Raw genomic sequence first — 55,500 nt, forward strand, 5'->3', positions numbered from 1 at the left:
CCGCAAGGTCGATGGCGTCGCCGCTCGGCACGAAACCGATCGGGGTGTCCACGGCGTCAGCCTTGCCTTCGAGGCGCTCGATCGCCCACTTGAGCACGCGGGCGTTGTCGCCGAACCCGGGCCAGGCGAAGCCGCCCTCAGAGTTCCGACGGAACCAGTTGACCAGGAAAATGGCGGGCAGCCGCTCCGGGTTTGCCTTCGCGGACAGGTTGACCCAATGGTTCAGGTAGTCACCGGCGTCGTAGCCGATGAAGGGCAGCATGGCCATGGGGTCGCGGCGCACGACGCCGACGGCACCGGCCGCCGCCGCAGTGGTTTCCGAGGAAAGCGTTGCGCCCATGAAGATGCCGTTGGACCAGCTGCGTGCCTGGGTAACCAGCGGGATGGTGGTCTTGCGCCGGCCGCCGAACAGGATGGCGGAAAGCTCGACACCCTCAGGGCTGTAGTACTCCTCGGCCAGCATGTCAATCTGGTCGATGGGAGTGCAGAACCGGGAATTCGGGTGGGCCGCAGGCTTGTCGGAAGCGGGGGTCCAGGAGTTGCCCTGCCAGTCGGTGAGGTGCCCCGGCACCTCGTCCGTCATGCCCTCCCACCAGACACCGCCGTCGTCGGTCAGTGCCACATTGGTGAAGATGCTGTTGCCCTTGGCGATGGCACGCATGGCGTTGGGGTTGGTGCCCCAGCCTGTGCCGGGCGCAACACCGAAGAGGCCGGCCTCTGGGTTGACTGCACGCAGCTCGCCTTCCTTGCCGAACCGCATCCAGGTGATGTCGTCGCCGAGGGTCTCAACCTTCCAGCCTTCGATGGTGGGGTCGAGCAGCGCCAGGTTGGTCTTGCCGCAGGCGGAGGGGAAGGCGGCGGAGACGTAGTACGTCTTCTGCTCGGGGGAAGTCAGCTTGAGGATAAGCATGTGCTCGGCCAGCCAGCCCTCATCGCGGGCCATGACGGACGCGATGCGCAGGGCGTAGCACTTCTTGCCGAGCAGGGCGTTGCCGCCGTAACCGGAGCCGAAGGACCAGATGGACCGCTCTTCGGGGAAGTGGACAATCCACTTGTCCGGGTTGCAAGGCCACGGCACGTCTTCCTGGCCCGGTTGCAGCGGCGCGCCGAGGGAGTGGAGCGCCGGGACGAAGAAGGCGTTGGTTTCGGTGATGCGGTTCAGGACGTCAGTGCCGATGCGGGCCATGATGCGCATGGACGCAACGACGTAGGCGCTGTCCGTGATTTCGACGCCGAACTTGGGATCCTCGGCGTCGAGGTGGCCCATGACGAACGGGATGACGTACATGGTGCGGCCGCGCATGGAGCCGGCGAACAGGCCGCGCAGCTTCTCCTTCATCCGGGCCGGGTCCATCCAGTTGTTGGTGAACCCCGCGTCGCGCTTGTTTTCGGAGCAGATAAAGGTCTGCTCTTCGACGCGGGCCACGTCCGCTGGATCGGAGAAGGCCGCGAAAGAGTTGGGGAAGAGATCCTGGTTCAGGCGGGTCAGCGTTCCTGCTGCCACCAGCTCGTCGGTGAGACGGGTGTTCTCCTCTTCGGAGCCGTCAACCCAGTAGATACGGTCCGGCTGCGTTAGCTCAGCAACCTCCTCGACCCATGCCAGTAGTCCGGCATGTGTGGTGGGTGCGTTATCAAGCAGCGGCTTCTGCGCCAGATCGCCCATTTCGGTTCCCTTCCTCGGGTTCATCGGTGTGTGCTAAATGCTATGGTCCGGACCACTCCAGTTTTTTGGTCGCATACTGACCAAATCCCGACACAAAAATGGGTTTCCGCGGAAATTCAAGGGAAAGTGGCAGCACACAGTGCAATTAAGTGACGAAGGTCACCTAGACCGGTCTAGTCGTGCAGATTACATAGGTTTCGATTTGGCACGACGGCCCACCCTCGCGTAAAGTAATTCGAGGTTCAGGGAGAGCGGTTCTCCTCCAGGAACACGAGATGCGCCCATAGCTCAGCTGGATAGAGCGTCTGTCTACGGAACAGAAGGTCAGGGGTTCGAATCCCTTTGGGCGCACAGACAAGGTCCGCACCGGCTCGCCGGTGCGGACCTTCTGCGTTAAGCAGGTAAGACATCTCGTGGGTTAGCAGCCCCATCTTGGGGGCGAGCCGACCCACCCGCTGCACAGGCAACTCCCGCCTGCCCCGGCGTAGGCTGTCCCCATGATGCCCCAGCCTGTTAAGCAGGAATATGACGTTATTGTGATCGGCGCCGGTGCCGTGGGGGAAAACGTAGCGGACCGAGTGGTGCAAGGCGGCTTGTCCGCGGTGCTGGTGGAGGCCGAACTTGTGGGCGGGGAATGCTCCTACTGGGCGTGCATGCCGTCCAAGGCGCTGCTGAGGCCCGGTACTGCCCTGCACGGCGCCCAGACAACCCCCGGCGCCAAGGAAGCTGTCACGCGGACACTGGACGCTGCGGCCGTCCTCAAGCGCAGGGACTACTTCACGTCCAACTGGCAGGATGACAGCCAGGTTGCGTGGGTGAAGGACTCGGGAATCGGCCTCATCAGGGGCCATGCCTGGCTTACCGCAGCCAAAAGCGTTGAAGTGGCAGGTTTGGACGGAACGTCCCACCAGTTGCTGGCACGCCATGCAGTGGTCCTGGCCACCGGATCCGTGCCGAACTTACCTCCTGTCCCAGGGCTGGAGCACCTGCAGGTGTGGGGCACCCGGGAAGCAACTTCTGCCCATGAAGTTCCGGAGCGGCTTGCCGTCCTGGGTGGCGGGGTAGCCGGCACTGAACTGGCCCAGGCATACGCCCGCCTTGGGTCCGCGGTAACGCTGGTGGCACGCAGCAGACTGCTAAGGAAATACCCCGAGGAGGCCGCCACGCTGGTGGCTGCCGGCCTGCGCGCGGATGGAGTGGAGATCCGCCTCAATACCGAAACGAGGAGCATCTGCGGCAACGACGACGACACTTTCGCCGTGCAACTGGGCGACGGGACGTTCATCACCGCAAACAAGGTACTGGTTGCCACTGGCCGACATCCCGCCCTCGATGGCCTGGGGCTGGAGGGTATTGGCTTCGAGCCGGACCAGCATGGACAACTGGATCTCAGCACGGACAGCTCGGGCCTGGTGCAGGAAACTCCGGGGGACGAACCCTGGCTGTATGCGGTGGGCGACGCGGCCGGCAAGAACCTCCTGACGCACCAGGGAAAGTACGAGGCCCGGGCAACCGGAGACGCGATCGCAGCGCGGGCGAAAGGAGAGCTCGCCGGGACGCCGGAGGTTTGGAGCCGCTACGCCCAGACAGCAAACCAGCACGCGGTACCCAACGTGGTGTTCACGGATCCTGAGCTGGCGACGGTTGGCCGCACCTTGGAAGCTGCCCGCGACGACGGGTACAACGCTTCCTCAGTGGAGCTTCCCATCCAGGTGGCAGGTTCCTCGTTGCATGCGGAGAACTACGAGGGCTGGGCGCAATTGGTGGTTGACGAGGACCGGCAGGTCCTGCTGGGAGCCACTTTCGCCGGCCCGGACGTCTCCGAACTCCTGCACGCTGCCACCATCGCTGTGGTGGGCGAAGTGCCGCTGGCCAGGCTTTGGCATGCCGTCCCCTCGTATCCGACGATCAGCGAGGTGTGGCTGCGGCTGCTGGAGAAGTACGGACTCTGAGCTGTGTAGACGGAACGGCAGCAGCGTGACTAAAGCGTTGCGGCAATCCCGGCCAGACTGCGGGGCCAGGTGCTGAAGGAGCGTGCGCCTCAGGGATGATGGAGTGCATGGGGTACAGCGGAAAATTTGCAGTCATCACCGGCATCGTTGCAGCCGGCCTGCTGGTGCTGACCGGGATGACGCTCGCCGAACCGGTGTTTGTGGCGTTCGCCGGCGTCCTGGCTCTGGCATGCCTCGCCTGCATCATGGAAATCCTTAACCGGGGGCGCCGCCTTGCCCTGCTCGCTGCCGGTGCTGGAACCAGCCTGACGATTGCTTTTTCGCTGGCCTTCCTCAGCACCTGGGAACGGGCATTTAGCGGGGAATCGTCCTTTATAGGCACACCGCTTCCCACCGGCGACCCGGACAACTACTTTTTCGCGGCTGCCGGGGCGGCCCTGGGCACGCTGCTGGTCCTGTTCCTCGGCACGGCCTGGCCAGTAGGACGGCGGCTGCGGAGCCCGGGCGGGAAGGCCACAATGGCAAAGCGACGGGCTGCGACGGCGGCCGGCCGCCCGGGGGCCGCAGGAACTCGCCAGCGAAAACCCACCCTACAGCGGGCAGCAGGGGCCGCAGGGCAGCGCGGAACGCCCCCGCGGGCAGCCGGCGGGGGAACGGGCGGCCTCCGCGCTCCTGCAGGCTCTCCTGCAGCGGCAGCCAAGCGGCCGTCGTCGTCTGCTTCACCTTCAACCAAGCCCGCACCCCGGTCCGGGAGTGGCGCGGCCTCCCGCCGCTGACGCCGGCGCTGCCGCCGGCGCGTAGCAGCTAGTGCGCCCGCGGAACCTTGAATCTGGTGATGCGTGCGTCCTGCCCGTCCAGCTCCGCCCACGACTTGTCGGTTTCAAGAACGGTGAGTGCGTTGGTGGGGTACCGGGTGGCTGCATCCATGTAGGCGTCGTGGTCGGAGTCCCTGGAGGCAAGATGCATGGCGAGGTCCTGCACGCCGGGCAGATGCGCAATCAGCATCAGCGTGGTGACCGTATCCGGAACATGGTTGATTACCGTCAGCATCCGCAGCGCTGAGGCTGCGTACAGGCCATCTTCAAGCTTGGGTGTGGGCGCTTTGTCACCGAGTTCAGAGCAGACCCAGGTGCACGTTTGCCGGGTGCGCAGTGCGCTGGAGCAGAGGATGAAGTCGGGGACAATGTTGTGTTTGAGCAGCCAGCGCCCTGCCAGGGGCGCTTCCCGATGCCCCCGCTCCTCCAGTGGACGTTCATGGTCAGCCACCCCGCCAGGCCAGTCAGCCTTGGCATGCCGCATGATCACAAGTCGCCGAAGATGGTGCTCACTCATGGCCTTAGCCTAACGCCCAGCCAAGAGCAGCGAATGCGGCCTATAAACGTTCACGCCAGGCACGCAGTTTCCCAGCCGCGGAGGCCACTGCTTCTGTTCGAAGGGTGTCAGCAAAAGCGAAAGCGCCCGCCCCAGTGGGATGGACGCATTCGTGAAGCAGCTAGATCGAGTACTCCGGAGCGGCCCAGACAACCACCTCGGGGTGCTCATAGAACCGGTAGCCCTGGCCACGGACCGTGCGGACAGTGTTGGCGAGTCGGCCGAGCTTGGAGCGCAGGCGGCGGATGTGGACGTCGATGGTGCGCTCGTTGGGCACCTCTTCGGCATTGCGCCACAGGCCTTCGAGGAGCTCATCGCGGCCGACAGTGCGTGTGCCGTTCTCCACGAGGTAGTTCAGGAGTTCGAACTCCTTGAAGGTGAGGTTGAGCGACTCGCCGTCCAGGTGGACTTCCCGGCGGGCCAGGTCAATCAGGACGCCGGACGGGCGCGGCTCCTGGGCCTGCGGGGGGCGGGGTGCTTCGCTGCGCTGGCGGGTATTGACTGTGGGATCGCCAAAGGTGGAGCGGACGACGTCAAGCGCGGAACCGGGAGTGCCGGCGGGGGCTACCGCAACTGCGGCGTAGCTCTCGGCTCCCGCGACCAGGGACTGGGCGTAGGCCCGGATCTCCTGGGCCAGCTTGGCAATGGACGTTCCGGCCGCCGCTGCGGTCTCTTCATCGATGCCCATGTACAGGACGAAGCCGCGGGCGACGTTGTCGTTGGCGACAGGACGAACGGCGTTGGGCCCGGCGACAACCGGGGTGGGAGCGGTCATGGGCGCTGTTTCAGCAGGCTGGACGGCACGGAGCTGTCCGTAGGAATTGGGGTTGAAGCCCTGCGGCGCATAGCCCTGCGAAGGGAAGCTGCTTCCCGAAGAAGAGGGGGAAACGGCCGGGCGCGGTCCAAAGCCGGGACGGAGGCCCGAGGGCTGGCCGGCCTTGGCGGCGTTACGGACAGAAATGTGGACGTATCCAGATGCAACTGACATGTGTGCTTACCTCAATGTGAATGGCCGTCATCACGGCCCGAATGCTGGGTTGCCCCGCACTGCGAACTGGGAAAGGGCGCCCGACGCTGGGCTGGGGGGCGAATGCCTAAGAACTTCGGAGGGTGGGAAGGTCAGGCGCACATTCGACAACAGCGCATGTCGGCAGCAGCGGATGTGCTGGGCCAATATTCTGCGGCTGCAGGTGCTGTTGAGTTCTTGTTCACATTGGAAGTGTGCAGCGTAACAATGACAACTTGCAAGTAACAATGGACGCAATCGTCCGCATGGTGAGACTAAAACGGCTAACGTGGCGCAAATCACGATTTCGGCGGACCGCAGAAAATAACAGCTGTTATCCGACAGCGGCGGTTCTGCACCGGGTTTTCGAGAACATTCTTCGGCACTACCCCTAGTCTCTGCGTTTTCGTTCAGGAAGTGGCGCAAGGCGGAAATTTTCCTCCCCGCACTTCCGGCCTGTCCAGTCGGCGTTTCCCTGGACAGGAAAAATTTTCCTGTTGAGGAGCAGAGGAGCCGGATTCAGCGCAGAAGAACGGGTGATTGCAAAATTCCACTCGTTAGGTTGGCATTCACAGCTTGCGCACAGGAATGCCAGCGTGACGAGAACGTCATGGCGGAGCTCGTGGACCAGGTCTTTGCACGGTTCGCCCGCGCAGACGCGCGCTGGGCGGGCACAGCCGGCGGCCCTGGAGCTGCTGCAGGTGAAGGAACCAGCGGCCTCGGACGTCCATCGCCGAGTCCAATACCGAGGCCCATGGGGGCGGGTAACGGTAACGTCACAGCCCGGATGCACCCAGTTTCGATCCAGCTTCCCCCGCTGCAGAAACGGGGAAAGACTGGGCAGGAGCGCAACGCGGCACGCCGCCGCCCGTGATCTCTGTTACCAAAATGTGACTTAAGCGGTGCGCTCCTGTACCGTCGATTGGGTGCGGGTCCCGTTCGGGCCGCATATCCGGATGACGCCAAGCTCTGCCGCTTCCCGGATTCCGCTTGAGCAAAAGGCAGAGGCGGGGGACCCACCGTCCCGGGCATTCAGTTGCCCTTGGGGTTAAGCCAGCGCGTGATTTTCCGTGTGGCCGGATGCCCTCATCCGAACCCGACAGCTAACTCCGCAGGTGTGAGAGGCGATCCATCATGTCAAAAATCCTTGCAAAAGCACGCCCAAAATCCGGGCCTGAAGCCGATTCCCCGCGTGCCGCCGGCAAAATCCCGTCCTTCAGCCAGCGCGCCGCAATCGTTGCAGCTTCCTGCGCACTCCTTGTTGGGGTAGGAGCCGCGGGCCATGCCACTGACGCCGTCAAACGCGTGGCAGTTACGGAGACGCAGGCTGCCGAGGCCCAGTCCAAGCTCAGCATCGAGCAGAGCGAGATTCAGGCCAACCCTGCACCTTCGGCCGAGCCGATCAATGTTGTGCCGCAGGCGGCTGAGCCGGCTCCCGCCGCAGCCGCCGACCCCGCCCCCGCAGCTGAGCCTGCGCCGGCACCAGAACCGGCTCCTGCGCCGGCACCAGAACCGGCTCCTGCGCCCGCTCCTGCTCCGGAGCCCGCACCCGTCGTCGCAGTCAATGACCCCGCCGGCGCCCAAGCCTACGCCGCCGGCCAGTTGGCTTCCTACGGCTGGGCCCAGGACCAGATGCAGTGCCTGGTCACCCTGTGGGACAAGGAATCTGATTGGACCACCACGGCCACTAACCCCAGCAGCGGCGCCTACGGCATTGTTCAGTCCCTGCCGGCCGAGAAAATGGCCAGCGCCGGGGCCGACTACCTCACCAACTACCGCACCCAGATCAACTGGGGACTGGACTACATCCAGGAGCGCTACCAGACGCCCTGTGGAGCCCTGAACTTCCACTACGCAAATAACTGGTACTAAACCCGGCTGCCTCTGAGTCTCCCGTTTTTCCGCTCCGTACGCGCCTGTCCCGGCACACCGCCGTCGGCGTGCCTTGGCTGGAGCTGGAAGGAGGGGGGCTCAGTGCTTTAACGCGCGTCCCGGCCAGGGATGTACTGCACCGCCCAGCGGTTCCCGGCGGGGTCGGCAAAGTATACAAAATGGCCCCAGTCCTGGATGTCCACGTCGCTGACGTCCACCCCGTTGCCCTTCAGGTGGTCATGGGCTGCCTGGATGTCGTTGACCACGAGCTGGAGGTTCGAGCCGGTGCCCGGCGGCGCGTCCGTAAGCCCTTCCCCGATGCAGATGGAACAGGCCGAGCCGGGAGGCGTCAGCTGCACGAACCTGATGGCGTCGGTGGGCCGCTCATCGAAGTCCGCGTTGAAGCCCACCTGGTTGACGTAGAAGTGGCGGGGAGCAGGAAAGGCTTGAGTCCTAGCCCGCGATGCCGTACAGGCGGTCTCCCGCGTCGCCGAGGCCGGGGACGATGTAGGACTTCCCGTTGAGCTTCTCATCAATGGATGCCAGGACGATGGTCACGTTATCCCCGGAAAGTTCTTCCTCAAGCTTCGAGAGCCCTTCCGGAGCGGCGAGAAGGCAAATGCAGGTGACATCCGAGGCGCCGCGCCTGAACAGGAACTTGATGGCTTCACGGAGTGTTCCGCCGGTGGCCAGCATCGGGTCCAGGACGAAGATCTGCCGGCCGGTGAGGTTCTCGGGGAGGCGCTCGGCGTAGGTGATGATGTCCAGGGTTTCCTCGTCGCGGGCCATGCCCAGGAAACCCACTTCGGCGGTGGGCACGAGTTTGGTCATGCCCTCGAGCATTCCCAGTCCCGCCCGCAGGATGGGTACCACCAGCGGAGTGGGTTTGGTGAATGCCGTACCCACGGTGCTGCTGACGGGCGTTTCGATGGTGACCGGTTCGGTGCGGACCTCGCGCGTGGCCTCGTAGGCAAGGAGGGTCACCAGCTCCTCCGTCAGCTGCCGGAAGACCGGCGACGGCGTGTTCTTGTCCCTGAGGACGGTGAGCTTATGGGCGACCAGTGGGTGGTCCACAACGAGAGTGCGCATGGGTCAAAACTATCACCCGGGCTTGTCCTCGCCGTGGGCGGTATGCCGTCCGTCATGGTGCACCGGATCGGCAACGACGTCGCGCACCAGGGGGTGTTCGAACGTGGGAGCGGGCCCGGCTTGCTCCCTTCGCCGCATCAGGTGGAACAGCCGGTGGGCGAGGATAACGATGCCTACCCAGGCAAGCCCCAGGAACCAGCCGGCCATAACATCGGTCAGCCAGTGGTGGCCGAGGAACACCCTGCTCAGGCCCATTGCAATTATGAAGATGATGCCGGCGGTTATGGCGGTAATCCTGGCCCACAGCGCCTGGAACTGAAGGCACATGAGGTAGAGCAGGACGCCTATCACCACCGTGGTGTTCAGGGTGTGGCCACTCGGAAAGGACGGTGTGTGCTCGAACGGTGGCACGGCCTCGGAGTGGTCCGGGCGGGTCCGGCCCACCAGCCGCTTGCCCATCGTGGTGGCTGTGGTGGAAACCAGCGCCGCGCCGCCCACCAGCACGATGGGCCGCCACGTCCTGCTCAGGAACGTCAGCCAAGCGGTGAGGATGCTGGCGAGGATGGGCATACCTATCCCGCCCCCTACGTTGGTGAAGCCGGTGGCGAAGGCATCGGTTTCAGGATTCCGAAGTGACTGGGAGTATTCCAAGGCAGGAATATCTAGCCTGGCCAGCCCTTCCTCATCCACAACGTCTGAGTAGACTTCGGCGCCCAGGAGGGCCATGCCAATCACCAGCGCTCCGCCGACGATCATGGTCAGCCACAGCGCGGCATACGGCTTGATCCACTTGTCCACGCGGTCTCGGACTGTGCTCACTGCGCCTCCCGGCGGATCTGCGTCACGGGCTCTGGGTATCCTTCGAAACTATCATTGAGCCATGGCCTCCGCAGAGAAGAAGCACCACGCCTGGATGGGCCTTGCCCTTGCCGAAGCCCGCCGCGCCCTCGTCACTGAGGATGTGCCGATCGGTGCCGTGGTGATAGGACCCGACGGCGTTGTGCTGGGTTCCGGACGGAACCAGCGGGAGGAACTGGGAGACCCCACCGCCCACGCCGAGGTGCTGGCGATCAGGGAGGCGGCTGAGCGGCTGCGGCAGCTTGCACTGCTCGACGGTGGCAGCGGCGACGGTTGGCGGCTGGCCGACTGCACGCTGGTGGTCACCCTCGAACCCTGCGCGATGTGCGCCGGGGCCATTGTCCTGGCGCGGATTCCACGGGTGGTTTTCGGGGCCTGGGATGAAAAGGCAGGGGCAGCCGGCTCCGTGTTTGACGTGCTCCGCGAGCGCCGCCTGAACCACTGGGTTGAGGTGTACCCGGGCGTCCGGGAAGCGGAGTGCGCCGAACTGCTCCGGGAGTTCTTCGCCGGCCACCGCACCCGGCTCTAGTCCACTTGGCTTTGCGTCCGGCCGGTTTCCTTTCGTGCTTCATCGCCATTGGGGTTCTTGGTTACGCGGCCTTCGCGCCGCCCAAGAGAAGTTCCGCCAACTTGGTGAGATGCTCTGGAACGCTGCCGACTTGCGCTTCCGCATTCAAATAGACGTGCCAGTCTCCCCGGATGAGCGCCCCGACGGCGCCCCCCACCAGGTCCTCCAATGCTCCTGGATCGGCTCCGACGCGCTGCAGACAGATGGGCTCGGTGCCCTCGGCCGGAATGATCAATGCTGTGTAATTCGTAGTGTTCACGATGCTTTTGCTCCACTGGAATTGACAGCGCGGGTGGCCCGGATGTTCCCGTTATGGTGGGCCTGGCGGCTCCGGGATCAGGTGGAATGGCCGGCGAACATCACCTCCAACACCCCCGCGGCTGTCTGGTCCCAGCCCGGCAGCCGGCCCCTTGCCTCCTCCGCCCTTGCCCGCCAGGCTGCCCTGGTCCCTTCATCCGTCAACCAGCGCCTCACCACCTCGGCAAGCAGGGCGGGATTAGCCGGATCATCATCTGCGGGAAGGGTCACCTTGGCTCCCGGCAGCCGCCGCCCGTCGTCGTCTTCCTTCAAGTCGTATTCTTTTGAGTCATTCTGTTTGGAACAGCCCAGGCGAAGCGCCTCCACTGCGCCCGTCCCGTCACGCACGATCACCGGAATGCCGCGGGCCAGCGATTCGGTTACCACCATGCCAAAGGCCTCTGCGCGGGACACCAGCAGGCTGAGGTTTGCGCGGTTCCATTCGCTTTCCAGCGCTTCGCCGGTCAACTCCCCCGTGAGCCGCATGCGATCGTCCAGCCCTTGGTCCCGTACTGCTGCACGGACTTTCGCGGCATATTCCTCATCTGCCTGGTCAGATCCCACGAATGATGCGGTCCATTCGAGGTCCCGGAGCCCGGCGAACGCTGAAACCGTGAGCAATTGGTCCTTGTTGGGCAGGAGCGCTGCAACCACGATGATGTGCGGCGGAACGGACCCTTTCGCCGGGGGAGCCGGGTCGGTGCCGGGAAGGGCAACATGGAATCCGTAGAGCCCGTGGCGTTCTTCCAGGACTTTGCTGGCCCAGGTGCTGGTGCACACAACGCCGGTGGCCGCGCGCAAGGAACGCGCTTCAAAGTCGTGGTGTGCCGGGGCAGGCATATGCACAAGCACCCATGTTTTCCGCCCGGCTTTGGCCGCAAATTCCAGCTCGTCCGGTGCACCCATGGCGATCAGCCCGTCCACGAGGTTCAGGGCGGGCTCAGGACCCGCCGCAGTTTCCCATGCCCCCAAGAGGCTGCCCAACTGCCGTCGTGCACTGGCACTCGCGTAGGGCCAGGAGCCCTCAACGGCCAGCACCTCGACGTCGGTACCCAACGCCTTCAAGCCCTGCACCAGCCGGGCGTTGTAGGCGTTGCCGCCGGAGTGGTGGTGAATGTTGCCGGGGACCAGCAGGCGGATGCGCGGCATTGCGTCAGGCCGTGAGGTCCAGGGCAAAAGTGGCCCAGGCATCGGGGTTTTCGCGCAGGGTGACGTCGATTCCAGCAAGCCGGCCGCCGTCGTCATCATCCTTCAGCCTGTCCGCGACCGCCCGGGCAACGTATTCAGCCAATGCCTCGGTGGTGGTCAACTTGCCCGCGAAGTCCGGGTGCTCGTCCAGGTTCCGGTAGTTCAGGCCGGCCAGGACCTCCTCAATGATGGTGCCGGCGGCACCAATGTCCAACACAATGGCATTGTCGTTGAGCGTCCGACGGCGGAAGGCCACTTCCGCAACAAACGTGGCCCCGTGCAGTCCTTGAGCGGGCCCAAACGCCTCACGGGGAAGGCTGTGGGCGATCATGAAATGGCGGCGGACGGTCAGGCTGAACATGGGCTACCTCTGGTCTACTCGGTGGGGGTACGGGAAGTCTTCTATGGCGTCTACGACTGGGAGTCTGTACCGGAGGGGTACTCGATGACGTGGCAGAGTGCGTCAAGCCGGCCGTGGGCGAGGTCCTGCACCACTCCGGGCAGCTCGGCAAACCGCGACGTGCCGGTGATGAAAGCGTCGAACACCGGGGCCTTCAGCAGCGAGACGGCGAGGTCCAGGCGGTCGGCGTTGGTCCTGCGGTGGCGGCGGGCCCGCGCCACCACTCCTACCTGGCTGGCACGGATGGACAGGCGCCGGGCATGGAAGTCCTCCCCCAGCGGCAAGGTAACTTCACGGTTGGCGTACCAGGACATTTCGATGACGTCCCCCTCATCGCCCAGAAGCTGCAGGCTTCGCTCCAGGCCTTCCTGTGAGGCGGAGCAGTGGAAAACGATGTCGCAGTCGGCGAGGGCGTCATCCGGGTGCGTGAACTCCACTCCCAGGGTGTCCGCGAGCTGCTTCCTGCCGGCATCGAGGTCGATGAGCTGCAAGCGTTGCAGGGGGAAGGTGCGCAGCAGGGTGGCCACCGTGCCGCCCACCAGCCCCGCACCCACTACCGCAATCCGGTCTCCCAGCCGGGGGCCCGCCTCCCACAGGGCGTTGACGGCGGTTTCAACCGTCCCGGTGAGGACCGCACGGCGGGACGGGACGTCGTCGGGAATTCTGGTGAGGTCACTGACGGGCACCACATAGCGGTCCTGGTGGGGGTTGAGGCAGAAGACGCGCTGCCCAGGCCAGCCCTCCGGCCCTTCTTCGACCACTCCCACAGAGAGGTATCCGAACTTCACCGGCCCGGGGAACTGCCCCTCCTGGTGAGGGGCCCGCATCGCGTCGGCCACCCTGGGCGGGACGGCGCCGGTGTGCACTGTCATTTCGGTCCCTTTGCTGATGCCGGAGTAGAGGGCTCGAACCAGCGCTTCCCCGGGGCCGGGAGTTGGCAGCTCCTCCGCGCGGAGCTCGCCGTGTTCTTTGGCCGTGGTCCAATATGCGGTTGCGTGGGTGGAACTCTGTTTATTTGTCATCTTGCTGACGAATCTAGCCGCCCCGGCAGGCCCGGGGAAAGTTCGACGGCGGGTGTCAGGTTTCATCGCAGCCGGACGCTCCAGGGGGCGTGCACGATCAAGCCGGGCGTGTGCGCGGTCCAGCGCAACGTGTGGGCGGTCCAGCCAGCGCCGGCCTGGAACCATCGCTAGATGGGCACCGGATCGCAGTCCCATTCGGCGAGTGGGTCTTGAGGCAGCATGATGGGCATCGCGTAGTAGAAGTCTTCCCAGAGCCGATCGTCCGGTGGAAAAACGCCGGGATTAAGGAGTCTTGACCGGGCTGATTCTGGAGACAGGCCTGCAAATAGATGCAAACAAACCAGCCTCGTAAGTGTGTGCTGGTGCGTCGAATTCCCTTGGGGCTTCCGGTATTGGTGGCCACTGGGGTACTTCCCAATCAGGGTGTTCCGCTGGGTAACACCGTCCGGTGGGGGAGGTCCAGCCGGGTGGTTCGTTCTGTTTCGCCCGGGTCGGCGTCCAGCCACTGGCGTGTTTAAGGTGGTGGTGTTTCCGGCAAAGCTGACCGAGATTGCTGATGTCGGTGGTTCCGCCGTGCTGCCACGCTGTGAGGTGGTCGATTTCAGCGTCAAGGGAGTGGTTGCTGCAATCGGGGAAGGTACATTTGCCGTCGCGAAGCTGCAGCGCCTTTCGCATCGCTATTGTCAGCCGGCAGCTGGTTCGTCCAATGTCCAGCGGAGCACCATCGCGAGGGTCAACCAGAACCCGGTAGAAGGAACCGGCACCGCCCGAAGTGAGATTCCTGGCCATGGAAGCGGGGATGGGACCGTACCCATCCAGGAGGGCAGGTTCATCGGTGAGGCCGAGCAGTGCGAACACCGGTACGGTGACCAGCAATTCCGTGCGGGGCGTGCCTACTTTGCCACCAATATGCCTGATACTGTCACCGTTCGCAGCCTGGCCCGTTACCGCGTCGAGGAGCAGGCGGCCGTGATATCAGGGCGCAGTTGCGTGAGTGTGCGTGGCTCGTTGGGGCCCTGGAGTCCGTGGGCGAGGCCGGTGATTTTGTTCCAGATCGCGCAGGCCGTGTCGGCGGGCAGGTACAGCGATATCCACGCCATGCCGTCGCGATCCGGAGCGCACTCCATCCGCCGGCCGGCACGACCTTTCGCGTGGCGCTTCTCCAGGGTTTCGGGGTGGTGGCGTTCCCGCCAAGCCCGGACTGTGCGCCGGAACCTGGCCGGGATCAGCTCACCCGGCGCAGCTGCGCGGGCGGGGTTCGGCGCGTCGGGGTTGAAGAAGTGTGCCACAAGAGCCGCTGCTCCGGAGTGGCCGGGGCCTTCGGTTTCGTCAGCAATGATCCTGGCATGCATCCACGAGATGGCGCCGGATGCCAGTGCGTTCATGGCTGGCGGAAGGGAGCAGATCTTTCGAGACTGGATGACCAGTGCCCCGGCTGCGGCCGAACTTACTGTGAGTACACCGGCTATCTCCTCAACGACAGACATTTCGTCAAATGAGCGGTCCGCCAAAGATGCACCAGGAGGGGTCATCGCCTGCTGCAGTTCCATGATCTCTGCGACGTCCCGGGTCTTGACTGCCGCGAGCTGCGCTTCAAGCCGCGACGTCAAAGCCAGCCGTTCAAGCCGGTTGCCCAACTTCCGCTGCATCAGTCAACGGCGGCGTAACCGGCGGCACCGGAAGTGGCAGGGCCGCCTGCGTCGAGTCGGGCATCTTCCAGGAACAGCGCGTCGAGACGGGTAACGGAGGTGTGGACAGCCTCCATCACCGCCGCTGCCCCCGCCAAACTCTCCATAACAACATCATCTGTGAGGGGTACGACATTATGGAGGGAGTGTCCGGCCGGGAATGCACGGGTGCTAAGGTTTCGGGCAGCCGCGGCCGTTCCGTTTTGGGGATGTGCGCCTCGCTCCGGTACCCTATTGAGGTTGGTGACGTGTCCGAGCGGCCGAAGGTGCAACACTCGAAATGTTGTTTGGTGTAAAAGCCAACGTGGGTTCAAATCCCACCGTCACCGCCACGTAGCGAGGCCCCTACTCCCCTCTGAATGCCGGGAAGTAGGGGCCTTTGCTTTGCCCTTATTCAGGTGCTTGCCCACATTTTGCCCAACCCTCCTGTGAGACGACCTTCTCCAGAGCGTCCGAGACCACGTCCGTCCTCGTCAAACAGATCCGCGTAGGTGTTCAGGGTCAGGGCCGCTGAACTATGTCCCAGCATCTTCTGGACCACCTTGACCTCCGCACCAGCCGATACAGCAAAGCTGGCAGCGGAATGCCTCAGATCGTGAGGGGTAATCCGAGGAACTCCCGCACGTCTGATCGAAAAGCCGAAGGCTTGAGGTGTGTTTGTCGGGCCTGCCATTCAGCCCCCCAGCGGGCCGATCAGTGCGCGGAAAGCTGCTGCGTCAAAGAACTCTCCACAGGCCTTGGGGACCTCCACCGAGGCCAGAAACAGCTCAGCTTGCGCTTGGCCCCGCCATTCGTCGGCAAGCCGCAAGTTTGAGAGCTGGCGCAGTCCACTCTCAGCCTCATCAATACGCCAGGGTGGCGCCGTCAGCATGAGGTGCTGGACCCATTCCCCGACTCTTACAGGCCGCCCTCCAATCCGTGCTCGCCGTGCAGGAAGTCGTATAGCTTCTTTGCTTCACTGCCTCAGTCAGCTCGGTTACCTCCACAGTGGCCGCCGGCACTTCTCTGTGCGGCAGTGACACACCGAAAAGTAGCTTCGGCGGACAGATGTCAATCTGCACGGATGCAGGCCAAGCTTGCGAAAATGCAAGTTGCCGACGCTGGTACTAGCCAGTAACTTTGTCGAGGCGGCTTCCCACTTTCCCCCATCTGGGAGGACGTCACGGAGAGGCTCCGCGGCTACCCCCCAATGCCGCGGGGCCTTCCTTATCCTGTCTCGGAGGCGCAGTGGCCCGCTCCCCCGAAGGAGCACGGAGCGGACCACCTACCGCCCACCGTAGATCCCGATGAAGGCCGTTACAGCAACCGGTCCACAGACCATACGATCACCGGGTTAACGACCAACCAACGCCCAGTTAAGAATGGCGCGGCGCCCTGCCTGGTTAGAGATTGCACTGCCCAGGTTGTGCCCGTAGCCGTGGCCATGTAGCTAGGGGCACAACCAGCGTCCCGCCAGGGTAAACGGTCCCGTCAAGCCCTATCTGGCGCCGGACCGTGCCCGTGTACATTGTCGTCCGCAGGGAAACTAGCCGTATACCCCATGCTAAGTGGGCTATACCCAGTGATCTCACCGTTCTTGTTGTACCGCTCAGGGAGAATCGCCTTGTCATTCCGTGCCTGGAGGACGGGCGCCGGAGGATCAGCTGACCAAGAACTGCCAAAGTCCTTTTGGAATCCGAAATCTCCCGCGCGCGACAGGATGCTCTCCCCGTGGGAGTACCCGGAGCGATAAAGTCCGTACTTGAAAGTCTTCATATCGGCGATTCCGAGCCACTGTGGTTTGTATCCCGTGATTCCCCCCGTAGCTCCGCCAACTGCGGCTCCCGTGCCCGTCGCCTGCATGAACCCACGGGGCGTATGCGGGCCCGGCGACATCGCGTAGCTGGTCCACCTGGTGGTGGATCAGCGGGTCAAGGCCTACTGAGCAACCTGCGGAAGGAGGGGAGGACGACGGCGGTCGTCCTCCCCTCCTTTTGCCTGCACGTCCTTCCGGGAAGCCATTTCAGGCGGCTCCCATCCCTCACCCTGAAGCCAGCGGGCACAATCTGGAACAAATTGTTGAACAATCTGCGATTCTCATGCATGCTAAGGAGACCACCTCAACGAGACGAGAATCACTATGGCCTTCATTGACCTCAACAGCGACGTCGGCGAATCCTTCGGCAACTGGACCATGGGCGACGACGCCGCAATGTTCCGCTCCGTCTCCAGCGCGAACGTCGCCTGCGGCTTCCATGCCGGCGACCCCTCCACCATCGCCCAGACCTGCCGCGACGCCGTGGCCGCCGGAATCAGCATCGGTGCCCACGTGGGATACCGGGACCTGGCGGGCTTCGGCCGGCGGTTCATGGACTGTTCCCCTACCGAACTGGCAGACGATGTCCTCTACCAGCTGGGGGCCCTTGAGGCGATCGCCCGCGCGGCCGGCGGGGCGATCCGCTACGTCAAACCCCATGGCGCCCTCTACAACACCATCGTGACCCACCATGCCCAGGCACAGGCGGTGGTGGACGCAGTGAAGGCCTTCGGCGGAGACCTGCCGCTCCTGCTGCTGCCTGGATCGGTGGCGCTGTCCACCGCCGAGGCGGCCGGCCTCCGCGGAGTGGCCGAAGCCTTCGCGGACCGCGCCTACAACCCGGATGGGACCCTGGTGTCACGCCGCGAACCGGGTGCCGTCCTGCACGATGAGGAGGCCGTGGCAGCAAACATGGTGCGGCTCGCCACCGAGGGCACCATTATTGCCCGCGACGGATCCGCCATTCGCACCTCTGCCGAAAGCATCTGCCTCCACGGTGACACTGCGGGGGCCGTTTCCATGGCGGCAGCGGTCCGCCGGGAACTGGAAACAGCAGGCGTCGAAATCCGGAGCTTCGTATGAGCCCTGCCGACGTGCGCTGGGCAGGGCCGCGGGCGCTGCTCGTGGAACTGGATTCCCTGGAGGCAGTACTCGCCGTCCACGCGCGCCTGCGGGAGAACCCGGCGCCCGGCCAGGTGGATGTCCTCGCGGCGGCGCAGACAGTGCTGGTCGTTTTCGACTCCCGCGCCAACGCCCGCTCGGCCCGTGAGGTCATCGCCGGACTCGAGACCCAGGTTGCGGGCGCTGCCGCCGGTTCGGAGGCGCCGGTGAAGATCGAGGTGGTGTACGACGGCGAGGACCTCACGGAGGTGGGGAAGCTGACGGGACTGGGGAACGACGGCGTCATCGCTGCCCATACCGGCCAGCTCTGGACCGCAGCCTTCGGCGGTTTCGCGCCCGGGTTCGCCTACCTGGTAGGTGAGACCGACGCACTCAACGTACCCAGGCGGGGCACCCCACGTACCGCGGTACCCGCGGGTTCAGTGGCACTGGCGGGCAACTTTTCGGCAGTCTATCCGCGCCGCTCACCGGGCGGCTGGCAACTCATCGGACACACTGCTGCGCGCATGTGGGACCTGGAACGGGAGCCGCCCGCACTGGTCCGCCCGGGCGCCAAAGTCCAGTACGTTGCGGTGCGCGAACTGGTGGAAATCATCTCCGCGGGCGCGGAGCACGCTGGCGAGCCGCATCAGGGTGACCAGGCGCACCAGTCAACTCAAGCACCTGCCGGAGACAGGCTGGAGGTGCTGTCCCCGGGGCCCCAGGCCCTGATCCAGGACCTTGGCCGCCCAGGGCTGGGCGACCTGGGCGTCTCGCCAGCCGGTGCCGCCGACGCCAGGAGCGCACGGCAGGCCAACCGGCTGGTGGGCAACATGCCTACCGACGCCGTTATCGAGAACGTGCTTGGCGGCCTGGCGGTACGCGCGCGCGGCGAACTGACCGCCGCGCTGAGCGGGGCACGAACCAGTGCCGAAATCCAAGGACCGGAAGGCAGCAGGGCCGCGCCGATGTACGCACCCTTCCCCCTCCATGACGGCGAAAGCCTGCACCTCCACGTGCCTGAAGCAGGGCTGCGCACCTACCTCGCCGTCCGCGGCGGGATCGATGTTGCCCCTGTCCTTGGCAGCCGCTCCACAGACCTGATGTCCGGCATCGGCCCCGCCCCGTTGGCCGCCGGCGCCGTCCTCCCCATCGGCGAGGTGGACATTGCACGGGCGGTCGGCCAGCCGGAACCGCCGGCATTGCCCGGTGAACTGGCGTCCGCGGCAGCTGGCAGGCCTGTGGTCCTGCGCATTACCAGCGGCCCCCGGCACGACTGGTTCACTCCGGAGTCCCGGGAAGCGCTGACGCAGCAGGTGTGGACGGTGACCGCCGAATCCAACCGGATTGGTGTCCGGCTCGATGCAGGCGGGCAGGGGTCCGCAACCGCGGGCAAGCCGCTGGAGCGGGCGCGGACCGGCGAACTTCCCAGCGAAGGCGTGGTGGCCGGCTCACTGCAGGTCCCGCCGTCGGGCCTTCCGGTCCTTTTCCTGGCCGACCATCCTGTCACCGGGGGCTACCCGGTCATCGGTGCGGTCATTCCCGAAGACCTTCCTGCCGCCGCGCAGCTTCCCCCCGGCACTGCCGTGCGTTTTGCGGACGTCGATCCCGAAACCCTGCAGCCGCTGGCCCCCACCCCGAGCACGTGAAAGAAGCAGCCATGAAAAAAGTCCTGATTGCCAACCGTGGCGAGATCGCTGTCCGCATTGCCCGTGCCTGCGCCGATGCAAACCTGGCATCCGTGGCCGTGTACTCGGACCCGGACGCCGATTCACTGCATGTCCGCCTCAGCGACGAGGCCTACGCCTTGAGCGGATCAGCCAGCTCCGAAACCTACCTGGATATCCAGAAGCTTCTGGGCATCGCTGCCCGCTCCGGCGCCGACGCGGTGCACCCCGGCTACGGCTTCCTTTCCGAGAACGCCGACTTTGCCCAGGCAGTGCTCGACGCCGGACTCACGTGGGTAGGCCCCTCGCCAGAAGCCATCCGGAGCCTCGGAAACAAGGTCACAGCCCGGGAAATAGCTGTCCGGGCCGGTGCGCCCCTGGTGCCCGGCAGTGAGGGCCCGGTGGCCGATGCTGATGCCGTCCGTGCCTTCGCGGCGGAATACGGTGTACCCGTGGCCATCAAGGCGGCCTTTGGCGGCGGCGGCAGGGGCCTGAAGATTGCCTACCGGATGGAAGACATCGACGACGCCTTCGATTCCGCAGTCCGCGAGGCCACCGTTGCCTTCGGCCGGGGTGAATGCTTCGTGGAGCGGTTCCTGGACCGGCCGCGGCACGTCGAGGCCCAGGTTCTGGCTGATACCCACGGAAACGTGGTGGTGGTGGGCACGCGCGACTGTTCCCTGCAGCGGCGCAACCAGAAGCTCGTTGAGGAGGCACCGGCGCCGTTCCTCACCCCGGAACAGCGCAGCCGGATCCACGAATCGGCGCGCGCCATCTGCCGTGAGGCCGGATACACCGGTGCCGGGACCGTGGAGTACCTGGTGGCGCCCGACGGCGTCATCTCCTTCCTCGAAGTGAACACCCGCCTCCAGGTGGAGCACCCGGTCACGGAGATGACCTCCGGACTGGACCTGGTACGCGAACAATTCCGCATCGCCGCCGGGTTGCCCGTGTCCGTCACCAAGGACCCGGCACCCTCCGGCCATGCCTTCGAGTTCCGGCTCAACGCCGAAGACGCCGGCAGGGGGTTCCTGCCCTCCCCCGGCCCCGTGGAGGTCTTCGAGGCCCCCACCGGCGCCGGCATCCGGGTGGACTCCGGCGTCCGATCAGGGTCCGTCATTCCCGCCGAATACGACTCCCTGATGGCCAAGCTGATTGTCCACGGCGAGGACCGGGCGCAGGCGTTGCGCCGTGCCCGGGCTGCCCTGGATGAACTCCGGATCGAGGGCGTTCCCACGGTGGTTCCCTTCCACCGTGCCGTGGTGCGGGACGAGGACTTCACAGCCGGGGACAGGCTGGGCGTCTACACCACTTGGATCGAAACGGAGTTTGGCGGCCGCCTGGAGGCATCCCTGAAAAGCGGGGCTTTGGGCCCCGTTGCCAGGCGCGAAACCCTCACTGTGGAAATCGACGGCAAGGCGGTCCAGCTCGGGCTGCCGGCACAGGTCTACCATGCGCTGCTCTATGGCGGGAGCGCCGCCGTCGGCCCTTCACCAGCCGGGGAACAGGCGGACGCAAACGGCGAGGTGGCCGCTCCCATGGGCGGGAACCTGGTCAAGTGGGTGGCCGACGACGGAGCCGGGATCGGTGTCGGGGACCCCGTTGCCGTCCTTGAAGCCATGAAGATGGAAACCGTGGTGGTGGCTTCCAGCGCGGGTACCTTCCGGCGGGGCGGACAGGAGCCGGGCGCTGCCGTGGCCCGCGGTGAAGTGTTGGGCACCGTCAGCTAGCATCGTTAGTCGACGAAGTCTGGGGAGACCATGAATACTTTGGCAGACGGCACAGCCGAGCATGCACACACCACCGCGTGGATCGCCTCTGTGCTGCGCAGCCGCATTGCAGCAGGTGAACTGACTCCCGGCTCAAAACTGTCCGAGGAGCCACTGTCCGCAGCGCTGGGCGTTTCACGCAACACTTTGCGGCAGGCCTTCTCCACCCTTGCCGGCGAATCCATCGTGACCCGCATCCCCAACCGCGGGGTCTTCGTGGCCTCGCCGGGCGTGGAGGAAGTCCGCGAAATCTACCGGGTGCGCCGGATGATCGAGCCCGCAGCGGTGCTGTGGGGTGACGTTACGCCAAAGGTGCTGGATGACTTGGAAGCCATTGTGCAGCAGGCGCAGCATGCCCGGGCCAGCGGGTCGGTCCCCGACATGGCGGACGCCAATCAGTCCCTGCACCGGGCGGTGGTGGCCCTGACCGGCAGCACATCGCTCCAGGAGCTCATGGACCGCGTGCTCGCTGAAATGCGGCTGGTGTTCCACAGCATGGCTTCGGCACCGGACTTCCACAGCCATTACGTGGACCGGAACGTGACGCTGGTAAAGCAGCTGCGCGCAGGCGAGCGCGAGGAAGCAGCAGCTGGACTGCGCGCGTACCTGGACTTGGCCGAGGCGGAGCTCCTGGCGCATCTGGGCGAAGAGCAGGACCGCCAGTCGGAGCTGCGGCAGCGCGCCGGTTAGGCCAGGCAACGGACAGGCCAAATAAGTGTGAAGCATGCCCCACACCTTTGTTGTTCAGCCTTAAGGGACTACGTAAGCGCTGTCCCGGGCGTCGGTGATCAGCATGTGGCCTGGCGCATGGCCGATGGCCAGCGGAGGCCGCGACTGCATGACTGCCGCCTGGGGCGTCACCCCGCAGGCCCAGAAGACCGGCAGGTGGCCATCCGGTATCTTCACTGCATCACCAAAATCAGGCCTGGCCAGGTCCGTGATGCCCAGTTCGTGCGGGTTGCCCACATGGACGGGAGCACCGTGGACAGCCGGGTAGCGGGACGTGATACGGACAGCGTCGGCAACCTGCGCCGCGGGAACGGGGCGCATGGAAACCACCAGCGGACCGGACATTGCACCGGCCGGAGCACACTGCCGGTTGGTCCGGTACATAGGCACGTTGACGCCCTGGTCAATGTGCGCGATCCGGATGCCGCCGTCCTGCAGCGCTGCCTCAAAGGTGAAGGAGCAGCCGATCAGGAACGTGACCAGGTCATCACGCCAGTACCCGGTGATGTCGGTCGGCTCGTCCACCTTCTCACCGTCCCGGTAAACGATGTACTTGGAGACATCTGTCCGGATGTCCCCGCCGGCGAGCAGCGGCCCAGTGGTCTCCCCTGCGTCAAGGACCCCCAGGATGGGACATGGCTTGGGGTTGCGCTGCACGAACAGCAGCAGGTCGAAGGCGTGTTCCCGGGGAATGGAGATGACGTTCGCCTGGGCATACCCGCGGGACCAGCCCGACGTCGGCTCCACCAGTCCGGCGCGGAAGGCCTCGCGGGCCTCGGCGGGAAGCAGGGCGGCGCGGCTGGTCATGCCCACAGCTTCGCGAGGCCCATGACGGAGTTCCAGCCAAGGAATAACGTGAGGAACCAGGTCAGGACGCCGACAATCAGCAGCCACTTGGGGTACACGTAGCCGTGCAACAGGTCCCGGCGCCGCCAGGCCACCCAGAGGAGGACAGCGAAGCCCACCGGCAGGATCAGCCCGTTGAAGGCGCCTGCGAAGATCAGCAGCTGCTGCGGCGCCTGGCCGAGGAAGGCGTACACGATGGCGCAGCCGGCGATGAAGGCAACGGTGATGAGGTTGCGCTTACGCTCCGGGGTGCGGGACGAGGTGATGAAGGAGACGGAGGTGAAGGCTGCTCCGATCACCGAGGTGATGGCGGCGGCCCAGAGAACCACGCCGAACATCCGAAGGCCGATTTCGCCGGCTGCGGCACCGAAGGCTTCGGCCGCCATGTTGTTGCTGGTGAGGACCGTGCCGCCAGCTACCACTCCGAGGATGGCCAGGAAGAGGAGGACCCGCATAAGGCCGGTGACCAGGATGCCCAGGACGGAGCTGCGGGTGATCTCCTTGACGTGCCTGACGCCGGTAGCGCCCGAGTCGAGCATGCGGTGGGCGCCCGCGTAGGTTATGTAGCCGCCCACGGTTCCGCCCACCAGGGTGGTGATGATGAGGAAGTCGACAGTCTCGGGCAGGAAGGTGTTCTTCAGGGCCTCGCCCAGAGGCGGGGCAGCGACAACTGCCACGTAGATCATCAGCAGGATCATGACGGCGCCGAGCAGGACCACGATCCGGTCCAGCGCCATGCCGGCTTTCTTGCTGAGGAAGATCAGGATGGCCACAACGGCTGACACGACGCCGCCCACCTTCGGGTCAACGCCCATCATGGCGTTGGCGCCCAGGCCCGTGCCGGCGATGTTGCCGATGTTGAAGACGACGCCGCCGAGGAAGACCAGGCCGGCCAGGAACCAGCCGATACCGGGGATGACTTTGTTGCCGAGTTCCTGGGCACGAAGCCCGGAAACGCCGATGACTCGCCAAACATTCATCTGCACAGCGATGTCGATGAGGATCGAGGCCAGGATCGCGAACGCGAACGACGCACCGATCTGCGCGGTGAAGACCGTGGTTTGCGTGATGAAGCCCGGTCCGATGGCGCTGGTTGCCATCAGGAACATGGCTCCCATGAGGGCCGTGCGCCGGGCTGAGGAGCTCATGTTCAGTTTGATGCCGGTTTCTGCCATGGATCTGTCCAATACCTAGGGTGACAGGAGTCACAGTGATGGTCCCCATCGACGATACAGGTTGTTGAACAATCCGCGCAAGGTATTGTTCAACAATTTCAGAGCGGATTACTCCCGCCGGCGAGACAGGAGAAGGCTGGTACCCCACGGGATACCAGCCTTCTCCTGCATGTCGGTGCCCTGTCAGTCAGGGATGGGCGCTACAACCGGTCGGTCCGGTCCTCGCCGCCCTTGTGCCCGGCACCGCGCAGGTTCTCCTGCACTTTGCCGAAAAGGTCCTTAATGGTGGATTCCGCATTGGTGATGACATCCACCGGCACGTAAACATCGTGCGTGAATGGCAGGTCGTACTCATCCTTCAGGTGCGTGCCGTTGCCTACCCCCTGCAGGGACAGGTAAACCATCGCCTCCGTGCGGGCGATTCCGGCCAGCTTCCCAAAAACGACTGTGAACTCGTTGGGCTGGAAGCTGATGGTTTGGCCAATGTGGCTGCGGCCAAGTTCACCGGCTGGGATGGCCTTCTCTGACTGGCTTCCGTTGTAGTCCATGAACTTCTCCTCAAGATCGCCGACACATACGCTGGCAGTCTAACGCGGCCCTGAAGAGCGGGTACATAGCCGGAATGCCGGCCGTGCACTGGGCGGAAAGCGGCCCTGCACCATCCATCGCACACGGAGACGGCCGTAGCGAACGATAGAATCTGAGCAACCAACACCTGGGCCGGCGCCCCCGCGGCCCGTTCCGCCACTGGAAGGGAGCCTATCCGTGCGAGCGCACCGTCCACGGACCCCCTTCCACCTCCTCCGCGCCTCAGCATTGAGCATTGTAATCCTGGCGCTTGCCGCCGGTGCCCACCTTGCAGGCGGAGGAGTGCTCCCCCAGCCGGTCATCATGCTGGCCATGCTCGCATTGACTGCCCTGGCCGGCACCACGGCCACCCGCCTGAAACTGGGCTTTTCCGCCATGGCGGCGCTCCTGGGTGGCGGGCAGTTGGTGCTGCATGAGGTCTTTACCGGATTCAGCGCCCGTCCGGTTATGGCGCTGCCCGGCAGCAGCGCAATCCATGAGGGCCACCTCTCCGGATCCGCCGTCCTGGCCCCAGTGGTTGACCACCTGTACGGGGCCGGCACAGGCTCCGGCCCCCTGATGCTTGCAGCCCACGCTACGGCGACCCTGGGGTCCGCGTTCCTGCTTGCCAAGGGCGAGGACGCACTGTGGGCGCTTGCCGCCTGGCTTCGGCCGCTCTTTGCCCTCCCCCGTCCCCTTAAGCACGTCGGCGGTACCCCGCCATTCGTTGCCTCTCCACCTTCTGCCGCACCCTTGCGCCCCTGGCGCAACCTCCGGCAGGACAGCCGGCGCGGCCCGCCTTCCGCCGTCGTGCTCTCCTCCTGACCGGCACCGGAACCTGCCGGCGTCGGGCCCCACGAAAGTATGCACCCCCGGCCAACGGGGCGTGCGCCAGAAAGGCAAGCCATGAAAACCCCCTTCCTTCGCCGCACCCTGACCGCTGCCGCAGCCACCGGAAGCGCCGCCGCGCTCCTGCTGGCAGCGGCGGGCGGCGCCGCCGCACACGTCGGCGTGACGCCGGACAAGACCTCAGCCAACTCCTATGCCCTGCTCACCTTCGGGATCCCGCACGGCTGCGACGGGTCCGGGACCACCAAGGTGGCCATCACCCTGCCGCCGGAACTGAACGACGCACAGCCCACTGTCAATCCCAACTGGACGGTGGAGAAGGTGACCGAGCAGCTCCCCGAGCCTAAGAAGCTCGCGGACGGTACCTCCATCACAAAACGCACCAGCCAGATTGTCTACACGGCCAAGGCGCCGCTCGAACACCAGCTCAGGGACGCCCTGGTCCTCTCGGTGAAACTGCCCGATGCACCAGGATCAACGCTCTACTTCCCGACGTTCCAGACCTGCGAGACGGGCCAGACCGACTGGTCCGAAATCGCCCGGGACGGCCAGGACCCACACTCGCTGGCGGCTCCCGCCCCGTCGCTCACCGTAACGGAGGAGGAGGCCAGTACTGAAGGCCATGGCGCAGCTGCCACGGCTGTACCCCTTGCCACCGAACAGGCGGCAGCAACAGCCGACGGCGGGGCGGACGCGAGGAGCTGGGCGGGCCTGGGAGCCGGCCTGGCTGGACTGGTGCTGGGCGGAGCCGCCTTCATTCGTAGCGCTGGCCGGCCCAGTGGGACCGGCAGCAACAACGCAACCGGCGGCTAAGCCAAAAGGGAAGTATGCCAAATGGGCCGCTAATCAGGGCCGGCAAGCAGGATCCCAGCCTCAGCAGGGCGGCCGGTTTGACGCCCGGATCATCACGATCCGGGCGTCAAAATGCTTCGCCGCCTCGTGGCGCCGTTGACGTGCGCAGCCACTGCCATGAAGGTGGTGCCATGAGGTCTCAGCAAATTTTCCAGGGGTTGGCCATGACGACGGCGGCAGCGGCGGCAGCACTGATGCTCAGTGCGTGCAGTCCAAGCCAGCCGCAAACGCAATCGACGACGCCGGCGGCCACCGGCCCTGCCAGCGGCACGGCCAGCCCGGACGCAACGTCCGCGCCGCCGTCGTCCGCGGACCCGTCGCCCGGCACATCCGCTTCCTCCCCTGCCGCTCCCGCACCGTCATCCGGGCTGTGCAAGGCGTCCGGGCTCTCTGCGGCCACCGACGCTTCCGGCGGCGGTGCCGCCGGAAGCGTCTACATGAAACTCAACCTCACCAACACGGGCTCCGAACCCTGCATCCTCCGCGGCTTCGCCGGCGTCTCCCTGGCAGCGGACAACACCGGCGCCCCCATCGGCGCCCCCGCCCAACGGGATGAAGCAACAGCCCCGGCGGACGTCCTGCTCGCCCCGGGCGGAACGGGCACCGCAATGCTGCGCTACACCCAGGCCGGAAACTACACCGACTGCGCCATGGTGGACGCCGCGGGTTACCGGATCTACCCGCCCGAGGACACCGCATCCCTGTTCCTGCCCCAGCCCACCGAGGCCTGCAGCAACGCCGGCATCACGCTGCTGACCATCGGGCCGTTCCAGCCGGCCTGACGTTCCTGATATAAAGCCACAGGCACATAAAAAGCTGCAGGCGGTCCGGCAAGGTGCCGGGCCGCCTGCAGTGCTGTTTGCTGCTCGTTTGCTGGCCTTGGTACTGACGCCCCCAAGCCCAGGTCTTGTGTTAGTGGGCTGTAGTGGTGCGGCCGGCGCGGGCCGTGCCGCGCGACAGGGCAAATCCCAGGCCAAGCATTGCCACGCCAAGAACGAAGTGCAGCCAGTCATCCGCAACGTTGACGGGGACGAAGTTGGCCGCCGTGTCCTTGCCGATCAGCAGGCCGTAGATCCACAGGACCAGGTAGATTGCGCCGCCCACCACCAGGTAGTTCTTTGACTGCGCGGCGCTGCGGGCCATGGCGATGCCGGCTGCCCCGAAGAGGAGGTGGACGATGTTGTGCAGTATCGACACCTGGAAAATACCGAGCAGCAGCGCCTGGGACTCGTGCCCCGCGAAACCGAGGGTCTCGTACTGGGTGGTGATGCCAGGAATGAACCCCAGGACGCCCACCAGAAGGAAGACAGCTCCCACTGCGAGGGCCGCTTTTTGAATGTTGGTCCGGCCTACTGCTCGGCCGTCGGAACTCATGCTTGTCATGATTTCTCCTGCTGTTTGTCGTTATGTTCACATCTTGGCTGCCGGGCTGCCAACTGACCATAGACTTAATCCCCGACATCGTAAGTATACTTAGCAAATCCGCCGCGGATAGATAGGGTCTATAACGGACCCATTACAAACTGGCCCGGGAGGGCCCTCGGACCGGAGGCAGGTTGAACAGCCATGACGTCGATTTGGTTGGACCGCAGCGAATCCTTCACCAGTGATCCGTTCGAGCCCGGAAGCAGCCATGACACTGTGGTGGCGGGCGCAGGGCTGACCGGACTGGTGACCGCGCTGCTGCTGGCGCGCTCCGGGCAGAAGGTGCTCGTCCTTGAAGCCAGGTACCCGGGCGCCGTGACCACGGGGAACACCACGGCCAAAGTCACCCTGCTACAGGGGACCTTCCTGTCACAGCTGTCCCGCCAGTACTCCCAAAAACAGGTGCAGGCGTACGTCGATGGCAACCGTGAAGGCCAGGCGTGGCTACTGCGCTACCTCGACGAACACGGCGTGGCCTACCAGCGCCGGGATGCCTACACCTACGCGACGTCCCCGCAGGGGACCGAAAAGCTCCGGGAAGAGGTCAGCGCTGGCACCACTGCCGGGCTGGACATGGAATACGTGCGCGACGCCGGGCTGCCCTTTGCCGTCCACGGCGCGGTACGCCTCGCGGACCAGGCGCAGATCAATCCGCTGGAAGTGCTGGATACCCTGATGGCTGACATCCGCAGCCGCGGCGGGTCGATAGTAGGCGGGGTGCGGCTGCAGGACGTTACCGGCGCCAGGCCTGCCACGGTGCACACGGACCATGGCACGGTCACCGCCAACGAGGTAGTGCTGGCCACCGGCATACCCGTGCTGGACCGGGGGCTTTACTTCGCCAAGCTGAAGCCCAGCCGGTCCTACGCCGCAGCGCTTCAGCTGCAGGAGGACCAAACCCCTCCCCCGGGGATGTACATTTCGGTGGAACAGCCAACGCATTCGCTGCGGGACTACGAAGTGGACGGCCGGCGGCTGCTCCTGGTGGGCGGACACGGCCACCACGTGGGCCGGGCACGGTCCGAGAAGCACCATCTGGGCAGCCTCCTGGACTGGGCCGCGCAGCACTATCCCGGTGCGGTAACCACCCACACCTGGTCCGCGCAGGACTACCTGCCCACCAATCTCATGCCCTTCTTCGGCAAGTTCCCCCGGGGCAAGGGCCATGTCTACTTCGGCACCGGATACAACAAGTGGGGCATGACCAATGCCGTGGCGGCCGCCGTCGGAATTTCAGCTGACATTCTGGGCGGAAACGTGCCCTGGGCAGACACCATCCACCACCGGGTCACCTCCCCCTCCGGTGCCCTCTCCGCCGTCGCGCTTAACGCAGGGGTGGCAGCCAAAATGGCGTCCGGCTGGGGCCAGTTGGCCGCCGAGGGCCTGCGGAAGGACAAGAAGGAGCCCGCTGCGCCCCCCGCGCCGGCAGCTCCGGGTGAAGGCGAAGGCAAGGTCTACCGGGAAGGATCAAAACCGGTTGCCGTGTCCACGGTGGGCGGAACCACCTGCAAGCTTTCCGCCGTGTGCACCCATATGGGCGGGATCCTGCACTGGAACGACAGTGAACTAACGTGGGACTGCCCCCTGCACGGCTCCCGCTTCACCAACGAAGGGAAGCTCCTGGAGGGCCCGGCCACGAAGAACCTTCCCGTGGCGGACAAGGTTTGAGCCCAGGCGCTTGGGACAGGTCCCCGGGCCGCTTGCGGCGGTCCACTGGCCGGCCGGCGCCGCTGTCGGTGGCTTGGGGCATGATGGAGGCATGAACCGGGAAAAGGCGACAGCGCGTGGTAGCACTCCGCCCGGCAGTGCTGCCGGCGCGGATACTGCACCTGAGCCCATGGCCCAGTTCAGCAGGCCAACGCGCGACTGGTTCCTGGGCGCGTTTTCGGAGCCCACTCCCGCCCAGGAAGGCGCCTGGCGGGCGATCTCCTCGGGCTCGCATGCCCTGGTGGTGGCTCCCACGGGATCCGGAAAGACGCTTGCCGCCTTTCTCTGGGCGCTGGACCGGCTGCTCGCCTCCTCTACCGGAGCGCCGGAAACGGCGGGCGGGGAGGTGGCTGCTGCGGATGCGGCAGCCACGGCAGGCGAACCTGGGGTTTCGAGGCGCCCCGCAAAAGGCAGGAGGACCCGCGCACCGAAGCGCAAGACCCGCGTTCTCTACATTTCGCCCCTGAAGGCGCTGGGCGTGGACGTGGAAAGGAACCTGCGCTCGCCGCTGATAGGCATCACCCAAACCGCCAAACGGCTCGGGCTGCCGGCACCCCTGATTACAGTGGGCGTCCGCTCCGGGGACACCACCGCGGCGGACCGCCGCCTGCTGCTGAGCAACCCGCCGGACATCCTCATCACCACACCGGAATCGCTGTTCCTGATGCTGACCTCCAGGGCACGGGAAACCCTCACCGAAGTGGACACCATCATCATTGACGAGGTCCACGCCGTGGCCGGCACCAAGCGCGGCGCCCACCTGGCGGTCTCGCTCGAACGCCTGGATGCCCTGCTGCCCAAACCCGCCCAGCGGATCGGCCTGTCCGCCACCGTGGAGCCCAAGGAACTGGTGGCACAGTTCCTCGCCGCTTCGGCCCCCGTGGAAATAGTTGCCCCACCCGCCAGGAAAAATTGGGACCTTACCGTCTCGGTCCCGGTCGAGGACATGTCGGACCTGCAGGGCGCTGCCGGCGCTTTTGACTCCGGCCCCGCCTCCGGGCTGCAGCCCCAGGCCTCCATCTGGCCGCACGTGGAAGAAAAAATTGTGGACCTGGTGCTGGCCAACCAGTCCACCATTGTTTTCGCCAATTCACGCCGCCTGGCCGAGAGGCTGACGGCACGCCTCAACGAGATTTATGCGGAGCGGCAGCTGGTGGCAGTGGGTGGCGGCTGGGACGACCCCGCGTCGCTCCCCGCGCCCGGCGTCCCTGCCTCCACCACCACGCCGGCACATATGATGGCCCAGTCAGGAAGCACTGCCGGAGCGGATCCCGTGCTGGCCCGCGCCCACCACGGCTCGGTCTCCAAGGATCAGCGGGCCCTGATCGAGGATGACCTGAAGTCCGGGCGGCTGCGCTGCGTGGTGGCCACGTCCTCCCTGGAACTCGGCATCGACATGGGCGCCGTGGACCTGGTGGTGCAGGTGGAATCGCCGCCGTCGGTGGCCAGCGGCCTGCAGCGCGTGGGCCGCGCGGGGCACCAGGTGGGGGAAGTCTCCCAAGGCGTCCTTTTCCCCAAACACCGGGCAGACCTCGTCCATACCGCCATCACGGTTGAACGGATGCTGGACGGCAGGATCGAGCGCCTCAGCATTCCCGCCAACCCGCTGGACATCCTCGCGCAGCATACCGTGGCTGCCACTGCCCTGGGCAGCATCGACGTCGAGGAATGGTTCGCCACGGTTCGGCGTTCCGCCCCCTTCGCATCACTCCCCCGCTCAGCCTTCGAGGCCACCCTTGACCTGTTGGCCGGCCGCTACCCGTCCGACGAATTCGCGGAACTCCGGCCCCGGATCGTCTGGGACCGCAACGCCGGCACGATTGAAGGCAGGCCGGGAGCCCAGCGGCTCGCCGTCACCTCCGGCGGCACCATCCCGGACCGCGGCCTCTTCGGCGTCTACATCATCGGCACGGAGGTGGAAGGAACAGCGTCGCCTTCCGCGGACGGAAAGCCCGCTCCTGCGCCCAAGGGCGGCCGGCGCGTGGGCGAGCTGGATGAGGAGATGGTGTACGAGTCCAGGGTGGGCGATGTCTTCGCCCTTGGTGCCACCAGCTGGAAGATTGAGGACATCACGCACGACCGCGTGCTCGTCTCCCCCGCCTTCGGCCAGCCGGGAAAGCTTCCCTTCTGGAAGGGTGATTCGCTGGGCCGGCCCGTCGATCTGGGCCGCGCCCTCGGCGCGTTTGTCCGCGAGTTGGCCGCGTCCGACGTCGGCCCTGCCACCGAACGCTGCAAAGCCAGCGGCCTGGACGAGTTCGCGGCCAACAATCTTATCCAGTACCTCAGCGAGCAAAAACAGGCTACCGAGGTGGTCCCCAGCGACACCACGCTGGTGGTGGAGCGGTTCCACGACGAGCTGGGCGACTGGCGGGTGATCCTGCACAGCCCCTTCGGCATGCCCGTGCACGCGCCCTGGGCCCTCGCCGTCGGGCAGCGGCTACACCAGCGATACGGACTGGACGGTTCCGCCATGGCCGCGGACGACGGCATCGTCCTGCGCGTGCCCATGATGGAGGACGAGCCTCCGGGAGCGGAGCTGTTCCTGTTCGACCCCGAGGAACTGGAGCAAATTGTCACCGCAGAAGTGGGTGGCAGCGCGCTGTTTGCTTCGCGCTTCCGGGAATGCGCAGCCCGGGCCCTGCTGCTGCCGCGCCAGACCCCCGGCAAGCGGCAGCCCCTGTGGCAGCAGCGGCAGCGTTCAGCCCAATTGCTGGACGTCGCCCGGAAGTATCCGGCCTTTCCCATCGTGCTGGAAACTGTCCGGGAATGCCTGCAGGACGTTTACGATTTGCCCGCGTTGAAGGAGATTGCAGCCTCAGTGGAGCGGCGTGAGCTGAGGATTGTCCAGACCACCACCCAGCAGCCTTCGCCGTTCGCCAAGTCCCTGCTGTTCGGGTACGTGGCGCAGTTCCTCTACGAGGGCGACTCCCCGCTGGCGGAGCGCCGTGCCGCTGCCCTGGCCCTGGACTCAACCCTTCTCAATGAGCTGCTCGGGCGGGTGGAACTGCGGGAGCTGCTCGATACCAAGGTCATCGAAGCCACGGAGCGGGAGCTGCAGCGGCTGACACCGGACCGTCGGGTCCGCGGGCTGGAAGGAGTGGCGGACCTGCTGCGGCTTCTCGGTCCCCTGGCTCCCGAGGAAGCCGCGCTCCGGCTGCAGGGCGGGGAAGCAGCGGCCGTGCTGGATACCGGTATCCCGTCACCTGCGGCAGCTCGCAGCACTGAACCACCAGAGGCTGAGCCCGGGCTGGCTGATGCCGAATCGGCACCCGAAACCGCCCATGGAAGCATTGAGTCCGCCACTGCACACCTCATGGCCCTGCAGCGGGCGAACCGTGCCATCAAAATCAACATCGGCGGCGTGGAGCGTTTCGCTGCTGTTGAGGACGCGGCGCGGCTGCGCGACGCCATCGGCGTCCCCCTTCCCATGGGCGTGCCGCTGGCCTTTATCGAACCGGTAGCCGATCCCCTCGGCGACCTGGTGTCACGGTATGCGCGGACCCACGGTCCGTTCACTGCCGCGGAAGCAGCAGCCCGGCTGGGACTGGGCGTGGCAGTGGTGGGTACCGCCCTGAAGCGGCTGGCCGCGGACGGCCGCGTGGTGGAGGGCGAGTTCCGGCCGCATCCTGTGCCTCTGGAACCTGCGCCCGGAAGCGGCCCGGAAGAGGGTACGCAACCCGCGGCGTCAGAGGCCCTGCCGAACCTGCCCCAGCACGCGCTGGCCAGTGAATGGTGCGACGCCGAGGTGCTGCGGAAGCTCCGCCGGCGTTCGCTTGCGGCCCTGCGCGCCGAAGTGGAACCCGTGGACGCCGCAGCCTACGGGCGTTTCCTGCCGGCCTGGCAGCATGTCCGAACCCCTGGCGGCGGCCCCGGGCAGCCTTCCCTGCGCGGCCTGGAAGGTATCGTCACTGCCATCGACCAGCTCTCCGGGGTCCCCATTCCGGCATCAGCCTGGGAACCCCTGGTCCTCGCCGGCAGGGTGGCCAACTACCAGCCGGCCATGCTCGATGAGCTGATGGCGGCCGGAGAAATCCTTTGGTCCGGCGCCGGAGCCCTGCCCGGAAACGACGGTTGGATCAGCCTCCACCTGGCAGACTCCGCCGACCTGACCCTGAACCCCGCTATCGACTACGAACCCGGTGACGCCGAGCAGCGGCTGCTGGACCACCTCCGGAACAACGGGGGAGGCTACTTCTTCCGGCAGCTGACGGACGTGGGCGGCGGCATGGACTCAGTGCTGGGCGACCAGGATGTGGTGGCAGCCCTGTGGGACCTGGCATGGGCGGGCAGGATCACCGGTGACACCTTCGCGCCGGTCCGGGCACTGATCGCGGGCGGACATACGGCCCACCGGCAGGTTGCGCGGGCGCCCCGGGCCCGCGCTCCGCGGCTCAGCAGGCTGGGCCGCTCCCACGGGACCGGACTCCTGGGCTCGCCGGGGTTGGCCGGCGGCCGGTACGGCACAGGCACCGGCACCGGCGCCACACCAACACCACCGATGGCCGCCGGGCGCTGGTCAGCCCTGCCACAGCCCGAACTGGATCCGACCATCCACGCCCGCGCTACTGCCGAGCTCCTGCTGGACCGCTACGGCGTGGTGACCAGGGGTTCGGTGATGGCAGAACAGATCCTGGGCGGTTTCGGCCTGATGTATAAAGTCCTCGCCCGGCTGGAGGAGGCAGGCCGGTGCCGCCGCGGCTACTTCATCGAGCATCTGGGGGCTGCGCAGTTCGCCGTTCCGGCCACCGTGGACCGGCTGCGCTCGTACTCCGAGGACACGCAGCTTGCCAGGCCGGAGCCGCTCGCGCTCGCCCTGGCCGCCACGGATCCGGCCAACCCGTACGGCGCAGCCCTCCCCTGGCCTGCGCTTCATGACGAGGCCGGCACCGGACACCGTCCCGGCCGGAAGGCAGGTGCCCTGGTGGTCCTGGTGGATGGGGCCCTGGTCCTCTACGTGGAACGGGGCGGAAAGACACTGCTTGCCTTCAGCGACGATGAGGGCGTGCTGGCGGCGGCAGGGACGGCGCTCGTGGGCGTGGTCACGCGCGGTGCCGTGGACAAGCTGATCATGGAGAAAGTGAACGGACACGGAATCCTGGACACTCCCGTTGCCGCGGCCCTCAGCTCCGCCGGGGCATACTCCACCCCGAAGGGGCTGAGAATCCGTGCCTGAGGGTGATTCCGTCTGGCGCGCCGCCCAACAGCTGCACCAGGCGCTGGCCGGGCAGACGCTCCTCGCTTCCGACTTCCGCGTGCCGCGCTTCGCCACCCTGAACCTGGCAGGCTGGACCGTTGCCGAGGTGGTGCCCCGCGGCAAGCACCTGCTGATGCGCGTGGTGGGACCGGACGACAAGAAACTCACCATCCATTCACACCTGAAGATGGAGGGGGCCTGGCAGGTCTATCTGCCCGGCGGAAGGTGGCGGAAACCCGGCTACACGGCCCGATGCGTCCTGCGCACCAAGGCTGCGGACGCCGTCGGGTTTTCCCTGGGGATCGTGGAAGTGGTGGCTACGGCGGACGAGGACTCCATTGTGGGGTTCCTGGGTCCGGACCTGCTGGGCCCGGACTGGGACCTGGCGGAGGCGGAGCGGCGAATCCGTTCCGCCCCCGATGTCCCTGTTGGCGTAGCGTTGCTGGACCAGCGAAACCTGGCCGGGATCGGCAACATCTACCGGTGCGAGGCGTGCTTCCTGTCCGGAGTCCACCCCGCCTCGCCGGTGTCGGCGGTCGAGGACCTGAGGACCATGATGACCGACGCCAAGCAGCTCCTGGAGGTCAACCTGGGGCCCGGCCGCCGGGTCACCATCCTCAACGCCCGGGGCATGCCCGTGGGGAGGATGGCGGGCCGGCCGGGCTACTGGGTCTACCGCCGTGAACACCAGCCCTGCCTAAAATGCGGGACAGCCATCAGGCGCGGTGTCCTGGGCAAGCTGAACGGCGACGAGGAGCGGGACATCTACTTCTGCCCCAAGTGCCAGCCGCTGCCGGCCGGGGCCGGTCCACAGCCCTAGGCGTACACCCGCTCCAGGAAGTCACCCCAGGCCTTGGCGGTGGTTTCCGAGTTCCCGGTTCCACTGAAGTCATGCACGGTCATCCCCACCGGAGCACCCCAGGCGTTGCGGCCGAAGAACCGGTACATGGCGTCGGCGGTCCGCAGGCCCAGGAAGTGCTCGTTGGAGAAGTCCACTTCGCCTGTCAGCCGGCCCACGCCGTCGAGCTCCACGTCCACCTGCGAACCCTGCCCCGCGGACTCAACCCCCAGGGCCCTGCGGAGCCGTGTGAAGCCGTCGGGCGCCTGGGACGCGGCCGGACCCTGGATGTCGGTGAACACCACCGGTTTGCCGTCGAAGTACTGCAGGTACTGACCCAGGGTGTGCAGGTAGAACTCTGTGTGCCGGCTGGCGCCGTCGTACTGCTGGTCCCAGTTGTCCGCGAAAATCCCGCTGTGGACGTAATGCAGGCGGGCACGGCCGCCCTCGAGCGGTTCCAGGACGTGTTCGAGCTGGTTAAACCAGCCGTCGGGTCCGTCAATCCTGGAGACCAGGTGGCGGGGATACTCGTTGACGGTCTTGACATCGGGCCATTCGTCGGTGGGGAACATCCACCCGGGCGTCCCGGTGGTGACGGCCTCCCAGACTCTCTCGGGGGTGCCGGGAAGTTCTGTGTCGCGGACGATTTCGAAGTCGCGGTTGTCATTCATTGTCCTGCTCCTTGCCTGAGGGTGATTGATTGGTTGTCTTAAGTTCGGGGTGCAGCGCCACCACCAGTCGGTGCCGCCGCCCGCGGGGAGCGCCGTCGTCGTGGTATTTGTCCACCAGCCTTGTGACCGCCACGCCGAGTTCCTCAGCAAAGGCGGCACGGTCGGCGGCCGTACGGAAGGTGACCTCGCCGTCCACAGCAAACGTTGCCAGCTTCTGCCGGGCAGCAGCCGCACCGGCAATCAGCTTCCCCATCTCCTGGACCATCCGGGCGGCGAGCGCCAGCAGCCAGAAGGCCGAGAAATGGTTGGAGAAACGGCCCGGATCCGGAGAAACCGGCGCCAATGCCGAGGGAGAGATCAGGTAGGACGCGGCGGCGGCCTGGAGGATCCGCTCGTTGACATTGCCCTTGCGCCGCTCCTCCACCAGTTCCACCAGACCATGCTTCTCCAGGGCCTTTAGGTGGTAGTTCACCTTTTGCCGCGGCAGGCCCACCCTTACTGCGAGCTGGGTTGCTGATGCCGGCTGGACAAGTTCGCGGAGTATGCGGGCGCGGATCGGGTCCAGCGACACTTCTGCCGTGGCCGGGTCCTCGATGACTGCTATCTCCAACATGCTTCAAGTATCCGCACCGACAACTTTTCTTGTCAATAACTTTTTTATCGTCGGCTGCACGTCGGGTCAGAGGAAAGCCCCCGATAGAATAGACCCGTGATGCAATCCCCCCTCCCCGTGCGTGACGGCGTCAATGCCACCCGTCTGCGCCTTCCCGGGGAAGGGCCCTGGGACACCGCCATGGACTACATGATGCACCGCTGGGGGCACATCGACCCGCAGGGCATCGCGGACAGGTTCGACGCCGGCGAGATTGTTGGCGAGGGCGGGATCCCGTTGGACCGCAGCACTCCCCTGCAGGACCACACGTTCATCTGGTACTACCGCACCCTGCCGCCGGAAACGCGGATACCGGTGAACGTCACCATACTGCACCAGGACGAGCACCTGCTGGTGGTGGACAAGCCCCATTTCCTGCCCACCACGCCGGGCGGCACCTACATCCAGGAGTCGGCGCTGGTGCGGCTGCGCAACCAGTTGGGGCTGCCGGACCTGATCCCCATGCACCGGTTGGACCGCATGACCGCCGGCGTCCTGCTCTTCTCCACCAATCCGCAGACCCGCGGCAGGTACCAGGTGCTCTTCGAGAAGCGCCAGGTGCAGAAGGAATACGAGTGCGTCTCCGCGGCGGAGCCCGCGCCGGGACATCCCGCCGTCGACTTTCCTGCGGTGGTCCGCAACCGGATGACCAAGTCCCGCAGCTACCTGCTGGCGGAGGTTATCGAGGGCGAACCGAACGCGGAAACGCGGATTGAACGGCTTGAAACGTTCGACGGCGGCGCTTCTTCGGGTGCCGCCGGCACCGCCGCTGCAGCATCCGGCAGTCCCGCCCGCCTGGCGAGGTACCGCCTGGAGCCGCACACCGGGAAGACCCACCAGCTGCGGGTGCATATGGCTTCACTGGGGCTGGGCATCATCAACGATGCTTTCTATCCAGACCTGCTGGACAAGGCCCCGGATGACTATGCCAGGCCGCTCCAGCTCCTGGCCCGCGGCATCCGCTTTGTTGATCCGATCACGGGGAACCCGGTGGAGTACCGCAGCCGGCTTGAACTCAGCGAGGCTGCCCGGGCCTGCCGCTGACGCTTTACAGGCCCCGCATCACGGCAGCGGAGGCATGCAGCCACGCCTCACGGGTTTCCGGCAGCAGTGCCTGGTAGTTCAGCCGCGCGCCCGAGACGAGGGACCGGTCGTAGGGGACGTCCAGGACTTCCCTGGTCAGTCCTGCAAAGTGGCTGCGTGCCTTGGCGCGGAGCTGCAGGTCGGACTGCCGGGAAGGTGCGGCAAGCAACGTCACTGCGTTGCCGACTTTCGCCTCGAAGCCGCGTTCGCGCAGGCCGTCAACCAGCCACACGGCACTGGCCACAGTGTCTTCCCTGAGGGTGGAAACGATGACCAGCTCGTCCGCCGCCGCCACCGCTGCTTCCCAGTTGGAAGCCCGCATGTTGTTGCCGGTGTCCACCAGGATGATCCGGTAGAAACGCCGCAGTGCAGTGTGCAGGCGGTTGAACTCGCTGCTGCCAATGGTGGCTGCCCCCGCTGCGTCCTCATCCGAGGCGAGCACGTCGAACTGCGTTGAGCCCTGGTAGCGCACATAACGGTCCAGGTCCCCGATCCGGCCGCGGACGGGATCGTCAAAGCGGTCCACCTCCTGCAGCAAATCAACGGCGGTCCGGGCATGCCCGGCCAGCGGCGCCCGCCAGCCCAGGGTGCCCCGCGTTTCGTTGTTGTCCCACGCAAGCGTGTAGCCGCCGCGCTGGATTCCCATCGTGGCGGCGAGGAGCAGGGTGGCGGTGGTTTTGTGGGCGCCGCCCTTGGGGTTCACCACCACCACGGTCCTGGGCCCGTCCAGGCGGCGCTGAACGTCTTCGACGGCCTTCAAGTGCATGCGTTCGCGGCGGCCGGGGGCAGCGCTGATGGAGTTTCCGCTGAGCCGGCGAAGGGCGCCCTGCCAGCCTGCCTCAGCCAGGACTGACGGGGGCTCGGGCCTGTCGGCGAGGAAATCCTGAAGGGTGGGAACGCCGTCGTCGCGGGGAGCGGCGGGCGGGACATCGATAGCCATTGCCGGAATTCCTTTCTGTGATGGCTTGACCGCCGGCTTGAAGGCGCGGAGCGCCACGCGGTAGAGCAGGGTGAGGAGGACCCGCAGCAGCCGGTACACCAGGATGCCCAGGCCGGCCACCGGGAGGGACAGCAGGAGGATGGACAGGATGGCGAGCGCGGCAGAAGCCGGGTCACCTGCCCCAATTGCACGGACAGCGGTTCCGGAGTGTTCCCGGACAGCACGCGCCGTCTGCTCCAGAATGAAGGGCAGGTTCAGCATTATCCAGCCGAACGCGAGCAGCAGGAGCGGCACAATGGTGACCACCCATGCGGTCACCACAAACCGGGCGAAGGGGCGGAGCTCCTTGACCCTTGGCTCCACCGGACGGCCGGGGACAAGGCTCAGCAGAACAGGCCGGATCCGATTGAACAGGTCCGGGACGCCGGCTATGTCGGCCAGGACGAAGTAGCCGTCAAAGCGCAAGGTGGGGATCAGTTGCTGGACCATCCCGAAGTGCATCAGTGCTGCCGCCAGCAGGAAAAATCCCTGGCCTGTTGCCAGGTAGGCGGCGCCGAGGGCGAGCAGGCACAGGCAGTTGAAGTACAGTCCGCCAAGGTCCGTGCGTATCCTTCCACCCCGGCGCAGGCGGTAGGAGTCAGTCACGTTGGTGAAGAAAGCGGGAAAAACCAGGTAGACGCCGACGCCGATCACCCCCGGCCGTGCGCCGCCGTACCGGCAAGCCGTTGCATGCCCCAGCTCGTGGAACACGGCCCCGGCTGTCAGGAGGGCAAAGATGCCAAGCAGCAGCGCCGGGGCGAGGAACACCTGCTGCAGCGATGCGAGGAAGTCGGCCTGGGAAAGGATCAGGACGTCGACGGCGGCCAGCGCCACCAGGACTGCTGCCACCACCGGAGGCCAGAACAACGGCGACAGGAGCCGGGCCAGTGCGTTGACGGTCTTTTCAGGCAGGAGTGTCCCCCGCAAACGCAGCGCCAGCAAGGGGTTGGCGGTTGGTGTACCCGAAGCCTTCGCAGGGGTCGCCGCGGCGTCGGCGACCAAACCCATGGGTGCCAGCCTGGTGCGGAGAAGGTAGCTGAGTCCGCCGGCGTCCAGTTCCCGGCCATAGGCGTCGCTGATTTCCCGGGCTGCCTGCGGAAGGGGCTTATCCGGCGAAATCGAAACCAGCACCAGGTGGAGTAATTCCGAAAGCTGGACAACCTGGCCGTCACCGCGTTTCAGCAGGAAGCTCCGGTCTTTGAGCCCTGACCCCTCCACCTGGCCGAGGAAAACAAGGCCTGGTGCAGGGGTCCAGCGCTGGTCAAACGCTGCATCCGGTGCTGTCGCCACTTTCCCACCAATAAGCTGAGCCGCATTCAAGTAGTGGGCACGCCCCGGCATTGGAGCATGCCCACCGGATTTTGGAACAATGCCGATTACTTTTGGAGCACCAGCAGTTCCTGGACCGCGCCTGCATTCGCGACGGAACCGATCGACCCCGCATTGATGGCCATCGAAAGGTTTACTGCGATTACCGGCGAGATATTGATGTCGAAGCAGCACAGCGTTTCCCTGGCGGGAAGCAGTTCCAGGACTTCGGCGTCGAGTTCCCCAGGTAATAGCTCGGGTGAAGTGGTCATTGCACCTCAGCCCTCTCCCCCGGGCATTACCCGGGTCCAGACGATTGGACGGTAAAAGGACTAATGCTGCTTGATCTCGACGTTTTGCAGCGCAGCGCTGTATGCGTTCGAGAACAATGAGCCCGCGTTCACGGCCAAGGACGTGTTGTGCGCCATGACGCCGGCGAGGTCGAGGCTGCCGTCGATGTACAGGGTCTCCCGCGGCGGCAGCAGCTCAACCTGCTGTCCGTCCAGGTCCTGGATGCTGAGTTCCTTCATGTCAATCACCCCCTTTCGAAGTCTCCCGTTCAGTCAACGCGGCAGGCCGTCATGCATTCATCACTTTCGCGTTATTACTGCGTTGTTTTTGCGCTTCGAACCTCCGCGCGGAAGTCCGCGCGCCAAGTGGCTGCGTTTAGGATGGTGATACCGGGCAGTAATATGCTCGTTGATTGTTGGGAAAACTGGATCAAAAGAAAGCAGGCACCGCCCGTGGCGGACAGCGAAGGCACGATGGTAATCCGCGCTTGGGTGGAACCGACGCAAAACCAGGCCATCCGGGCCCGCCTGATTTCCAGCCACCCCGGGCAGGACCGTGAATCGGTGGAGGCTGCAGGCAGCGCCGACGACATTATCCTTGCTGTGCGCCGCTGGCTGGAGCTGCTGCAACAGGACGCAAGCACCAGCGCCTGACCGGGTGTACGTTTCCCCTGCCCTCCGATAATAGATGTCCCGGTTGGTATGCAGCGCTAACTCCTGCTGGAATTCATTTCCCCCTTTTTTGTAAATACCCTCCCCCTCTGTTTCCCACGTTATTGACAGCATCCTCCCAAATGTCACGATGGAGTTGGGGGTTTCAAGTGTTTGCCGCTTGGAGGGGAATGGCATGACTGGGGCTCTCGCGCAGGAATGGCATTTAAGCCTGCTGGGGGCATGGCGTCTGCAACAGGGCAACGAGACATTTCAGGTGGCCAGCCGGGAACAGCGGCTGATTGCCTGTGTTGGGCTCCTCGGCCGCCGCCATAGAAGTTTCCTCGCCGGCCTGCTGTGGCCCAGGAGCAGCGAAACGCAGGCGGCAGGAAACCTGCGCACCACAGTCTGGTGCATTTCCCACACGTTTCCGCGCCTGCTTCATGCGGCGGCCGACACCCTGGAGCTCGACGAGTCGGTAAGCGTGGACGTTGCATCCTTGAAGCGGCACGTCGCCATACTCCGCGAGCAGCCCGAAATTCGGGTTCCGGACAGCTACCTGGACCATCTCGGCAGGGCTGAACTGTTGCCCGGCTGGTACGACGACTGGGTGGTCTTTGAACAGGAGCGGCTGCGGCAGCTGCGCCTTGGCGCGCTGGAGCTGATGGCACGGCAGTTTCTTGCCGGGAATGAGCCCGGCAAAGCTGTGATTGCAGCGCTGTCCGCGATCAACATCGAACCGCTCCGCGAATCCGCCCACCTCCTCCTGGTGCAGGCGCATCTTGCTGCCGGCAACCGGGCAGCCGCAGTCCGTGCCTACGGGATGTTTGCCGTCCGGCTGGAGGCGGAACTCGGCGTCCAGCCGTCCCCCCAGCTGACCGGCCTGGTGTCCGCGTTCCATCCGAGGTGAGTTCTAAACCGGCGCGCCACTGCCCCGAACCAGCCAGAAAATCCCACCCGCGCTGACCGGACCAAAGTGCGGTACCTTGTGCCCATGGACTTCGGCAGCGCTGACAGCTGGGGGTCGGCGATCTATTTCTGGATCATCCCCGTGGTTCTGGGCGATGCCATCTTTCCGCTTGTCCCGTCAGAAATGGTGGTGATCACCGGCGGGGCCCTGTCAGCGGAGGGCCGGACGAACGTGCTCCTGGTGGGGTTCCTGTCCGCGTTGGCATCCTGGCTCGGCGACCTGGTGGTCTTCCAATTGTTCCGGCGGCAGTTGAGCCACGTGCTGGACCGGTGGAGATGGGGCCGGCGGGTTCACCGCGGCATCCACGACGCGATCGCCAGGGCCGGCCGGTCGTCCACCTACGGGACCATCATCGGCGCAAGGTTCATCCCGGGCGGCCGCCTCGCCACGTCGGCCGCGGCCGGCATAGGCAACGTTTCCGTCCCCGGCTTCAGCCTCTGCGCCGGAATCGGCGGCGTACTGTGGGCGTGCTGGCTGGTGGGACTCGGTTACTTTACCGGTTCCGCTACCGGGCTGCCGATCTGGGCCAGCTCCCTCATTGGTGTGGCGGTCGGCCTGGTGATAGGGGCCGTCGTCGGAATGATTGCCACCCGCCGGCGCGGCAATCCTTCCCCGGTGGAGGAACCGGGACCGCCGGCCTGAGGAAGGCTAGACGGGCAACCACTTGCCGCGACTCCGGCGCAGCACCGTAAGGGAACCCGTTAGCGCAACTCCTTCGACGGCGTCGCGCATCATCGCCGCAGACTCCCGCGCCTGCCGGTTCTCGCCGGTGTACTCGCTGGCTTCGACGAGGAAGCGCAGGTTCAGCTGCGGTACCCCACCAGCGATCTGCAGCTGGTGCGCCTCAACATGATGCCGCGTTCCCAGCGCCTCCACCGCGGTGTCCATTACCGCTTCAGGCGGGTTGCCGGGCCGAAGCCCGGTGATCTTGAGGCGGGTCTGGAACGAAGGCATGCCTCCAACCCTACCCAGACCCTCTCTCACTTAACGTCGGAAAGCCATCAACCCTCTCTCACGGATGAGAGAGGGTTGATGAAAAACCCGCGTTAAGTGAGAGAGCGTCCGGGGTTAGCCGGTGTTGCGCAGGCCGGCTGCCACGCCGTTGACGGTGATTAGCATGGCCCGCTGCAGGCGTTCGTCGATCTCCGCCCCGCTGATGCCGTCTGCCTTATTGGCGGCTTCGGTGCGGACGCGTCGAAGGAGCTCCACCTGCAGGTAGCTGATGGGGTCCAGGTACTGGTCCCGGATTTCCAGCGAACGCTTGAGCGTGGGCTGGGCATCCAGGAGCAGGCGCTCCCCGGTCAGGTTCTGCACCTCGGCAACCGTCAGCTCATACTCCTCACGGATAGTGCGGAAGATCCGGTGCAGCTCCTCGGGAACCAGGGTGGACACGTAGTAGCCGGCGATGTCCATGTCCGTCTTGGCCAAGGTCATCTCCACGTTGGAGAGCACCGAGCGGAAGAAGTGCCAGTTCTCCCACATCTCCACCAGCTGCGCCGGGTTGCCGGCCTCGCGGGCAGCCTTCAGGCCTGAGCCGACGCCGAACCAGCCAGGGACGATCTGGCGGGACTGCGTCCAGCCGAAAACCCACGGGATCGCCCGCAGGCCGCCAAGGCCGGCACCCGAATCGGGGCGCTTGGACGGGCGGGAGCCGATGTTCAGCGAGCCCAGCTGCTCCACCGGGGTGGAGGAAAGGAAGTAGGCCGGCAGGTCGGGATCGTCGATCAGGTTCCGGTACCTGTTGAAGGCGGCGTCGGAGATGGTCTCCATGACGTGCCCGTACCGTTCACGCTGGTCGGCGGAGGTGCGCGGGTCCCGGTGCAGGGCCGAGCCCTGCAGCACGGCGGCCAGCGACAGCTCAAGGTTTTCGCGCGCCAGCTCGGGGAGGGAGTACTTGTCCGAGATGACCTCGCCCTGCTCCGTGAACTTGATCTCGCCTTCCAGGACACCGTTGGGCTGGGCCAGGATGGCGTCGTAGGTGGGTCCGCCGCCGCGGCCCACGGAGCCGCCACGGCCATGGAACAGGCGGACCCGCACCCCGTGCTTCGCGGCAACGTCCCGCAGTTTGCGCTGCGTCTTGTGGATCTCCCACTGGCTGGTCATCACGCCGGATTCCTTGTTGGAGTCCGAGTAGCCCAGCATGACTTCCTGGACGTCGCCGCGCAGGCGCACGAGCTCCCGGTAGGAGGGATCGGACAGCAGCCGGTCCACGATTTCCGCGGAAGCGCGGAGCTCCTCCACCGTTTCCAGCAGCGGCGCGAAGCCGATCTTGGCGTAGGGCTTCTCACCAAAGAGGTTCACCAGGCCGGCTTCCCGTGCCAGGACGGCTGCGGCCAGGACGTCGTCCGCGCCGCGGGTCATGGAGATGATGTAGGTCTCGATGACGTCCGGGCCGTAGGTGCGCAGGGCACGGCGGATCTCACGGAAGACGTCGTACGTGCCGTCCGCGGCGCCGTCGAGCTTGATCGGGTGGCCGGACAGCGGCCGGCGCGAGGCAAGCTCGGAGCCCAGCACCTCGAGGCGCTCCTCGCGGCTGAGTTCTGCATACCGCAGGCCGGGCCCGCCCAGGCGGTCCATCAGCTGGCCGACGGCGTCGTGGTGGTGGTCCGCATGTTCGCGAATGTCCAGGGTGGCCAGGTGCAGGCCGAAGGAGGCGACGGCGCGGCGGACGCGGGCCAGGGCACCGTCGGCGGCGAGCGACGCCGAGTGGTTGCGGAGCGAGAGTTCCAGCAGTTCAAGGTCCGCCAGGAGCTCGGCGGTGCCGCTGTAGTCGCGGCCGTGCTCGTGCTGGGAGCCCGCGGCCACGCGCTTGCCGGTGTTGATGAGCTTGGCCTTGATGCAGGTCAGCTTCAGCCGGTAGGGCTCCTGGGCATTCAGTTCCAGGACCCGCTTGTCCAGGCCGGGCAGTTTCTTCAGGTCGGCGTCGATGGACGCCAGCAGCTCCTGGTCCGCGCCCGCGAGCGCAGTGGAGTTGGAGAGGATGGAGATCAGTTCGTCGATCATGCCGATGCTGATGCGGACGGCATGCTGGTTCTGGATCTGCAGGATTTCGCGGGTGACGGCGGCAGTGACGTTGGGGTTGCCGTCCCGGTCCCCGCCGATCCAGGAGCCGAAGCGGATGGGCGCATCCTGCGAAGCGAGGCTCACGCCGTGCTCGCCGAGCAGTTCGGAGAGTTCGGTGAGCATCTCCGGCATGGCGTCGGTCAGGATGCCGCCCAGGTAGTAGATGGCGTTCCGGGCCTCGTCCACAGGGGTGGGCCGGACCTGGCGGAGTTCGTCCGTCTGCCACATCTGGTCGATGATTTCTGCCAGCTGGCGGTCCTGGCGGCGGCGGGCGGTGGTGCCCTCGGCGGTGGGCTGGGCCAGCACGTCGGAGATCTTGCGGATCTTGTCCAGGACGGAGCGCCGTGACGCCTCGGTGGGGTGGGCGGTGAAGATGGGGCGGACATCCAGCCCGTTCACCACTTCCTGCAGCACCGCCGGGCCGGCCTGCCCGGCGATCTCGGCCACGGTCTTGGCGAGCCAGCCGTCCTTTTCAGCACGGGTGCGGAGGCCACGGACGCGGTGCACCTGTTCGGCGGCGTTGGCCAGGTGGAAGTAGAACGCGAAGGCACGGACCAGGTCGGTGGCCTGCTCAATCGGCAGGGAGCCGAGGAGCTCGCGGACCTGGGCAACGACGTCGTGCGCGCTCCAGGGGCCGGTGGCGTCCGCCCCGCCGCGGGCCGCTTCCTTGGATTCCTTGGTCAGGAGGCGGACCTGCTCCACCAGGTCAAGGAGTTCGGGGCCATGCTGGCGGACCAGCGATTCGCCCAGCAGTGTGGAAACGCGACGGACGTCTGCCCGCAGTTCGGAGGCAAGATCGGTTTCGGGATTCGTTGCAGTGTGAGCCATGGAAACTATCTTTCGAGGGTTCGGACTTGGCTCGTACACTGCGCTGGATACTGTGAGCCACGTAACTAGCTAAAGATGCTACCCGCAGTGGCGTGTGTTGGGGAATCCGTCTCAGTAAATGTCGTTGGCCGGGTAACCTACGTGGCGCTTAACGTGTTCAAGTTCCGTCCGCAGCTTCTCAACTTCGGTTTTGTAGGCGGCAAATTCGGCGTTCCGGCGCCGCGCCGCCCTGGCATTCAGCGCCAGGGCCACCAGCGCCACGGGAACGGAGAGCGCCAGCGCCCAGCCGGCGCCGGCAAAGAAATCCAGTGCCGCCGGCAGGGCGGACCGGAAGTCAACGAACTCGTTGACGCCGCTGGTCACTCCGCCCAGTGCGCCTTCCAGCGGTTCCAGGAACTTCCCCACCACCGGGATCCCGGACAGTTCCGGAGGGCTAAGCTTCGGCTGCCCGTCACCGCCCCAGCGGCCGTCGCCCAAATGGTTCAGCACGTAGATGCCGGCGCCCGCACTGGCGGCCATGAAGACCACGATGGAGGCCAGGACTGCCAGGTCGGGGCGACGCGGCCGCCACAGGAGCAGCGCCACTCCGGCCACGGCCGCGGTGATGCATGTCAGCGCCCTGAGCCATTCGATGCTTACTCCCGCAAGGATATCCACCCCACCTATTCAACCCCGCGGACCACCTTGATGTTGAAATCAGGGGTGCCCAGCGCGGCGTAGAGGCGCAGCCACAGCGGCAGCAGCATTTCCGCTCCACGTGCACTGGTGATGTCACCCAGGTCAATGACGTCCCGGTGCCCCAACGCCTGAAGCAATTCCGTGACGGTGGCTTTGGCGGCCTCGTCATCGCCTGAAACGAACACCGAGTGATCCCCGCCCGCGATGTTACGCGGATTGACCATGAGGCCAGCGTTCATCGTGTTGAGGGTCTTCACTACCATCGCGCCGGGGAAGGCCCGCTGGATCCTCTCAGCGAGGCTGTCCGTATTCACCGGGTTCAGCACCGGCGGCATTCCCTGGGAGAAATCCAGTGGATTCGAGACGTCCATCAACACCTTCCCGGCAAGCCTCGCCGCCCCCGCCGCACCAAGGGCATCCAGTGAACCCGCGCCTTTCGTGGCATTCACCACCATTTCCCCGGCGCCGGCGGCCCCGGCATAGGTCTCCAACTGAACGCGGCGGTGGGCAGCATGCCATTCCTTGAAGGGTGGTCCTCCCATCATGTCCGGCCCGGTCCTCCCTGCAGTGCCCTCCGGGTCCCGGGTGCCCATCACCACCTCGTGTTCCAGTGCGCTGAACGCCTCGGCGAGGGCGCGTCCCACGGTTCCTGTTCCAAGGACAGCAATCTTCACGGCTTCTCCCGTTGGAAGTAGCGACAGGTCAAGTGCAAGCAGCGCCGGCAGGCGGCGCCGCCCTGCTGGTTCCGAGGGTACTCCGCGCCCGGGGCAGGGCAAGGGGTGGAATGAACGCCGGCGCCGCGGAGTTGTAGCCGGGGCACCCGACATACCGTGAAAGGAACCATGGACACCGTCCCGGCCGCCAAGGCAGAGCGCTGGCAACGCTTCCGCAAAAACCGCAACAAGGCCCTCGCCGCCCGCCACGGCTGGCTGACGCTTACCTCCTTCCAGTGGCTGGAGGACTCCCCCTGCACCGTCGAACTGGCACCTGGGCTGTGGTCAACGGACGGTACGACGGCGGTGCTCACCGCAGTGCCCGCGGACGGACTGTCCCTGGTGGGGACAGGTGAACCGGTGTCGGGTACCATCACAGCAGTCCTCGCGGACGAAGAGTCCCTGATGTGGGTGCAGTTTGGCGGGCCCGGCGGGAACCAGGTGGTGGTGGAGCTGGCCATGCGGGCCGGGAAGTTCGCCGTCCGCACCCGGGACTCGGCCTCGCCCATCCTCACCGGGTTCGGCGGGGTCCCCACCTACCCCTACAACCCGGACTGGGAAGTGACGGGCCGGTTCGAGCCCTACCCCGAGCCGGTGGATGTGCCCATTGCCACGGCAAACCTGCTGGTGGACGGCGTGCACCGTTCCGTGGGCGAGGTGGTGTTCTGCGTGCCCGGCAGCGGGCACGAGTTCCGGCTGCAGGCGGAGGAGGAAAAGCTCGGTGCCCTGACCGTCACCTTCCATGACGAAACCAACGATGACACCACGGACGACTGGCGCAAGCTGGCCGTGCCCCGGCCGCGGCCGGACAATTCCGTGGTCCTGGACTTCAACCGCGCCATTAACTACCCCAGCGCCTTCACCCCCTATGGCACCTGCCCCATGCCCGTGACAAACAACTCGCTGGACGTCCGGGTGGAGGCCGGCGAGAAGCTGCCCGCAGGGTGACCCAACGGCAGTCACGCGATGGCTGAGATCCCGGTGACCGCCCGGCCCACTATGAGGGTGTTGATCTCGAAGGACCCTTCGTAGGTGTAGATGGCCTCGGCGTCGGAGAAGATCTTCGCCATCCGGTAATCGGTGACGATGCCGTTGCCGCCCAGGATCGATCTGCCCAGCGCCACCGTCTCACGCATCCGCGCGCTCAGGTACGACTTCGCCAAGGCCACCTGCGGCATGCCGGCGGCGCCCTCATCCTGCAGCCGGGCAAGCCCGGCCATCATTCCCATGCTGGCCACGGCGTTGCCCAGCATGGTCACCAGCTGCTGCTGGATCAGCTGGAAGTGTGCCAGCGGCCGGCCGAACTGCCGGCGCTCCACCGCGTACTGCCGGGCGACGTCGAAGGCCGCCAGCTGCTGGCCCACCGCCTGCCAGGCCACCATGACCCGCGAGCCCCGGAGCAGTTCCTTCGTGTCCTCGAAGCTGTTTATGGAGGCAAACCTGTCGGCTTCGGCCACCCGCACGTTTCGGAACACGATGTCCGCGTTCTGCACCGTCCGCAGCGCAATCTTGTTCTCGATCCTGGTGCGGCTGACCCCTGGCAGGGTGGCGTCCACGATGAATCCGCGGACGGACCCGTCCTCCTCGTCGCATGCCCAGACCAGCATGTAGTCGCAGAACGTTCCGTTGCCGATCCACCGCTTGACGCCGTTCAGCACCCAGGCGTCACCGCCTTCGTCCGGCTTGCCGGTTGCGGAGGAGATCCGCCGGGCGCGGGTTTCCATGCCCCCGGCAACGTCCGAGCCGTGGTTGGGCTCGGTGAGGGCAAAGGCTCCGGTAATGCGCAGGCTTGACGCGTCGGCCAGCAGCCGCTGTTTCTGGTCATCGCTCCCGAAGTCATGCAGGGACTGGACGAACAGGTCGTGGTGGACCAGGAAGAAGGTGGCGATGGACGTGTCCACCCGGGTCATCTCGGCAATGACCAGGCCGGCGAACAGGTTGCTATAGCCCCGCTGGGCCGGGGTGCTCAGTTCCAGGGCAGCCAGCTTGGGCAGGATATGGGGCGGGAATTCAGCCTTGTTCCACCAGTCCCCCGCATGCGGGGCGATCTCCGCAGCCAGGAATTCCCTCAGCTCTGCCAGCTTGTCCCTCTCCGCCTGGTTCAGTAGGGATTCGTAGGCATAAAAGTCGGCGGACGGCAGGTCCGCCAGGCTGTCGCCCTTCATCCCGGGCGCAGTCACTTCGGCCCCATTCGGATGGCGCCGTCCAGGCGGATGGTTTCGCCGTTCAGCATGGCATTGTCGACGATGTGGGCCACGAGGCTTGCGTACTCGTCAGGCTTACCCAGCCGGGACGGGTGCGGCACCTGCGCCCCCAGGGAGTCCTGTGCCTCCTGCGGCAGGCCCGCCATCATGGGGGTTTCGAAAATGCCGGGCGCGATGCTCACCACGCGCACCAGTGAGCGCGCCAGCTCCCGCGCAACCGGCAGGGTCATGGCCGCCACCGCCCCCTTCGAGGCCGCGTAGGCAGGCTGGCCGATCTGCCCCTCGAACGCCGCAACCGAGGCAGTGTTGATGATGACACCGCGCTCGGGCCCGCCGAGCGCAGTGACGGCCGGCTCGGTGGCAACCATCGCCGCCGCCGCCAGCCGTAGCACGTTGAAGGTGCCCACAAGGTTCACCTGGACGACCCGGTTGAAAACCTCAAGCGGCAGCACGCCGTCCCGGCCCAGCACCTTCCCGGGAGTGGCAATTCCGGCGCAGTTCACCACGATCCGCAGCGGCCCCAGGCCGGCAGCGGTGTCGACGGCGGCCTGCACCTCCACTTCGCTGGTCACATCTGCAGGGGAAAAGACGGCCGCCTTGCCGGGGGCGCCGGAGGCGTTGAGTTCTTCTGCGAGCGCCGCCCCGGCAGAAGACGGGAGGTCAACCAGCACGACGGAAGCGCCGCCGTCGAACAGGCGCCGGGCGGTGGCCGCCCCCAGGCCGGAAGCTCCCCCGGTCACCAGCGCTACAGTGCCTTTGACGTCCACACATCCTCCTTGATGCCTGTCCCCCTGCCGCGTCGCAGCCGACGGTGTTAGTTAGTGAATGTTAACTGTAATTCGCAGGACCCGCACCACCAGGCACCCCACGGCTTCGGGTCCGGCGGAAGGGCCCGCATTAGGGTGAATCCATGACGCGCCCGGACCCCGCAGCCCCAGTCCCCAAGCCCTCGCCCGCCCAGGTGCCGAACCCGGGCTCCAACCAAGTCCCCTCCCCCGCCGGTGCACCCGTCCCCGGCCCGGACTATTGGCAGGACCGCGCCAACGAGGCGGCCCGTTCGGTCACCACCCTCTTCGGCAGGCGGCTGCTGTTCCTGCCGGGCACCCATGTGGGCGCGGTGTTGTGGCCCTCCCCCTCCTGGTACAGGGACCTCAAGGGCGCGTTGCTAGGCCCGTGGCATTACTGGTGGCAGGCGCACTACGTTGACTGCCTGGTGGACGCGGGACGGCGGGAACTGCGCAACGGCGCCACGCCGGCAGCCCGGTTCAACGGACCGGAAAACCCCAGCGCGGGACGGCTCGCCTCGAGGCTGGTGACCGGCATCCGGCTGCGCAACGGGTTTACCTTCGTGAACAACTACTACGACGACATGGCCTGGCTTGCCCTGGCCGCGCACCGCCTGGACCGGCTGGCAGAGGAGGCCCGGAAACCGGGCCGTAACGCAGGCCTCCGGAAGTCCCTCACCCTGCAATTTGATGCAGCGTCCACCAGCGATATGGGCGGCGGGGTTTTCTGGAGCAAGAAGCGGGACTTCAAGAACACCCCGGCCACGGCGCCCGTGGCGCTTTACTATGCCCGGACCGGCCAGCCCGGGAAGGCCCAGGCACTGCTGGACTGGCTGGACGCGACCCTCTTCGACCCCGCCCAAAGCCTGTACCTCGACGGTGTACGGCTGAATGCCGCCGGCGAACTGGTGGCGGAACGGGCGGTGTACACCTATAACCAGGGACCTGTCCTGGGCGCCCTCCTGGAACTGGGCGGGGATGGAAACCTTGCACGGGCAGCCGAGGTGGTGGAGGCAGTGGACCGGCTGCTGACGGTGCCTGCCCCTATCGGAGGCGCGTACGACGGCAGAGTGCTCCGCTGCGAGGGAACGGGCGACGGCGGGCTGTTCACCGGAATCCTGTGCCGCTACCTCGCGCTGGCGGCAACAGACCGCCGGCTGCTTCCGAAGACCCGGGCCACCGCGGCGCGGCTGGTGACAGACACGGCCGAGGCCTTCTGGGCGGGGAAGCGCGGCCTGGCCGCCGGCGAGGGGTCCACGAAGCAAAGGGGCAAGAGCATCTTTTCGATGCACGCCGCCCAACCTGCGGAGGCTGCCTACCCGCCGGGGGGCGCCGTCGAGCTTTCCACCCAGCTCCAGGCCTGGATGGCGCTGGAGGCCGCGGCGGCCGTTCACAGCAGAGCCGGCGCGGACGGGACCGGCCCGGCCGGCTCTTAGCGGATGGCGGCGAGTGGGGTCACCGTGCCGCTGCGAAGTGACACAGGCCCGCCTGCTGAAGCCAACCGGACATCCTTGACGCCGTCGGGCGGGAAGACCAGCGATGTCAGGGTCTCCCGGCCGCCGTCGGCGAACACTTCCACCGAGGACCGGTCGACGTACACAGTGAGGTTCACAGTGCTGTTGCCGGACCCGATATCGGCCGTTCGGACCTGGCGGTATGCCCCGTCCACTCCGGCGCCGCCGGGCGCCCCGCGGGCAACAGCGTCCCCGTCGCGGACCAGGAAGGCCTTGCCGGTACCGAAGTCGTAACCCACCGTGGCGTAGGCCTTGCCGCCGCTGTGCAGGAGCATGCGGGCCTCGCCGCTTCCCGACGCCGGTTTTTCCAGCTGGAGTTGAACTTTGTAGGCGCCGCTGTCTGGGACCGGCAGCACCTGCCCCGGACCGGCACCGGGACCGTCGCCGGAACCGTCCTGCAGCGTACCGGCAGGCACCTGTTCGGGGGTTCCCTCCAACGACTGCAGCGCAGGGGTGGGCGACGACACCAAAGCCGCCCGGCCGCCCTCGGACACCAGCCGGATGTCCCGAACGATCGACGCCGCACCAGACCACCCCTCCGTGGGCAGCTGCCGGGCATAGGCCCAGTTGTTCATCCAGCCAATGGCGTGCCGGGAGGCCTTCCGCTGCCCGTCGGTCAGGCGGGGGTCGTCCCAGGTGACAGCCGCATAGAAGTCCGCTCCGCCGTCGAGCCACTGGTGTCCCCCGTCAGGAGTGAAGCTCTCGCCGTCAAAGCTGCCCGTCCAGTAGGCAAGCCCGGTGGTGCGGCCCTCCCCGGAACCGTTGGCGCTGGCGGCCAGCACCCACGTCCGTTTGCCGGGGTCGCCGTCCACGTCAATTTGGAAGAAATCCGGGCACTCAAGGATGCCCAGCCCGTCCCGCTCAAACGCGGACACGTACGTCCATTTCTTGAGGTCCGGTGAGGTGTAGAAGCCAATTTTGTGGCCTTCTGCCAGCAGCATCAGCCACTGGTTGTTGGCCTCGTCCCGCACTATACGTGGATCCCGCCAGTGCTCTTCGCCGGGGTTTTCCATCACCGGGTTCTGTTCATGGTTGCGGAAGCTGTAGCCGTTGTCCGTGGAGTAGAACACGGACTGCCGCTGGACGCCGTCGTGCTGCTGGGTGAGGACCGCGATCACGGCCCCTTTCCCGAAACCCGCTGTCCCTTCCGTATCCACCACCGCGGAGCCCGTCTCGATGTCCCCCAGGCCGTTGCGGAACTTTTCGACGGCCACGCCTTCGTTTTTCCAGTGCACCAGGTCCGTGCTGGTGGCGTGGAACCACTCGGTGCCGTTCCCTTCCGGGTAGTCGGCGTTGTAGAGGTAGTAGTAATGCCACTGACCGTCCAGGAAGAATGGCCGCTGGGGATCGTTCATCCAGCGCTGGTCGGGGGTGAGGTGGTAGGCAGGGCGATATTTGTCGGCCGGTGGTTCAAAGCTGGCTGCATCGGGCTTCGGCCAGGTATTGCGCAGGCCGAGGTCGGCCAGCAAGGCGTCACGTGCTTCACTGCTGATGCAGTCCGGAAGCTGCACCGCCGCAGTCTCTTCCGTCACGTCCGAAGCCAGGCTGCTCCGCAGGAAAACCTTGCCGTCCACCCGGGCGCCCGCCAGCCAACCGTTGCCGCATTCGATGCTGCGCACGTCCTTTGCACCTTCCAGCCGAAGGTTCCCGCCGCGTTCCGCCAGTGTGTCGTCGGCACCCTTGAGCCAGAGGGTCGCATAGGATCCGGACCGGTCTTTGGCCGCTGCCTGCGCCGACGCGACCTCGCCCAGCACACGGCCCGCGGCAGCGTCCGCACCCTGCCGGGGATTGCCGCCGGGGAGCAGGGAAACCACCAGGACAAGGGCCGCCAGGACCCCTGCGACCACCCACAGAAGGGGCCGGCGCGTGGGCTGAAGTTCCTTGAGTGCGGGAAGTACGGTTCCGCTGTTTTGGGGCATGGTTTTTCAATCCGTCGCTGAACGCACGAGTGCCGCTCCCCACCAGAGGAACGGCACCAGCGCAAGTGAACCGTCAATTTTACCGGCGTGGCGCCATCCGGCCCAATCGGACGTAACGTCAATCCGCCCCCGGCAGCACGCCGTCCGGGCGTTTTTTCTGCGGGTACGGTGTTTCACCGCGGGCCAGCATCTCCACGAACCCTGCGATTTTCCGCTGCCGCGTTGCCGCCTGCTTAACTGAGTTGGTCCGGTAGATCAGCGCGTACTGGTTGGTCCTGGTGAGGACGTCGAACATGGCCTGGGCAGCGGGCACGGCGGCGATGGCAGCCGCCAGGTCTGCGGGAACTTCCGCCGTGGCCTGCCCGCCGTAGGCAGCCTCCCAGCGTCCGTCAGCTTTGGCGGCGTCGACGGCGGCCCGGCCGGCTTCCGTCATCCTGCCTGCCGCTTCCAGCCGTGCGACGTGGGTGACGTTGCGAGCAGACCAGACGCTGCGCCGGCCACGGGGAGTCATCCGCTGGAAGGAGCTCTCCCCGTCCCGGCGCCTGCCCTGGCCGTCAATCCAGCCAAAGCACAATGCTTCGTCCAGTGCTGCCGCATAATCGAGTTCAGTGACCTGCCCGCCCTTCTTGTGCAGGACCAGCCACACACCTGGGCTGGTTGCATGGTTTTCCTCCAGCCACGCCCGCCAGGCTGCTGCGTCCGGCACCAGCAGTTCCTCAAGTTCTTTGGCCATGGCCCTATTGTGCTCCTGAAATTCCCTGCCGCCGCCGGCCCGCGCGTGGCACTATGGCATGGCAAGCCCGTTTCTTCGAGCGACAGGACTTTCGATGCTGCGCGTCCGTCCCCTGCATTTCACCTCCAACATCGAGGCCTGGGCGCGGCTTCTGACCGCCCTGGGCATGGTCCTGACCGAGGGCGACGGCGGCTTCCGCGTCTACGACTCCGCCGCCGGCCGGCTGGCCCTGCACGAGGTGCCGAAAGGATCGGCAGAGGAAGGGACCACCGCCTTGGCAGTGGAGGTGGGCGACCTGGCCGAATTCACCCGGCGCACCAACCAAGCCGCGGAGGCGGAGGGGACCACTCCTGCGGAACTGACCAGCGCGGACCACGGCGAAGCCTGCCGGATCACCGCCCCTGACGGATTCAGCTTCCTGGCGGACAAAGCCGCCCATGGCGCCCAGTGTGCCGACGCCGACCCTGCCCTTGCCGTCGTCGCGGTCTGGTTTACGGAGGACCCCGACGCGGCTTCCCGCACCCTGCGGCAGATCGGTGCGCGCCCGCGCCCGGTACCGGACCAGGACGAGACAGCGGACTTCACCGCCAAGAACGGTGGAGTCCTGGTGGTGCGGCCAGCAGCAGGCCCGGCCCGGTCCGGGCTCGGATTCGAGTACGACGGCGGGCTGGAACCGCTGCAGGAGCGCCTCGCCTCCGCGGGCTTCCAGGTCAGTGTCACGGAGGAGGCTTTCGCCCGCACCCTGCACGTTGCCAATCCCGATGCCCCCGGTACCTCGGCAGCCCACGTTCCCGAAACGCTTTGGATCTCCCAGCGCCACGCCTGAGCCCTGCAACGCCTGAGCTCCGCCCCCACGCGTCCTGCGACGCATTCCGCCGCCAGCTGATCCTCCCCTGTCCCGCAGGGTCCCATGGGGTAGAACTTAACCATGAACCTGCGCACACCTGACCCGAATCCCGGCTGGCTCTCCG

Annotated in this window: 53 protein-coding genes, 2 tRNA genes, 1 pseudogene and 1 riboswitch (2 of these 57 running past the window's edge); of the genes and pseudogenes, 24 read left to right on the forward strand and 32 right to left on the reverse strand. The window is 66.0% G+C overall.

Annotated elements, in window-relative coordinates:
• Nucleotides 1–1,663, reverse strand: the 5' portion of a protein-coding gene (locus tag FDW81_RS03245; protein WP_138132945.1) for a phosphoenolpyruvate carboxykinase (GTP). Its footprint begins 164 nt before the window's first position; 1,663 of the gene's 1,827 nt are visible here — the first part of the coding sequence; the start codon lies at nucleotides 1,661–1,663; its stop codon lies off the left edge, out of view.
• A gap of 277 nt (nucleotides 1,664–1,940) precedes the next feature.
• On the opposite strand from FDW81_RS03245, the gene FDW81_RS03250 reads away from it, so the two are divergent.
• The 3 genes from FDW81_RS03250 (at nucleotide 1,941) to FDW81_RS18065 (ending at nucleotide 4,391) form a co-directional block, all read left to right on the forward strand.
• Nucleotides 1,941–2,014, forward strand: a tRNA-Arg gene (locus FDW81_RS03250).
• 149 nt (nucleotides 2,015–2,163) lie between these two features.
• Nucleotides 2,164–3,615, forward strand: a complete 1,452-nt coding sequence (locus FDW81_RS03255) for an NAD(P)/FAD-dependent oxidoreductase (protein WP_370278729.1) — start codon at nucleotides 2,164–2,166, stop codon at nucleotides 3,613–3,615.
• A 107-nt stretch (nucleotides 3,616–3,722) separates the two neighbouring features.
• Nucleotides 3,723–4,391 carry a hypothetical protein gene (locus FDW81_RS18065; protein ID WP_171027094.1) on the forward strand — a complete coding sequence of 223 codons (669 nt, stop codon included), beginning with the start codon at nucleotides 3,723–3,725 and terminating at the stop codon, nucleotides 4,389–4,391.
• Between the two features lie 28 nt (nucleotides 4,392–4,419).
• On the opposite strand, the gene FDW81_RS03265 is transcribed toward FDW81_RS18065, so the two are convergent.
• The gene (locus tag FDW81_RS03265; protein ID WP_138132717.1) at nucleotides 4,420–4,947 is read right to left on the reverse strand and encodes a histidine phosphatase family protein; all 528 of its coding nucleotides are present in this window, start codon (nucleotides 4,945–4,947) and stop codon (nucleotides 4,420–4,422) included.
• 160 nt (nucleotides 4,948–5,107) lie between these two features.
• Nucleotides 5,108–5,974 (reverse strand): winged helix-turn-helix domain-containing protein, encoded by an 867-nt coding sequence (locus FDW81_RS03270; RefSeq protein ID WP_138132719.1) that lies wholly within the window; start codon nucleotides 5,972–5,974, stop codon nucleotides 5,108–5,110.
• A 985-nt stretch (nucleotides 5,975–6,959) separates the two neighbouring features.
• Nucleotides 6,960–7,121: riboswitch (cyclic di-AMP (ydaO/yuaA leader) on the forward strand.
• Nucleotides 7,122–7,126: 5 nt separating this feature from the next.
• Between FDW81_RS03270 and FDW81_RS03280 the strand changes: the two genes are divergently transcribed.
• Nucleotides 7,127–7,864, forward strand: coding sequence for a hypothetical protein (locus FDW81_RS03280; protein WP_138132721.1), 738 nt, complete (start codon nucleotides 7,127–7,129; stop codon nucleotides 7,862–7,864).
• 107 nt (nucleotides 7,865–7,971) lie between these two features.
• On the opposite strand, the pseudogene FDW81_RS03285 reads toward FDW81_RS03280, so the two are convergent.
• From FDW81_RS03285 to FDW81_RS03295, 3 genes and pseudogenes are all read right to left on the reverse strand, one after another.
• A pseudogene (locus tag FDW81_RS03285) lies at nucleotides 7,972–8,295 on the reverse strand (VOC family protein); the annotation flags it as partial.
• 22 nt (nucleotides 8,296–8,317) lie between these two features.
• Complete coding sequence (gene upp, locus FDW81_RS03290) at nucleotides 8,318–8,953, reverse strand: uracil phosphoribosyltransferase (protein ID WP_138132725.1); 636 nt, start codon at nucleotides 8,951–8,953, stop codon at nucleotides 8,318–8,320.
• A gap of 12 nt (nucleotides 8,954–8,965) precedes the next feature.
• Entirely contained in the window at nucleotides 8,966–9,751 is a 786-nt protein-coding gene (locus tag FDW81_RS03295; RefSeq protein ID WP_138132946.1) for a phosphatase PAP2 family protein, read from the reverse strand.
• Between the two features lie 82 nt (nucleotides 9,752–9,833).
• Between FDW81_RS03295 and FDW81_RS03300 the strand changes: the two genes are divergently transcribed.
• Complete coding sequence (locus FDW81_RS03300) at nucleotides 9,834–10,340, forward strand: nucleoside deaminase (RefSeq protein WP_138132727.1); 507 nt, start codon at nucleotides 9,834–9,836, stop codon at nucleotides 10,338–10,340.
• A gap of 61 nt (nucleotides 10,341–10,401) precedes the next feature.
• Here FDW81_RS03300 and FDW81_RS03305 read toward each other — a convergent pair whose 3' ends face one another.
• From FDW81_RS03305 to FDW81_RS18305, 7 genes are all read right to left on the reverse strand, one after another.
• Complete coding sequence (locus FDW81_RS03305) at nucleotides 10,402–10,638, reverse strand: hypothetical protein (protein ID WP_138132729.1); 237 nt, start codon at nucleotides 10,636–10,638, stop codon at nucleotides 10,402–10,404.
• A 77-nt stretch (nucleotides 10,639–10,715) separates the two neighbouring features.
• Nucleotides 10,716–11,825, reverse strand: a complete 1,110-nt coding sequence (locus FDW81_RS03310; RefSeq protein ID WP_138132731.1) for a glycosyltransferase family 4 protein — start codon at nucleotides 11,823–11,825, stop codon at nucleotides 10,716–10,718.
• A gap of 4 nt (nucleotides 11,826–11,829) precedes the next feature.
• Nucleotides 11,830–12,225 (reverse strand): 6-carboxytetrahydropterin synthase, encoded by a 396-nt coding sequence (locus FDW81_RS03315; protein WP_138132733.1) that lies wholly within the window; start codon nucleotides 12,223–12,225, stop codon nucleotides 11,830–11,832.
• A gap of 50 nt (nucleotides 12,226–12,275) precedes the next feature.
• The gene (locus FDW81_RS03320; protein WP_138132735.1) at nucleotides 12,276–13,286 is read right to left on the reverse strand and encodes a zinc-binding alcohol dehydrogenase; all 1,011 of its coding nucleotides are present in this window, start codon (nucleotides 13,284–13,286) and stop codon (nucleotides 12,276–12,278) included.
• A 282-nt stretch (nucleotides 13,287–13,568) separates the two neighbouring features.
• Nucleotides 13,569–14,075, reverse strand: coding sequence for an HNH endonuclease signature motif containing protein (locus FDW81_RS18295; protein WP_370278701.1), 507 nt, complete (start codon nucleotides 14,073–14,075; stop codon nucleotides 13,569–13,571).
• 155 nt (nucleotides 14,076–14,230) lie between these two features.
• Nucleotides 14,231–14,935: a DUF222 domain-containing protein gene (locus FDW81_RS18300; protein WP_240719889.1), complete on the reverse strand. Its 705-nt coding sequence runs from the start codon at nucleotides 14,933–14,935 to the stop codon at nucleotides 14,231–14,233.
• Complete coding sequence (locus FDW81_RS18305; protein WP_240719891.1) at nucleotides 14,935–15,081, reverse strand: hypothetical protein; 147 nt, start codon at nucleotides 15,079–15,081, stop codon at nucleotides 14,935–14,937. The genes FDW81_RS18300 and FDW81_RS18305 overlap by 1 nt, the downstream gene beginning before the upstream one ends.
• Nucleotides 15,082–15,216: 135 nt before the next feature.
• Between FDW81_RS18305 and FDW81_RS03330 the strand changes: the two genes are divergently transcribed.
• Nucleotides 15,217–15,306: transfer RNA gene (locus FDW81_RS03330), tRNA-Ser, on the forward strand.
• A 62-nt stretch (nucleotides 15,307–15,368) separates the two neighbouring features.
• Here the strand turns inward: FDW81_RS03330 and FDW81_RS03335 are convergent.
• The gene (locus tag FDW81_RS03335; RefSeq protein WP_205754590.1) at nucleotides 15,369–15,647 is read right to left on the reverse strand and encodes a tyrosine-type recombinase/integrase; all 279 of its coding nucleotides are present in this window, start codon (nucleotides 15,645–15,647) and stop codon (nucleotides 15,369–15,371) included.
• Nucleotides 15,648–17,093: 1,446 nt separating this feature from the next.
• Here FDW81_RS03335 and FDW81_RS03340 point away from each other — a divergent pair.
• The 4 genes from FDW81_RS03340 to FDW81_RS03355 are packed head-to-tail and all read left to right on the forward strand — an operon-like array spanning nucleotide 17,094 to nucleotide 21,996.
• On the forward strand, nucleotides 17,094–17,852 hold the full coding sequence (locus FDW81_RS03340) for a LamB/YcsF family protein (protein WP_138132737.1): 759 nt from the start codon (nucleotides 17,094–17,096) through the stop codon (nucleotides 17,850–17,852).
• A complete protein-coding gene (locus tag FDW81_RS03345) occupies nucleotides 17,849–19,519 on the forward strand; it encodes a 5-oxoprolinase/urea amidolyase family protein (protein ID WP_138132739.1) in 1,671 nt (556 codons plus the stop codon). Before FDW81_RS03340 ends, FDW81_RS03345 begins: the two co-directional genes overlap by 4 nt.
• An 11-nt stretch (nucleotides 19,520–19,530) precedes the next feature.
• Nucleotides 19,531–21,267: a biotin carboxylase N-terminal domain-containing protein gene (locus FDW81_RS03350; protein ID WP_138132741.1), complete on the forward strand. Its 1,737-nt coding sequence runs from the start codon at nucleotides 19,531–19,533 to the stop codon at nucleotides 21,265–21,267.
• Nucleotides 21,268–21,297: 30 nt separating this feature from the next.
• Nucleotides 21,298–21,996, forward strand: coding sequence for a GntR family transcriptional regulator (locus tag FDW81_RS03355; RefSeq protein WP_138132743.1), 699 nt, complete (start codon nucleotides 21,298–21,300; stop codon nucleotides 21,994–21,996).
• A 60-nt stretch (nucleotides 21,997–22,056) separates the two neighbouring features.
• On the opposite strand, the gene FDW81_RS03360 is transcribed toward FDW81_RS03355, so the two are convergent.
• The 3 genes from FDW81_RS03360 to FDW81_RS03370 form a co-directional block, all read right to left on the reverse strand.
• On the reverse strand, nucleotides 22,057–22,842 hold the full coding sequence (locus FDW81_RS03360) for a putative hydro-lyase (RefSeq protein WP_138132745.1): 786 nt from the start codon (nucleotides 22,840–22,842) through the stop codon (nucleotides 22,057–22,059).
• Entirely contained in the window at nucleotides 22,839–24,056 is a 1,218-nt protein-coding gene (locus FDW81_RS03365; RefSeq protein WP_138132747.1) for an NRAMP family divalent metal transporter, read from the reverse strand. Before FDW81_RS03365 ends, FDW81_RS03360 begins: the two co-directional genes overlap by 4 nt.
• 200 nt (nucleotides 24,057–24,256) lie before the next feature.
• Nucleotides 24,257–24,604, reverse strand: a complete 348-nt coding sequence (locus FDW81_RS03370) for a hypothetical protein (protein WP_138132749.1) — start codon at nucleotides 24,602–24,604, stop codon at nucleotides 24,257–24,259.
• Between the two features lie 268 nt (nucleotides 24,605–24,872).
• Here FDW81_RS03370 and FDW81_RS03375 point away from each other — a divergent pair, with 268 nt between their 5' ends.
• Nucleotides 24,873–25,448 carry a hypothetical protein gene (locus tag FDW81_RS03375; RefSeq protein WP_370278703.1) on the forward strand — a complete coding sequence of 192 codons (576 nt, stop codon included), beginning with the start codon at nucleotides 24,873–24,875 and terminating at the stop codon, nucleotides 25,446–25,448.
• Between the two features lie 81 nt (nucleotides 25,449–25,529).
• Nucleotides 25,530–26,285, forward strand: coding sequence for a YcnI family protein (locus tag FDW81_RS03380; RefSeq protein ID WP_138132753.1), 756 nt, complete (start codon nucleotides 25,530–25,532; stop codon nucleotides 26,283–26,285).
• Nucleotides 26,286–26,463: 178 nt separating this feature from the next.
• Here the strand turns inward: FDW81_RS03380 and FDW81_RS18680 are convergent, their stop codons facing one another.
• A complete protein-coding gene (locus FDW81_RS18680; protein ID WP_138132948.1) occupies nucleotides 26,464–26,724 on the reverse strand; it encodes a hypothetical protein in 261 nt (86 codons plus the stop codon).
• Between FDW81_RS18680 and FDW81_RS18685 the strand changes: the two genes are divergently transcribed.
• Nucleotides 26,693–27,106, forward strand: coding sequence for a DUF4232 domain-containing protein (locus FDW81_RS18685; protein WP_138132947.1), 414 nt, complete (start codon nucleotides 26,693–26,695; stop codon nucleotides 27,104–27,106). The genes FDW81_RS18680 and FDW81_RS18685 overlap by 32 nt on opposite strands.
• Before the next feature lie 130 nt (nucleotides 27,107–27,236).
• Here the strand turns inward: FDW81_RS18685 and FDW81_RS03395 are convergent, their stop codons facing one another.
• Nucleotides 27,237–27,698 (reverse strand): DUF4383 domain-containing protein, encoded by a 462-nt coding sequence (locus FDW81_RS03395; protein ID WP_138132949.1) that lies wholly within the window; start codon nucleotides 27,696–27,698, stop codon nucleotides 27,237–27,239.
• Nucleotides 27,699–27,890: 192 nt separating this feature from the next.
• Between FDW81_RS03395 and FDW81_RS03400 the strand changes: the two genes are divergently transcribed.
• From FDW81_RS03400 to FDW81_RS03410, 3 genes are all read left to right on the forward strand, one after another.
• Complete coding sequence (locus FDW81_RS03400; RefSeq protein WP_138132755.1) at nucleotides 27,891–29,417, forward strand: FAD-dependent oxidoreductase; 1,527 nt, start codon at nucleotides 27,891–27,893, stop codon at nucleotides 29,415–29,417.
• 169 nt (nucleotides 29,418–29,586) lie between these two features.
• The gene (locus tag FDW81_RS03405) at nucleotides 29,587–34,629 is read left to right on the forward strand and encodes a DNA glycosylase AlkZ-like family protein (protein ID WP_138132950.1); all 5,043 of its coding nucleotides are present in this window, start codon (nucleotides 29,587–29,589) and stop codon (nucleotides 34,627–34,629) included.
• Nucleotides 34,622–35,470 (forward strand): Fpg/Nei family DNA glycosylase, encoded by an 849-nt coding sequence (locus FDW81_RS03410; protein WP_138132757.1) that lies wholly within the window; start codon nucleotides 34,622–34,624, stop codon nucleotides 35,468–35,470. Before FDW81_RS03405 ends, FDW81_RS03410 begins: the two co-directional genes overlap by 8 nt.
• Here the strand turns inward: FDW81_RS03410 and FDW81_RS03415 are convergent.
• The gene (locus tag FDW81_RS03415) at nucleotides 35,467–36,159 is read right to left on the reverse strand and encodes an SRPBCC domain-containing protein (RefSeq protein ID WP_138132759.1); all 693 of its coding nucleotides are present in this window, start codon (nucleotides 36,157–36,159) and stop codon (nucleotides 35,467–35,469) included. The two genes, FDW81_RS03410 and FDW81_RS03415, sit on opposite strands and share 4 nt — an antisense overlap.
• Nucleotides 36,152–36,772 (reverse strand): helix-turn-helix domain-containing protein, encoded by a 621-nt coding sequence (locus FDW81_RS03420; RefSeq protein ID WP_138132761.1) that lies wholly within the window; start codon nucleotides 36,770–36,772, stop codon nucleotides 36,152–36,154. The genes FDW81_RS03415 and FDW81_RS03420 overlap by 8 nt, the downstream gene beginning before the upstream one ends.
• 99 nt (nucleotides 36,773–36,871) lie before the next feature.
• Here FDW81_RS03420 and FDW81_RS03425 point away from each other — a divergent pair, with 99 nt between their 5' ends.
• Nucleotides 36,872–37,855: an RluA family pseudouridine synthase gene (locus FDW81_RS03425; RefSeq protein WP_138132951.1), complete on the forward strand. Its 984-nt coding sequence runs from the start codon at nucleotides 36,872–36,874 to the stop codon at nucleotides 37,853–37,855.
• A 4-nt stretch (nucleotides 37,856–37,859) separates the two neighbouring features.
• Here the strand turns inward: FDW81_RS03425 and FDW81_RS03430 are convergent, their stop codons facing one another.
• The 3 genes from FDW81_RS03430 to FDW81_RS03440 all read right to left on the reverse strand — a co-directional run bounded on the left by FDW81_RS03430 (nucleotide 37,860) and on the right by FDW81_RS03440 (nucleotide 40,711).
• A complete protein-coding gene (locus FDW81_RS03430; protein WP_138132763.1) occupies nucleotides 37,860–40,163 on the reverse strand; it encodes a hypothetical protein in 2,304 nt (767 codons plus the stop codon).
• Between the two features lie 86 nt (nucleotides 40,164–40,249).
• Entirely contained in the window at nucleotides 40,250–40,453 is a 204-nt protein-coding gene (locus tag FDW81_RS03435; protein WP_138132765.1) for a hypothetical protein, read from the reverse strand.
• 60 nt (nucleotides 40,454–40,513) lie between these two features.
• Nucleotides 40,514–40,711, reverse strand: coding sequence for a hypothetical protein (locus FDW81_RS03440; RefSeq protein WP_138132767.1), 198 nt, complete (start codon nucleotides 40,709–40,711; stop codon nucleotides 40,514–40,516).
• Between the two features lie 213 nt (nucleotides 40,712–40,924).
• Here FDW81_RS03440 and FDW81_RS03445 point away from each other — a divergent pair, with 213 nt between their 5' ends.
• The 3 genes from FDW81_RS03445 (at nucleotide 40,925) to FDW81_RS03455 (ending at nucleotide 42,734) form a co-directional block, all read left to right on the forward strand.
• Nucleotides 40,925–41,125, forward strand: a complete 201-nt coding sequence (locus FDW81_RS03445) for a hypothetical protein (RefSeq protein WP_138132769.1) — start codon at nucleotides 40,925–40,927, stop codon at nucleotides 41,123–41,125.
• Between the two features lie 193 nt (nucleotides 41,126–41,318).
• Nucleotides 41,319–42,032, forward strand: coding sequence for a BTAD domain-containing putative transcriptional regulator (locus FDW81_RS03450; protein WP_171027097.1), 714 nt, complete (start codon nucleotides 41,319–41,321; stop codon nucleotides 42,030–42,032).
• 84 nt (nucleotides 42,033–42,116) lie between these two features.
• The gene (locus FDW81_RS03455; protein WP_138132773.1) at nucleotides 42,117–42,734 is read left to right on the forward strand and encodes a DedA family protein; all 618 of its coding nucleotides are present in this window, start codon (nucleotides 42,117–42,119) and stop codon (nucleotides 42,732–42,734) included.
• Between the two features lie 6 nt (nucleotides 42,735–42,740).
• Here FDW81_RS03455 and FDW81_RS03460 read toward each other — a convergent pair whose 3' ends face one another.
• The 4 genes from FDW81_RS03460 to FDW81_RS03475 form a co-directional block, all read right to left on the reverse strand.
• On the reverse strand, nucleotides 42,741–43,046 hold the full coding sequence (locus tag FDW81_RS03460) for a hypothetical protein (RefSeq protein WP_138132775.1): 306 nt from the start codon (nucleotides 43,044–43,046) through the stop codon (nucleotides 42,741–42,743).
• Nucleotides 43,047–43,160: 114 nt separating this feature from the next.
• On the reverse strand, nucleotides 43,161–45,983 hold the full coding sequence (ppc, locus tag FDW81_RS03465) for a phosphoenolpyruvate carboxylase (RefSeq protein ID WP_138132777.1): 2,823 nt from the start codon (nucleotides 45,981–45,983) through the stop codon (nucleotides 43,161–43,163).
• 111 nt (nucleotides 45,984–46,094) lie between these two features.
• A complete protein-coding gene (locus FDW81_RS03470; protein WP_171027098.1) occupies nucleotides 46,095–46,640 on the reverse strand; it encodes a hypothetical protein in 546 nt (181 codons plus the stop codon).
• Nucleotides 46,641–46,645: 5 nt separating this feature from the next.
• Nucleotides 46,646–47,335, reverse strand: a complete 690-nt coding sequence (locus FDW81_RS03475; RefSeq protein WP_138132779.1) for an NADPH-dependent F420 reductase — start codon at nucleotides 47,333–47,335, stop codon at nucleotides 46,646–46,648.
• Nucleotides 47,336–47,503: 168 nt separating this feature from the next.
• Between FDW81_RS03475 and FDW81_RS03480 the strand changes: the two genes are divergently transcribed.
• Nucleotides 47,504–48,322 (forward strand): DUF1684 domain-containing protein, encoded by an 819-nt coding sequence (locus tag FDW81_RS03480; protein WP_138132781.1) that lies wholly within the window; start codon nucleotides 47,504–47,506, stop codon nucleotides 48,320–48,322.
• 11 nt (nucleotides 48,323–48,333) lie between these two features.
• Here FDW81_RS03480 and FDW81_RS03485 read toward each other — a convergent pair whose 3' ends face one another.
• Nucleotides 48,334–49,539, reverse strand: a complete 1,206-nt coding sequence (locus FDW81_RS03485) for an acyl-CoA dehydrogenase family protein (protein ID WP_138132953.1) — start codon at nucleotides 49,537–49,539, stop codon at nucleotides 48,334–48,336.
• A gap of 11 nt (nucleotides 49,540–49,550) precedes the next feature.
• Complete coding sequence (locus FDW81_RS03490; RefSeq protein WP_138132782.1) at nucleotides 49,551–50,345, reverse strand: SDR family NAD(P)-dependent oxidoreductase; 795 nt, start codon at nucleotides 50,343–50,345, stop codon at nucleotides 49,551–49,553.
• A 143-nt stretch (nucleotides 50,346–50,488) separates the two neighbouring features.
• Between FDW81_RS03490 and FDW81_RS03495 the strand changes: the two genes are divergently transcribed.
• Complete coding sequence (locus tag FDW81_RS03495; protein ID WP_138132783.1) at nucleotides 50,489–51,799, forward strand: glycoside hydrolase family 76 protein; 1,311 nt, start codon at nucleotides 50,489–50,491, stop codon at nucleotides 51,797–51,799.
• Here FDW81_RS03495 and FDW81_RS03500 read toward each other — a convergent pair.
• Together FDW81_RS03500 and FDW81_RS03505 are read right to left on the reverse strand one after the other, a co-directional pair.
• Nucleotides 51,796–53,796 carry a glycoside hydrolase family 32 protein gene (locus FDW81_RS03500; RefSeq protein WP_138132784.1) on the reverse strand — a complete coding sequence of 667 codons (2,001 nt, stop codon included), beginning with the start codon at nucleotides 53,794–53,796 and terminating at the stop codon, nucleotides 51,796–51,798. The two genes, FDW81_RS03495 and FDW81_RS03500, sit on opposite strands and share 4 nt — an antisense overlap.
• A gap of 118 nt (nucleotides 53,797–53,914) precedes the next feature.
• Nucleotides 53,915–54,529, reverse strand: coding sequence for a YdeI family protein (locus FDW81_RS03505; protein ID WP_138132785.1), 615 nt, complete (start codon nucleotides 54,527–54,529; stop codon nucleotides 53,915–53,917).
• Between the two features lie 94 nt (nucleotides 54,530–54,623).
• On the opposite strand from FDW81_RS03505, the gene FDW81_RS03510 reads away from it, so the two are divergent.
• Both FDW81_RS03510 and FDW81_RS03515 read left to right on the forward strand, forming a co-directional pair.
• Nucleotides 54,624–55,355, forward strand: a complete 732-nt coding sequence (locus tag FDW81_RS03510; protein ID WP_138132786.1) for a VOC family protein — start codon at nucleotides 54,624–54,626, stop codon at nucleotides 55,353–55,355.
• Nucleotides 55,356–55,457: 102 nt separating this feature from the next.
• A protein-coding gene (locus FDW81_RS03515) for an NUDIX hydrolase family protein (protein ID WP_138132787.1) crosses the window boundary here: on the forward strand, nucleotides 55,458–55,500 show its 5' end (the start). The gene runs 497 nt beyond the window's last position; the window shows 43 of its 540 coding nt (coding positions 1–43); it begins with the start codon at nucleotides 55,458–55,460; its stop codon lies off the right edge, out of view.

The sequence above is a fragment of the Pseudarthrobacter sp. NamB4 genome (assembly GCF_005796185.1).
Taxonomy (GTDB): domain Bacteria; phylum Actinomycetota; class Actinomycetes; order Actinomycetales; family Micrococcaceae; genus Arthrobacter.

Coding starts and splice junctions, on each gene's coding strand:
- FDW81_RS03360 (WP_138132745.1), bottom strand. CDS start 22,842: ATGACCAGCCGCGCCGCCCTGCTTCCCGCCGAGGCCCGCGAGGCCTTC.
- FDW81_RS18305 (WP_240719891.1), bottom strand. CDS start 15,081: ATGGAGAGTTTGGCGGGGGCAGCGGCGGTGATGGAGGCTGTCCACACC.
- FDW81_RS03370 (WP_138132749.1), bottom strand. CDS start 24,604: ATGGACTACAACGGAAGCCAGTCAGAGAAGGCCATCCCAGCCGGTGAA.
- FDW81_RS03265 (WP_138132717.1), bottom strand. CDS start 4,947: ATGAGTGAGCACCATCTTCGGCGACTTGTGATCATGCGGCATGCCAAG.
- FDW81_RS03400 (WP_138132755.1), top strand. CDS start 27,891: ATGACGTCGATTTGGTTGGACCGCAGCGAATCCTTCACCAGTGATCCG.
- FDW81_RS03365 (WP_138132747.1), bottom strand. CDS start 24,056: ATGGCAGAAACCGGCATCAAACTGAACATGAGCTCCTCAGCCCGGCGC.
- FDW81_RS03415 (WP_138132759.1), bottom strand. CDS start 36,159: ATGAATGACAACCGCGACTTCGAAATCGTCCGCGACACAGAACTTCCC.
- FDW81_RS03440 (WP_138132767.1), bottom strand. CDS start 40,711: ATGAAGGAACTCAGCATCCAGGACCTGGACGGACAGCAGGTTGAGCTG.
- FDW81_RS03450 (WP_171027097.1), top strand. CDS start 41,319: ATGACTGGGGCTCTCGCGCAGGAATGGCATTTAAGCCTGCTGGGGGCA.
- FDW81_RS03505 (WP_138132785.1), bottom strand. CDS start 54,529: ATGGCCAAAGAACTTGAGGAACTGCTGGTGCCGGACGCAGCAGCCTGG.
- FDW81_RS03350 (WP_138132741.1), top strand. CDS start 19,531: ATGAAAAAAGTCCTGATTGCCAACCGTGGCGAGATCGCTGTCCGCATT.
- FDW81_RS03455 (WP_138132773.1), top strand. CDS start 42,117: ATGGACTTCGGCAGCGCTGACAGCTGGGGGTCGGCGATCTATTTCTGG.
- FDW81_RS18065 (WP_171027094.1), top strand. CDS start 3,723: ATGGGGTACAGCGGAAAATTTGCAGTCATCACCGGCATCGTTGCAGCC.
- FDW81_RS03420 (WP_138132761.1), bottom strand. CDS start 36,772: ATGTTGGAGATAGCAGTCATCGAGGACCCGGCCACGGCAGAAGTGTCG.
- FDW81_RS03355 (WP_138132743.1), top strand. CDS start 21,298: ATGAATACTTTGGCAGACGGCACAGCCGAGCATGCACACACCACCGCG.
- FDW81_RS03405 (WP_138132950.1), top strand. CDS start 29,587: ATGGCCCAGTTCAGCAGGCCAACGCGCGACTGGTTCCTGGGCGCGTTT.
- upp (WP_138132725.1), bottom strand. CDS start 8,953: ATGCGCACTCTCGTTGTGGACCACCCACTGGTCGCCCATAAGCTCACC.
- FDW81_RS18300 (WP_240719889.1), bottom strand. CDS start 14,935: ATGCAGCGGAAGTTGGGCAACCGGCTTGAACGGCTGGCTTTGACGTCG.
- FDW81_RS03460 (WP_138132775.1), bottom strand. CDS start 43,046: ATGCCTTCGTTCCAGACCCGCCTCAAGATCACCGGGCTTCGGCCCGGC.
- FDW81_RS03340 (WP_138132737.1), top strand. CDS start 17,094: ATGGCCTTCATTGACCTCAACAGCGACGTCGGCGAATCCTTCGGCAAC.
- FDW81_RS03280 (WP_138132721.1), top strand. CDS start 7,127: ATGTCAAAAATCCTTGCAAAAGCACGCCCAAAATCCGGGCCTGAAGCC.
- FDW81_RS03395 (WP_138132949.1), bottom strand. CDS start 27,698: ATGAGTTCCGACGGCCGAGCAGTAGGCCGGACCAACATTCAAAAAGCG.
- FDW81_RS03485 (WP_138132953.1), bottom strand. CDS start 49,539: ATGAAGGGCGACAGCCTGGCGGACCTGCCGTCCGCCGACTTTTATGCC.
- FDW81_RS03435 (WP_138132765.1), bottom strand. CDS start 40,453: ATGACCACTTCACCCGAGCTATTACCTGGGGAACTCGACGCCGAAGTC.
- FDW81_RS03335 (WP_205754590.1), bottom strand. CDS start 15,647: ATGGCAGGCCCGACAAACACACCTCAAGCCTTCGGCTTTTCGATCAGA.
- FDW81_RS03315 (WP_138132733.1), bottom strand. CDS start 12,225: ATGTTCAGCCTGACCGTCCGCCGCCATTTCATGATCGCCCACAGCCTT.
- FDW81_RS03345 (WP_138132739.1), top strand. CDS start 17,849: ATGAGCCCTGCCGACGTGCGCTGGGCAGGGCCGCGGGCGCTGCTCGTG.
- FDW81_RS03425 (WP_138132951.1), top strand. CDS start 36,872: ATGCAATCCCCCCTCCCCGTGCGTGACGGCGTCAATGCCACCCGTCTG.
- FDW81_RS03480 (WP_138132781.1), top strand. CDS start 47,504: ATGGACACCGTCCCGGCCGCCAAGGCAGAGCGCTGGCAACGCTTCCGC.
- FDW81_RS03270 (WP_138132719.1), bottom strand. CDS start 5,974: ATGTCAGTTGCATCTGGATACGTCCACATTTCTGTCCGTAACGCCGCC.
- FDW81_RS18295 (WP_370278701.1), bottom strand. CDS start 14,075: ATGGCCAGGAATCTCACTTCGGGCGGTGCCGGTTCCTTCTACCGGGTT.
- FDW81_RS03255 (WP_370278729.1), top strand. CDS start 2,164: ATGCCCCAGCCTGTTAAGCAGGAATATGACGTTATTGTGATCGGCGCC.
- ppc (WP_138132777.1), bottom strand. CDS start 45,983: ATGGCTCACACTGCAACGAATCCCGAAACCGATCTTGCCTCCGAACTG.
- FDW81_RS03500 (WP_138132784.1), bottom strand. CDS start 53,796: ATGCCCCAAAACAGCGGAACCGTACTTCCCGCACTCAAGGAACTTCAG.
- FDW81_RS03510 (WP_138132786.1), top strand. CDS start 54,624: ATGCTGCGCGTCCGTCCCCTGCATTTCACCTCCAACATCGAGGCCTGG.
- FDW81_RS03320 (WP_138132735.1), bottom strand. CDS start 13,286: ATGACAAATAAACAGAGTTCCACCCACGCAACCGCATATTGGACCACG.
- FDW81_RS03300 (WP_138132727.1), top strand. CDS start 9,834: ATGGCCTCCGCAGAGAAGAAGCACCACGCCTGGATGGGCCTTGCCCTT.
- FDW81_RS03495 (WP_138132783.1), top strand. CDS start 50,489: ATGACGCGCCCGGACCCCGCAGCCCCAGTCCCCAAGCCCTCGCCCGCC.
- FDW81_RS03310 (WP_138132731.1), bottom strand. CDS start 11,825: ATGCCGCGCATCCGCCTGCTGGTCCCCGGCAACATTCACCACCACTCC.
- FDW81_RS03380 (WP_138132753.1), top strand. CDS start 25,530: ATGAAAACCCCCTTCCTTCGCCGCACCCTGACCGCTGCCGCAGCCACC.